56 protein-coding genes (1 of these 56 only partly in view) are annotated in these 56040 nt (G+C 62.9%); 24 read left to right on the top strand and 32 right to left on the bottom strand.

Translation table 11 applies throughout. The annotated features are described in order from the left end of the window. The 3 genes from ACT6VE_RS21650 to ACT6VE_RS21640 form a co-directional block, all read right to left on the bottom strand. Positions 1–754, bottom strand: partial view of a multicopper oxidase family protein gene (locus ACT6VE_RS21650; protein WP_444800504.1) — the beginning only. The gene continues 788 nt to the left of window position 1, outside the view; the window shows 754 of its 1542 coding nt (coding positions 1–754); the start codon lies at positions 752–754; its stop codon lies beyond the left edge, outside the window. Between the two features lie 66 nt (positions 755–820). Further along, positions 821–1120 (bottom strand): CopM family metallochaperone, encoded by a 300-nt coding sequence (gene copM / locus ACT6VE_RS21645; protein ID WP_444800584.1) that lies wholly within the window; start codon positions 1118–1120, stop codon positions 821–823. Positions 1121–1227: 107 nt separating this feature from the next. Continuing rightward, the gene (locus ACT6VE_RS21640; RefSeq protein WP_444800503.1) at positions 1228–1422 is read right to left on the bottom strand and encodes a heavy-metal-associated domain-containing protein; all 195 of its coding nucleotides are present in this window, start codon (positions 1420–1422) and stop codon (positions 1228–1230) included. A gap of 161 nt (positions 1423–1583) precedes the next feature. On the opposite strand from ACT6VE_RS21640, the gene ACT6VE_RS21635 reads away from it, so the two are divergent. Together ACT6VE_RS21635 and cueR are read left to right on the top strand one after the other, a co-directional pair. After that, entirely contained in the window at positions 1584–4091 is a 2508-nt protein-coding gene (locus tag ACT6VE_RS21635) for a heavy metal translocating P-type ATPase (protein ID WP_444800502.1), read from the top strand. Positions 4092–4152: 61 nt separating this feature from the next. Beyond that, positions 4153–4602 (top strand): Cu(I)-responsive transcriptional regulator, encoded by a 450-nt coding sequence (gene cueR, locus ACT6VE_RS21630; protein WP_444800501.1) that lies wholly within the window; start codon positions 4153–4155, stop codon positions 4600–4602. A gap of 75 nt (positions 4603–4677) precedes the next feature. Here the strand turns inward: cueR and ACT6VE_RS21625 are convergent, their stop codons facing one another. After that, positions 4678–5544 (bottom strand): GntR family transcriptional regulator, encoded by an 867-nt coding sequence (locus tag ACT6VE_RS21625; protein WP_444800500.1) that lies wholly within the window; start codon positions 5542–5544, stop codon positions 4678–4680. A gap of 152 nt (positions 5545–5696) precedes the next feature. On the opposite strand from ACT6VE_RS21625, the gene ACT6VE_RS21620 reads away from it, so the two are divergent. From ACT6VE_RS21620 to ACT6VE_RS21560, 13 genes are all read left to right on the top strand, one after another. Further along, positions 5697–6776 carry an isocitrate/isopropylmalate dehydrogenase family protein gene (locus ACT6VE_RS21620; protein WP_444800499.1) on the top strand — a complete coding sequence of 360 codons (1080 nt, stop codon included), beginning with the start codon at positions 5697–5699 and terminating at the stop codon, positions 6774–6776. A 55-nt stretch (positions 6777–6831) separates the two neighbouring features. Continuing rightward, positions 6832–7752 carry a GntR family transcriptional regulator gene (locus ACT6VE_RS21615; RefSeq protein ID WP_444800498.1) on the top strand — a complete coding sequence of 307 codons (921 nt, stop codon included), beginning with the start codon at positions 6832–6834 and terminating at the stop codon, positions 7750–7752. Beyond that, complete coding sequence (locus ACT6VE_RS21610) at positions 7749–9107, top strand: acyclic terpene utilization AtuA family protein (protein WP_444800497.1); 1359 nt, start codon at positions 7749–7751, stop codon at positions 9105–9107. Before ACT6VE_RS21615 ends, ACT6VE_RS21610 begins: the two co-directional genes overlap by 4 nt. Beyond that, positions 9100–9402 (top strand): DUF4387 family protein, encoded by a 303-nt coding sequence (locus ACT6VE_RS21605; protein ID WP_444800496.1) that lies wholly within the window; start codon positions 9100–9102, stop codon positions 9400–9402. The genes ACT6VE_RS21610 and ACT6VE_RS21605 overlap by 8 nt, the downstream gene beginning before the upstream one ends. Positions 9403–9621: 219 nt before the next feature. Further along, positions 9622–10575, top strand: coding sequence for a tripartite tricarboxylate transporter substrate binding protein (locus tag ACT6VE_RS21600; protein ID WP_444800495.1), 954 nt, complete (start codon positions 9622–9624; stop codon positions 10573–10575). Positions 10576–10605: 30 nt separating this feature from the next. Then, the gene (locus tag ACT6VE_RS21595) at positions 10606–11079 is read left to right on the top strand and encodes a tripartite tricarboxylate transporter TctB family protein (RefSeq protein ID WP_171902494.1); all 474 of its coding nucleotides are present in this window, start codon (positions 10606–10608) and stop codon (positions 11077–11079) included. 1 nt (position 11080) lies between these two features. Beyond that, complete coding sequence (locus ACT6VE_RS21590; RefSeq protein WP_444800494.1) at positions 11081–12598, top strand: tripartite tricarboxylate transporter permease; 1518 nt, start codon at positions 11081–11083, stop codon at positions 12596–12598. An 80-nt stretch (positions 12599–12678) separates the two neighbouring features. Beyond that, positions 12679–13758, top strand: coding sequence for an Ldh family oxidoreductase (locus ACT6VE_RS21585; RefSeq protein WP_444800493.1), 1080 nt, complete (start codon positions 12679–12681; stop codon positions 13756–13758). After that, on the top strand, positions 13758–14543 hold the full coding sequence (locus tag ACT6VE_RS21580) for a TIM barrel protein (protein WP_444800492.1): 786 nt from the start codon (positions 13758–13760) through the stop codon (positions 14541–14543). The genes ACT6VE_RS21585 and ACT6VE_RS21580 overlap by 1 nt, the downstream gene beginning before the upstream one ends. Then, entirely contained in the window at positions 14540–15916 is a 1377-nt protein-coding gene (locus tag ACT6VE_RS21575; protein ID WP_444800491.1) for an NAD-dependent succinate-semialdehyde dehydrogenase, read from the top strand. The genes ACT6VE_RS21580 and ACT6VE_RS21575 overlap by 4 nt, the downstream gene beginning before the upstream one ends. An 8-nt stretch (positions 15917–15924) precedes the next feature. Then, positions 15925–16332 carry a cupin domain-containing protein gene (locus ACT6VE_RS21570; protein WP_444800490.1) on the top strand — a complete coding sequence of 136 codons (408 nt, stop codon included), beginning with the start codon at positions 15925–15927 and terminating at the stop codon, positions 16330–16332. Positions 16333–16343: 11 nt separating this feature from the next. Then, positions 16344–16637, top strand: coding sequence for an antibiotic biosynthesis monooxygenase family protein (locus tag ACT6VE_RS21565; RefSeq protein ID WP_444800489.1), 294 nt, complete (start codon positions 16344–16346; stop codon positions 16635–16637). A gap of 10 nt (positions 16638–16647) precedes the next feature. Beyond that, the gene (locus tag ACT6VE_RS21560) at positions 16648–17694 is read left to right on the top strand and encodes an AbrB family transcriptional regulator (RefSeq protein ID WP_444800488.1); all 1047 of its coding nucleotides are present in this window, start codon (positions 16648–16650) and stop codon (positions 17692–17694) included. On the opposite strand, the gene ACT6VE_RS21555 is transcribed toward ACT6VE_RS21560, so the two are convergent. Next, positions 17679–18749 carry a threonine aldolase family protein gene (locus ACT6VE_RS21555; protein WP_444800487.1) on the bottom strand — a complete coding sequence of 357 codons (1071 nt, stop codon included), beginning with the start codon at positions 18747–18749 and terminating at the stop codon, positions 17679–17681. The genes ACT6VE_RS21560 and ACT6VE_RS21555 overlap by 16 nt on opposite strands. A 440-nt stretch (positions 18750–19189) precedes the next feature. Here ACT6VE_RS21555 and ACT6VE_RS21550 point away from each other — a divergent pair, with 440 nt between their 5' ends. Beyond that, positions 19190–19423, top strand: coding sequence for a tautomerase family protein (locus ACT6VE_RS21550; RefSeq protein WP_444800486.1), 234 nt, complete (start codon positions 19190–19192; stop codon positions 19421–19423). Positions 19424–19685: 262 nt separating this feature from the next. On the opposite strand, the gene ACT6VE_RS21545 is transcribed toward ACT6VE_RS21550, so the two are convergent. From ACT6VE_RS21545 to ACT6VE_RS21525, 5 genes are all read right to left on the bottom strand, one after another. Then, positions 19686–20576, bottom strand: a complete 891-nt coding sequence (locus ACT6VE_RS21545) for a LysR family transcriptional regulator (protein ID WP_444800485.1) — start codon at positions 20574–20576, stop codon at positions 19686–19688. A 105-nt stretch (positions 20577–20681) separates the two neighbouring features. After that, a complete protein-coding gene (locus tag ACT6VE_RS21540) occupies positions 20682–22409 on the bottom strand; it encodes an amidohydrolase family protein (RefSeq protein ID WP_444800484.1) in 1728 nt (575 codons plus the stop codon). A 124-nt stretch (positions 22410–22533) separates the two neighbouring features. Then, entirely contained in the window at positions 22534–23343 is an 810-nt protein-coding gene (locus ACT6VE_RS21535; protein WP_444800483.1) for an ABC transporter permease, read from the bottom strand. After that, entirely contained in the window at positions 23340–24152 is an 813-nt protein-coding gene (locus ACT6VE_RS21530) for an ABC transporter ATP-binding protein (protein WP_444800482.1), read from the bottom strand. The genes ACT6VE_RS21535 and ACT6VE_RS21530 overlap by 4 nt, the downstream gene beginning before the upstream one ends. Positions 24153–24199: 47 nt before the next feature. Continuing rightward, entirely contained in the window at positions 24200–25195 is a 996-nt protein-coding gene (locus tag ACT6VE_RS21525) for an ABC transporter substrate-binding protein (protein ID WP_444800481.1), read from the bottom strand. Positions 25196–25823: 628 nt separating this feature from the next. Between ACT6VE_RS21525 and ACT6VE_RS21520 the strand changes: the two genes are divergently transcribed. The 5 genes from ACT6VE_RS21520 (at position 25824) to ACT6VE_RS21500 (ending at position 32191) form a co-directional block, all read left to right on the top strand. Beyond that, a complete protein-coding gene (locus tag ACT6VE_RS21520) occupies positions 25824–26765 on the top strand; it encodes an ABC transporter permease (RefSeq protein WP_444800480.1) in 942 nt (313 codons plus the stop codon). After that, entirely contained in the window at positions 26765–27637 is an 873-nt protein-coding gene (locus ACT6VE_RS21515) for an ABC transporter permease (protein WP_444800479.1), read from the top strand. Before ACT6VE_RS21520 ends, ACT6VE_RS21515 begins: the two co-directional genes overlap by 1 nt. Positions 27638–27648: 11 nt before the next feature. Next, positions 27649–29244, top strand: coding sequence for an ABC transporter ATP-binding protein (locus tag ACT6VE_RS21510; protein WP_444800478.1), 1596 nt, complete (start codon positions 27649–27651; stop codon positions 29242–29244). A 30-nt stretch (positions 29245–29274) separates the two neighbouring features. Then, positions 29275–30864, top strand: a complete 1590-nt coding sequence (locus tag ACT6VE_RS21505) for an ABC transporter substrate-binding protein (RefSeq protein ID WP_444800477.1) — start codon at positions 29275–29277, stop codon at positions 30862–30864. Between the two features lie 172 nt (positions 30865–31036). Next, on the top strand, positions 31037–32191 hold the full coding sequence (locus tag ACT6VE_RS21500; RefSeq protein ID WP_444800476.1) for a M24 family metallopeptidase: 1155 nt from the start codon (positions 31037–31039) through the stop codon (positions 32189–32191). Between the two features lie 83 nt (positions 32192–32274). Here ACT6VE_RS21500 and ACT6VE_RS21495 read toward each other — a convergent pair whose 3' ends face one another. The 9 genes from ACT6VE_RS21495 to ACT6VE_RS21455 form a co-directional block, all read right to left on the bottom strand. After that, positions 32275–33588, bottom strand: a complete 1314-nt coding sequence (locus ACT6VE_RS21495) for an aspartate aminotransferase family protein (protein ID WP_444800475.1) — start codon at positions 33586–33588, stop codon at positions 32275–32277. 14 nt (positions 33589–33602) lie between these two features. Beyond that, on the bottom strand, positions 33603–34271 hold the full coding sequence (locus ACT6VE_RS21490; protein ID WP_444800474.1) for a cysteine hydrolase family protein: 669 nt from the start codon (positions 34269–34271) through the stop codon (positions 33603–33605). Then, entirely contained in the window at positions 34268–35296 is a 1029-nt protein-coding gene (locus ACT6VE_RS21485) for a branched-chain amino acid ABC transporter permease (RefSeq protein ID WP_444800473.1), read from the bottom strand. The genes ACT6VE_RS21490 and ACT6VE_RS21485 overlap by 4 nt, the downstream gene beginning before the upstream one ends. 12 nt (positions 35297–35308) lie before the next feature. Next, on the bottom strand, positions 35309–36199 hold the full coding sequence (locus tag ACT6VE_RS21480; protein WP_444800472.1) for a branched-chain amino acid ABC transporter permease: 891 nt from the start codon (positions 36197–36199) through the stop codon (positions 35309–35311). 3 nt (positions 36200–36202) lie between these two features. After that, the gene (locus ACT6VE_RS21475; RefSeq protein ID WP_444800471.1) at positions 36203–36910 is read right to left on the bottom strand and encodes an ABC transporter ATP-binding protein; all 708 of its coding nucleotides are present in this window, start codon (positions 36908–36910) and stop codon (positions 36203–36205) included. Beyond that, entirely contained in the window at positions 36903–37637 is a 735-nt protein-coding gene (locus tag ACT6VE_RS21470; RefSeq protein ID WP_444800470.1) for an ABC transporter ATP-binding protein, read from the bottom strand. Before ACT6VE_RS21470 ends, ACT6VE_RS21475 begins: the two co-directional genes overlap by 8 nt. A gap of 54 nt (positions 37638–37691) precedes the next feature. Then, positions 37692–38861, bottom strand: coding sequence for an ABC transporter substrate-binding protein (locus ACT6VE_RS21465; protein WP_444800469.1), 1170 nt, complete (start codon positions 38859–38861; stop codon positions 37692–37694). Positions 38862–38985: 124 nt separating this feature from the next. Next, a complete protein-coding gene (locus ACT6VE_RS21460; protein WP_444800468.1) occupies positions 38986–39636 on the bottom strand; it encodes an isochorismatase family cysteine hydrolase in 651 nt (216 codons plus the stop codon). Next, complete coding sequence (locus tag ACT6VE_RS21455; RefSeq protein WP_444800467.1) at positions 39636–40442, bottom strand: N-formylglutamate amidohydrolase; 807 nt, start codon at positions 40440–40442, stop codon at positions 39636–39638. The genes ACT6VE_RS21460 and ACT6VE_RS21455 overlap by 1 nt, the downstream gene beginning before the upstream one ends. Before the next feature lie 156 nt (positions 40443–40598). Here ACT6VE_RS21455 and ACT6VE_RS21450 point away from each other — a divergent pair, with 156 nt between their 5' ends. Further along, positions 40599–41501, top strand: coding sequence for a MurR/RpiR family transcriptional regulator (locus tag ACT6VE_RS21450; RefSeq protein ID WP_444800466.1), 903 nt, complete (start codon positions 40599–40601; stop codon positions 41499–41501). Then, complete coding sequence (locus ACT6VE_RS21445; RefSeq protein WP_444800465.1) at positions 41491–42804, top strand: glutamine synthetase; 1314 nt, start codon at positions 41491–41493, stop codon at positions 42802–42804. The genes ACT6VE_RS21450 and ACT6VE_RS21445 overlap by 11 nt, the downstream gene beginning before the upstream one ends. A 148-nt stretch (positions 42805–42952) precedes the next feature. Here ACT6VE_RS21445 and ACT6VE_RS21440 read toward each other — a convergent pair whose 3' ends face one another. The 8 genes from ACT6VE_RS21440 to iolE form a co-directional block, all read right to left on the bottom strand. Further along, positions 42953–43303 (bottom strand): MurR/RpiR family transcriptional regulator, encoded by a 351-nt coding sequence (locus ACT6VE_RS21440; protein ID WP_444800464.1) that lies wholly within the window; start codon positions 43301–43303, stop codon positions 42953–42955. Then, a complete protein-coding gene (locus ACT6VE_RS21435; RefSeq protein ID WP_444800463.1) occupies positions 43300–44238 on the bottom strand; it encodes a Gfo/Idh/MocA family protein in 939 nt (312 codons plus the stop codon). Before ACT6VE_RS21435 ends, ACT6VE_RS21440 begins: the two co-directional genes overlap by 4 nt. A gap of 22 nt (positions 44239–44260) precedes the next feature. Then, positions 44261–45253, bottom strand: coding sequence for an inositol 2-dehydrogenase (iolG, locus tag ACT6VE_RS21430; RefSeq protein WP_444800462.1), 993 nt, complete (start codon positions 45251–45253; stop codon positions 44261–44263). 139 nt (positions 45254–45392) lie between these two features. Further along, positions 45393–46205 (bottom strand): ATP-binding cassette domain-containing protein, encoded by an 813-nt coding sequence (locus ACT6VE_RS21425; RefSeq protein WP_444800461.1) that lies wholly within the window; start codon positions 46203–46205, stop codon positions 45393–45395. Then, the gene (locus ACT6VE_RS21420) at positions 46205–47335 is read right to left on the bottom strand and encodes an ABC transporter permease (protein WP_444800460.1); all 1131 of its coding nucleotides are present in this window, start codon (positions 47333–47335) and stop codon (positions 46205–46207) included. Before ACT6VE_RS21420 ends, ACT6VE_RS21425 begins: the two co-directional genes overlap by 1 nt. 71 nt (positions 47336–47406) lie before the next feature. Then, on the bottom strand, positions 47407–48396 hold the full coding sequence (locus tag ACT6VE_RS21415; protein ID WP_444800459.1) for a rhizopine catabolism ABC transporter substrate-binding protein: 990 nt from the start codon (positions 48394–48396) through the stop codon (positions 47407–47409). A gap of 55 nt (positions 48397–48451) precedes the next feature. Continuing rightward, entirely contained in the window at positions 48452–49342 is an 891-nt protein-coding gene (locus ACT6VE_RS21410; protein ID WP_444800458.1) for a polysaccharide deacetylase family protein, read from the bottom strand. Positions 49343–49344: 2 nt separating this feature from the next. Further along, positions 49345–50250 carry a myo-inosose-2 dehydratase gene (gene iolE / locus ACT6VE_RS21405; RefSeq protein ID WP_444800457.1) on the bottom strand — a complete coding sequence of 302 codons (906 nt, stop codon included), beginning with the start codon at positions 50248–50250 and terminating at the stop codon, positions 49345–49347. Positions 50251–50451: 201 nt separating this feature from the next. On the opposite strand from iolE, the gene mocR reads away from it, so the two are divergent. Then, complete coding sequence (mocR, locus tag ACT6VE_RS21400) at positions 50452–51936, top strand: rhizopine catabolism transcriptional regulator MocR (protein WP_444800456.1); 1485 nt, start codon at positions 50452–50454, stop codon at positions 51934–51936. A 128-nt stretch (positions 51937–52064) separates the two neighbouring features. On the opposite strand, the gene ACT6VE_RS21395 is transcribed toward mocR, so the two are convergent. The 5 genes from ACT6VE_RS21395 to ACT6VE_RS21375 all read right to left on the bottom strand — a co-directional run. After that, positions 52065–52910 carry a cupin domain-containing protein gene (locus ACT6VE_RS21395; protein WP_444800455.1) on the bottom strand — a complete coding sequence of 282 codons (846 nt, stop codon included), beginning with the start codon at positions 52908–52910 and terminating at the stop codon, positions 52065–52067. 37 nt (positions 52911–52947) lie between these two features. Beyond that, positions 52948–53514: a TetR family transcriptional regulator gene (locus ACT6VE_RS21390; RefSeq protein ID WP_444800454.1), complete on the bottom strand. Its 567-nt coding sequence runs from the start codon at positions 53512–53514 to the stop codon at positions 52948–52950. A gap of 31 nt (positions 53515–53545) precedes the next feature. Beyond that, positions 53546–54631, bottom strand: a complete 1086-nt coding sequence (locus tag ACT6VE_RS21385; protein ID WP_444800453.1) for a Gfo/Idh/MocA family protein — start codon at positions 54629–54631, stop codon at positions 53546–53548. Between the two features lie 13 nt (positions 54632–54644). Continuing rightward, positions 54645–55484: a carbohydrate ABC transporter permease gene (locus tag ACT6VE_RS21380; RefSeq protein ID WP_444800452.1), complete on the bottom strand. Its 840-nt coding sequence runs from the start codon at positions 55482–55484 to the stop codon at positions 54645–54647. A 1-nt stretch (position 55485) separates the two neighbouring features. Then, positions 55486–56040, bottom strand: a 555-nt coding sequence (locus ACT6VE_RS21375; RefSeq protein ID WP_444800451.1) for a carbohydrate ABC transporter permease, incomplete at its 5' end; no start/stop codon positions are given.

Genomic DNA, 56040 nt, shown 5'->3' with positions numbered 1-56040 from the left:
TGCGGCGTTTTTCGCCGCGCGCAACAGCCATTGCCGGGTTCTTCTGCCCATTGACGAGCACGTGATCGCCGACGCGACCGTTCATCAGGTCGGCCATCGTGCTTTCCGGCATCGTCCCGTCGGCGGCGATCCGGAGATCGGTGAGCATAAGAACCGTGTCGCCATAGTCCGGCGGGATGGGGTCGTTCTTCGGTTTGACCAGAAAGATGCCGGCGAGCCCGCGATAGACCTGCTCGGCGGTCAGCCCATGGGGGTGGGGATGAAACCAGTAGGACGCCGCACTGCCTTCCGGCAGTTCGAACGCATAGATGCGCTCTTCGCCCGAGGCTACGGGGTCCGTTGGATTGCCGTCCTGATCGGCCGGAACCGGCATGCCATGCCAATGGATCGTCGTGGGTTCGCCTGGAATCCTGTTCTCAAAGCTGATCTCGACTGTGTCGCCCTCACTCGCCTCGATCACGGGATTGGTGCCGTTGTAGAGAAGCACAGGCGTATCGAGCCCGTCAGCGAACCTTACGAAACCTGGTTCTGCGGCCAGTTTTGCCTTGAATACGCCGGGCACGGCCGATTGGTTGGACAGGCGTGGCAACGCCCTGAGCGGCTGCCCTTCCGGCAAAATCGGGTTGGTGGCCGTCTTGGGCATGTTGTGACCGCCGTGGCCGTTCATGCCGCCCATATCGTACTTCATCTGGGCTGTGGCAGGCCCGGCAGCGACGAGACCCGCAAGGCTCGCCAGAAAAGTCCGTCGATGCATGATCGTCTTCCTCTTGGTCGCGTGGATTTCGCCAAAGGCGGCCCCTGAGAGCCGCCCTCCGGATTGTTAGCGGCCACGGGCGGCGAGCCAGGTTTTCATCATGGCGATCTCGCTTTCCTGCGCCTTGATCACCTCTTCGGCGAGTTTGCGCACCAGCGGGTCCTTGCCATGCTCAAGCACGACTTTCGCCATGTCGACAGCACCCTGATGGTGCGGGATCATGCCGCGCATGAAGTCGATGTCGGCATCACCGGTGAACTCGACCATCATGTCCTTGTGCATGCGGTCATTGGCGCTGGCGAACGCCACCGTCGAGGGAGTGTCGGGAACCGGCATCGTGTGGCCCGACATATCGTAACCTTGCATTGGATTGTCCTTGTTCATCTGACTCTGGGCGATCGCGAGGCCACCGCTGATGGCGAGCGCACCTGCGATAAAGATCGGGGTGAGCTTGTGCATGATATCGCTCCAGCTCAGCCCGCGGTTGCCGGATAACCGGCCTCTTCGAGAACCTGTTGAACTGCGGCCAGGGTAGCGGTCGTCTCGATCTCGACGCTGCGTATGGCGGGACTGGTCTCGACCTTCGCGTTGGGATCGACCGACTGGATCGCCCGGGTGACGGATTTGGCGCAGCCGCCGCAGGTCATGTTTTCGATTGTGAGCTTCATGAGAGTTCTCCTTGGTTGGGTCTCAGATACTCAAGCTGGGGCTTCCAACCATGGGAAGGTCAAGTGGCGCCGAAAGGAAAAGTTTGCTATTGACCTTCCCATGGTTGGAAGCCCCATCTTCTGTCCGAACCTGAATTTCGGAACGAGAAAAGGAGGCGGCTATGAATGCCCCCGTTCGCGCAACAGACTTAACCGGAACGATATCGCTCCCCATCGAGGGCATGACGTGCGCGTCCTGCGTCGGGCGTGTCGAAAGGGCCCTGAAGACCGTCCCGGGGGTCGAGACCGCATCGGTCAACCTGGCGACGGAGCGTGCGAGCATCACGACCAGATCGACAGTCGACCGCGCCAAGCTCATCGAAGCCATCGAAAACGCCGGCTATTCCGTGCCGGCGAAATCGGCAGGTTCGCCCGGCCCCACGGAGCTATCGATTGACGGCATGACCTGCGCATCCTGCGTCGGCCGTGTCGAGCGTGCCCTGAAGGCGGTTCCCGGCGTAACGGGGGCGGTCGTCAATCTGGCGACGGAGCGCGCGACAGTCCACGGAGAGGCCGCGGTCGCGACTCTGATCGCGGTGATCGAGGACGCCGGTTATGAGGCAAAGCTGATCGGTGCGGCCGCCGCCGCCGATGGCGATGAAGACGAGAACGCCGAGCGAGCGGTGAAGAAGGATGCGGAGCGCCGTGAACTGGCCCGCGATTTCACCATCGCGGCGGTGCTCACCGCGCCGGTCTTTCTTCTGGAGATGGGATCGCACGTCATTCCGGGCGTGCATGGCCTCATCGAGTCCACGATCGGCATGCAGTGGAACTGGTACATCCAGTTCGCGCTGACAACGCTCGTCCTCTTCGTTCCGGGCGTTCGTTTCTATGACAAGGGGCTCCCGGCGCTCTGGCGTCTTGCTCCTGACATGAACTCGCTTGTGGCCGTCGGTACGCTCGCAGCCTACGGCTATTCGCTGGTCGCGACCTTCGCCCCCGGTTTCCTGCCGCCCGGAACGATCAACGTCTATTATGAGGCCGCCGCAGTCATCGTCGCGCTCATTCTGCTCGGCCGCCTGCTCGAGGCCCGCGCCAAGGGCCGGACATCCGAAGCGATCAAGCGCCTGGCAGGCCTTCAAGCCAAGACGGCGCGCGTGCGCAGGGGCGGCAAGGTGGTCGACCTGCCGATCGGCTCGGTCGTTTCCGGCGATATCGTTGAAGTTCGTCCCGGCGAACGCCTGCCCGTCGATGGCGAGGTGGTGGAAGGCACAAGCTATGTCGACGAGTCGATGATTACCGGCGAACCTATTCCGGTTTCCAAGACACTGGGTAGCGCGGTCGTCGGCGGCACGGTCAACCAGAAGTGCGCGTTTGCGTTTCGTGCGACCGCGGTCGGCGGCAATACGGTGCTTTCGCAGATCATCCGCATGGTCGAAGAGGCGCAGGGCTCCAAGCTGCCGATCCAGGCGTTGGTCGACAAGGTCACCATGTGGTTCGTACCGGCCGTCTTCGCCGTCGCGGCGCTGACCTTCGCGGCGTGGCTCACCTTCGGCCCGTCACCCGCGCTAACGTTTGCGCTGGTCAATGCCGTCGCCGTCCTGATCATCGCCTGCCCATGCGCCATGGGTCTGGCGACGCCGACCTCCATCATGGTGGGCACCGGCCGCGGCGCGGAACTCGGCGTGCTCTTCCGCAAGGGGGAAGCGCTCCAGTTGCTGAAAGACGCGAAGGTCGTGGCGCTCGACAAGACGGGCACCCTGACCGAGGGCAAGCCGACCCTGACCGACCTGGAACTGGCCGCCGGCTTCAGCCGATCGACCGTCCTCAGTCTTGTCGCCGCTGTCGAGGCCAAGTCGGAGCACCCGATTGCCAGTGCAATTGTGGAGGCGGCTGCCAGTGAAGGCATCGCGCTGCCGGTCGTGTCGGACTTCGAATCGGTGACGGGCTTCGGCGTCAAGGCCATGGTCGAAGGCAAGCGCGTTGAAATCGGCGCAGACCGCTACATGAACGAGCTCGGCCATGATGTCGCAACGTTCTCCGAGGTCGCCGCCCGTCTCGGTGACGAGGGCAAGTCGCCCCTCTATGCCGCGATCGACGGAAAGCTCGCGGCGATCATCGCGGTCGCCGATCCGATCAAGGCCGCCACGCATGCGGCAATCAAGGCCCTGCACGATCTCGGCCTCAAGGTCGCGATGATTACCGGCGACAATGCCCGTACGGCCAAGGCCATAGCAGCCAGGCTGGGGATCGACGAGGTGGTGGCGGAAGTGCTGCCGGACGGCAAGGTCGATGCGGTTCGTCGCCTCAGGGTCAAGTACGGCAAGGTCGCCTTCGTCGGCGACGGCATCAACGATGCCCCGGCGCTTGCGGAGGCGGATGTCGGTCTTGCCATCGGCACTGGTACGGACATCGCAATCGAGGCTGCGGACGTGGTCCTGATGTCGGGCAGTCTGCAGGGCGTGCCGAACGCGATTGCTCTGTCAAAGGCGACCATCGGCAATATCCGGCAGAACCTGTTCTGGGCGTTTGCCTACAACACGGCCCTGATTCCGGTCGCGACCGGCCTTCTCTATCCGGCCTACGGCGTCTTGCTCTCGCCGGTCTTTGCCGCGGGCGCCATGGCCCTGTCCAGCGTCTTCGTACTCGGCAATGCGCTGCGGTTGCGGACGATCAAGCTGGCGAACTGACAAACCGCAGCAGCCGACCCGACATCCGGGTTGGCTGCGCGCCATTTTACGGAGAATATTGATGAACATTGGACAGGCATCAAAAGCCTCGGGCGTTTCGGCCAAGATGATCCGCTACTACGAGCAGACCGGCCTCATTCCCGCCGCTGACCGAACGTCGTCCGGCTATCGCGACTATTCGAACACCGACGTCCACATGCTGCGCTTCATCCGCCGTGCGCGCGATCTCGGTTTTTCGGTTGCCGAGATCAGCGATCTTCTTGGCCTGTGGCGTGACGAGACCCGGCAGAGCGTCGAGGTCAAGCGTCTGGCGCAGGGCCACATCGATGAACTGCAAAAGAAGATCAAGGGTCTGCAGGACATGGCCCACACGCTCACGACGCTCGTCAACGCCTGCCACGGCGACCACCGCCCCCACTGCCCGATCCTGCAAAGTCTCGAAACCGATCTTGAGGACGAGGACCTGGTTATCCAGCCTCGCTCCGGCGCGGTCGCACGTCCGGTGCAATGACGCACCCGTCCGGGCGCCTGCGCGCGACAACGATCGCCATCTTGGCCGGCGCGCGCGCCCCGGCGAACACCGGCATCACGGCGCCTTCAGGGGACCCAGAGCACGCAGGTGCTTTCTCATCTCCTCGGCGGCGTCCGCGTTTTTTCCGTCGAACAGAAGTTCCAGAATGCGGACATGCTCGATGCAGCGGGCGCGGGCGAGTTCGCGGTCGACCTTCTGCTGATATTCGATGAGCCGGCGAAGCCGATCGACGCGGCGCAGGCTCTCGATGAAGAAGGCGTTGCGGCTGCATTCGGCAATGGCCTCGTGCATTTCGCTGTTGATTTCGAACAGCCGGACGGCGGAGATTTCGAGGATCCCGCCGGCCACCAGATGGCGCTGCTGCTCAAGGTGCCGCTCGAGGACAGGCCTGTCCAGTATGAAGCCCGGCTCCAGGATAGCGGCGGGCTCGATCGCCTGGCGGAAGCTGTAGCTCTGCCGATAGGTCTCCATCGAGGTCAGGACCGGCAGAAACCGCCAGCCATGCCCCGGCAGGCGCTCGGCCCAGCCTTCTTCCGACATGCGCCGGAGGAGGGCCTGCAGGCGAGGGCGCGTGACGCCGTAGCGGCGCAGCAGTTCATTTTCGCTGATCCTGTCGGGGATCGCTCCGGCCAGTCGGTCGCGGGCGATCGCCAGATACGTCTCCTCGCTGCCGTCGGAGCCCGACTCGCTTGCGGCAAAAGCCTCCGCCGCCTCCGGGTCTGCGACCTCGAAGCCACCTCTTTCAGCCGGCGACAGCACGCCCGCGCGTTGCAACTCGCGCAGCGCCGTGCGGATCGGCGAGCGCGAGACGAGGAAGCGTTCGGCAAGGCTGCGCTCGGTCAGTGCGTCGCCGGGTGCCAGCCGCTCTGCATGCACAAGCCGGGCGATCTGCTGGGCTAGGGTGCTGGCGATCTGGGTCATGTCCGCTCCTTCGTGGCTGAGGTCTTCTCGCATTTTTTGCGTGGTTCGCCAAGCTGTGGTTTTTTGTGCTTGCATAGTGCCAGGATTCGGATTAGTGGGATTTTGTAATTTCAAAACACCATGAGTGTTGGCTCGATCGAGGAGGGTTGCAAGTGCGCATATTGGCCCTGCCAGGCGACGGGATCGGTCCTGAAATCACTGCAGCGACCATTGAAGTTCTTGAGGCTGCCGACCGGCGGTATGGTCTTGGGCTGCGGATCGAAAGCGCAGATATCGGCCTGAAGGCGCTGGCGGAGCATGGCACGACCTTGCCGGACCCGATCCTGCAGCGCATTCCACAGGTCGAGGGTGTTATCCTCGGCCCGGTTTCGCATTACGAATATCCGCCGATTGAAAAGGGCGGCATCAATCCGTCCGGGGGACTGCGGACCAAATTCAACCTCTATGCCAATATCCGCCCCTGTCGTTCGCGCCCGGATCTGTCGATCCTGAAGAAGCCGATGGATCTCGTGATCGTGCGGGAAAACACCGAAGGGTTTTATTCCGACCGGAACATGTTTGCGGGCAGCGGCGAGTTCATGCCGGATCCGGACCTTGCTTTGTCCGTGCGCAAGATTTCGGCGGCGGCCTGCCGACGGATAGCCGAGGCGGCGTTCCGGTTGGCGACGACGCGGCGGCGCAAGGTGACGGCGGTGCACAAGGCCAATGTGCTAAAACTCTCGGACGGGCTTTTCTTGCGCGAAGTGCGCAAGGTGGCAACGGCCTTCCCGGATGTGGTTCTGGAGGAATTGATCGTCGATGCCACGGCGGCGCTTCTGATACGCCAGCCCGACCGGTTCGATGTCCTCGTCACGACCAACATGTTCGGCGATATCCTGTCGGATGAGGCGTCCGAACTGTCTGGCAGTCTTGGCCTTGGTGGTTCGCTCAACCAGGGCGACGATATCTGCGTGGCGCAGGCCCAGCACGGATCCGCGCCGGATATCGCCGGTCTGGATAAAGCGAACCCGACCTCGCTGATCCTCTCTACCGCGATGCTGCTGGACTGGTTGGCCGAGCGTCACGCCGCGCCGCATTTCGCCAGCGCCGCCCGGGGGATCGAAGCCGCGGTGGAGGCGGCGCTGGCTGACCCGGCCGGCCGTACCGCTGACCTCGCCGGTCCGCTCGGAACCGCCGCGTTCGCAACCCGCATCGCCGGTGCGGTCTCGCTTGGGGAGCGGCACCCACGATAATTGCTTGATTCCGGATTGTCGTATATATGCGCTTAATACCATTCCGGGGTTGAAAATGAACGAACTTCATCGCTCGCTGGCGGACAAGATCGTCCGCCACATCAGGACATCGGCCATGGAACAGGGACAGCATCTGACGGAAGCCAGCCTCCAGACCCTGTTCGGCACCTCGCGTCCGCCGATTCGCTCGGCGCTCGGGCTGTTGGCCGATCAGGGCATCGTGGAGCGGGTGCCGAACAAGGGCTTCTATCTGCTCGACCCTCACCGCGTCGCCGCCGATCAGTTGCCGGCCGCCGATGACACGTCGGACGAGGCGACCTACCTGCGCATCGCCGACGACCGCCTGTCGCGCCGCCTGCCTGACAGGGTCAGCGAGACGGACTTGATGCGGCGTTACGGCGCGTCGCGGCTGGCCCTGCGGCGCATCCTGACCCGCATTTCCGGCGAGGGCTGGATCGAGCGCAACGAGGGCAGGGGCTGGACATTCGCCGTGCTGATCGATTCCGTCGAGGCCTATCGCGAATGTTATGATCTGCGCCAGGTGATCGAGGTGCACGGCATACGCTCGCCGGAATTCCGGTCCGACCCGGTCGTGCTTGCAGATCTGCGCCGACGGCAGGAAATCATTGCCGACGGGGGGTGGGAGCGCCTCAGCCAGATGGAGCTGTTCGAGGCGAACTCGGCCTTTCACGAGGGGCTGGCGACCTTGTCCGGCAACAGGTTCCTGCTGACCACCGTACAGAAACTCAACCAGCTTCGGCGCCTGATCGAATACCGGCAGACGCTGAACGCGGCGCAGGTACGGGGCCAGAATGCCGAACACCTTGCCATCCTGGATGCGCTGGATGCCAGCGATTTCGACAGGGCGGCAAGCCTGATGCAGGAGCATCTCGGCAAGGCCAAGCTCCGCAAGGCCCGCGCCGAAATGTTTTCCGGTGGCTCCGCTAGCGAGCCGAACCAAGGAGGTGACACATGACACGCGTTCTCGTACCCGCAGGGGCGTTGGGATTGGGTTATGACCGCGAGGCGCTGGAGCGCGGCGTGGCCAACCGTCCCGATATCATCGCCATCGACGGCGGCTCGACGGATAGCGGCCCGTCCTATCTCGGGCGGGGCGTTTCGAAATATTCCCGCGCTTCGACCAAGGTGGAATGGCGCGAGTTGATGCAGGCGCGGGCGAAGGCCGGGGTGCCACTGGTCATCGGCACGGCCGGCACCTGCGGCGCCGATGCAGCGGTGGACTGGTTGTTCGACATCACCCGCGAGATCGCCCTCGAAGAGGGCATGAAGGTCAAGGTCGCGACGCTGAAGTCCGGCCAGCCGAAGGAGCGGGTGAAGGCAGCGCTTGGCGGCGGTCGCCTGCACGCCTTGCCGGCCGCGCCTGACATCTGCGAGGCCATCGTCGACGACTGCACCAACATCGTCGCGCTCGCGGGCATCGAGCAGGTCGCGGCGGCGCTTGCCACCGGGGCGGATATCGTGATCGCCGGGCGCACCACCGATACGGCGATCATCGCCGCCCTTCCAGTCGTGCGCGGCGATCATGCCGGGGCCGCCTGGCATGGCGCCAAGGTCGGCGAATGCGGTGCGCTGGCCACCACGCAGCCTAATTCCGGCGTGATCCAGATCGATTTCGATGCCACGGGCTTTACCATCGAGCCGATGGCTGCGGATGCCGCCGCCACGCCCTATACCGTTTCGGCCCACATGCTCTACGAAAACTCCGACCCCTTCATCCTGCACGAGCCGGGCGGTCATCTCGACGTGACGCGGTCCGACTACGAAGCGCTCGATGGCCGTCGGGTGCGCGTCGAGGGCTCGAAATGGGTGCCGGGCCGCTACACGGTGAAGCTTGAGGGCGCGCGCGTCGTCGGCTACCAGACCGTCGGCCTCGCCGTCGTGCGCGAGCGCCGCTATGTCCAGCATGTCCGCGAATGGGCGGCGGATATCGAGGCGAAGGTGCGCGACAAGATCATCGCCCGCATGGGCCTTGCCGCCGATACCTTCAACGTCGAGATCCGGCTGATCGGCATGGATGCGACGCTCGGCGCGCTGGAAAACCGCCGCGACGTGCCGGTCGAGGTGGGCATTCTGGGCATCCTGACCTGCCCGACCGCAGAACAGGCGGCCGAGGCCGGAAAAATCCTCAATCCCTATCTCCTGCACCATCCCCTGACCGAGGACGAGCCGATGCCGACCTTCGCCTTTCCGTTTTCACCCGCCGAAATGCAGCGTGGCGCGCTTTACGAGTTCTGCCTCAACCATGTGATGGAACTGGACGATCCGCTGTCGGCCTTCGTGCTCGAAACCCATGAGGTGGGACATGCCTGAACTGGGAAGCCTCGTCAGCAAGGTACGCTCCAAGAATGCCGGGCCGTTCTGGCTGACGGTCGATGTCTTCTGCGACGATCCGACGACCTACGCGCGGGTGCGCGAGGGGTTGAAGGACGCCACCGTGGCGCGGCTCTTCGGCGTCGAGCAGCAATTGCTCAAGCGCTTCGACATCCCCGCACTGAATGTGGTGAAGTTCTCCGTGCCGCGGCCCGTCGTGCAGGGCACGCGGGCCGACCGCGACATGCATGGGGCAGGATGGGCCTGCCTTCTGGAGGAGCTGCAGATAGATTGACCGTTCTGCCGCAAGCCTTGGTTTTGCACCGCCCCCTGCCTTGGTGCAGGGGGGGGCGTTTTTTGTGGTTTCCTCTTCGCTGTAGCCGGTAACAAGGGTGTTGCGCAAAGGGCTATATTGTCGTAAGTATCTCATTAAGACAACGGCAAGGAGGCCGGTGTCTGTGTTGCCGGACCGGCAGCACCAGGGCTTTCGGCCCGGACTTTTTGGGAGGAAATTATGATAAAAGCAGTTTTTGCCGCAGCATTGGCGTTTTCGCTTTCGGCCGCAGCGCCGGCCCTTGCCGATCCGGCAGTGGTCATGGCGCCGGGTGGCGCTGGCGGCGGTTATGACGCCATGGCGCGCCTGCCGTTCGAAGCCATGTCGAAGGAAGGCATCTTCGCCGACGGTGCGACCTACACCAACAAGGGCGGTGCCGGCGGCACGATCGGCCTTGCAGAATTCGTCGGTGCCAACCGCGGCAACGACAATGCCGTCATGTCGATGGGCGTCATCATGGTGGGGGGCATCCTGCTCAATTCCTCGCCTGTCACGCTGGACGACGTGACGCCGCTGGTGCGCCTCACCAACGATACGGGCGTTGTCGCAGTGGCGACTGATTCGCCGATCAAGACCGTCGACGATCTCGTCAAGGCGATGAAGGCAGACCTCGGCGCGGTGTCGATCGGCGGCGGCTCGGCCGGCGGCGTGGACCATATCGTGATGGCGTTGATCGCCAAGGAAAGCGGCCTGGAACCGGCCAAGCTGAACTACATCCCCTATGACAGCGGCGCGGAAGCCGTGACCGCGCTCGGCGGCGGCGCCGTGACGGTTGCCGTGTCGGGCGTCTCGGAATTCAAGCCGATGGCCGATGCCGGCCGTATCCGCATCATCGCCGTCACCTCCGAGGGCCGCGTCGAGGGTGTCGATGCGCCGAGCCTGAAGGAAGCTGGCCTCAACGTCGTTGTCGGCAACTGGCGCGGTCTCGTCGGTGCGCCGGACATGTCGGCAGACGGCCGCAAGATGTGGCTGGACCGCTTCGCCAAGATGCATGACAGCGCTGCCTGGAAGGACATTCTCGCCAAGCAGGGCTGGGAAGATGCCTACCTTTCAGGCGATGATTTCGTCACGTTCCTCAACGACGAAAAGGTCCGTATCGGTGCAATCCTGAAAGAATCCGGCCTCGTCAAGTAACGCGCCGCGCGTCTCGAAAGGATGTCTGACATGACGGAACGCCCCTATTGGATTGCGGCGGCAACGGTCGGCTGGGGAGCCGTCGTTCTCTGGAAGGCCGCGGAATTGCCCCAGTTCGACCAGTACGCTCATGTCGGCCCGGGCTTCATGCCCTCGGCCGTCGGGTTCGGGTTGGTCCTGCTGGGCTTGATGCTGGCGCTGCAGATCCGCCGGGGCGTTTCGTTCGAGGAGCAGAGCGCCGAGGATGTGAGCGAGGACCACCACGTCTCCTACAAGGCGCTTGGTCTCGTCGCTTTGGCCTGTGCCTTGCCGATGCTGACGATGAAGCCGCTTGGCTTCGTCGTCACCTGCACCGGCTGTTTCGTGCTGATCGCGGCGGCGTTCAAATCGCGCCGCTGGCATCTGGATATCGTTATCGGCCTCGGCTTTGCGCTGTTGTGCTGGTGGCTCTTCCGCAAGCTGGGTGTCCAGCTCGGCGGTCTTCTTCCGATGATGGGGGTGTAGAATGGACGCGATTACCGGCTTGATGAACGGTTTTTCCGTCGCGCTGCAGCCGCAGAACCTCCTATGGTGCTTCGTCGGCACGTTCCTCGGAACTGCTATCGGCGTGCTGCCCGGCATCGGGCCGGCGCTGACCATCGCGCTGCTCCTGCCCGTCACCGTCTATATCGAACCGACGGCAGCCTTCATCATGTTCGCCGGCATTTTCTACGGCGCCATGTATGGCGGTTCCACGACCTCGATCCTGCTCAACACGCCCGGCGAGAGCGGATCGATGATGACCGCGCTCGAGGGCAACAAGATGGCCCGGAATGGCCGCGGCGCAGCCGCGCTCTGCACCGCGGCCATCGGCTCCTTTGTTGCCGGCACGATCGGCACGCTGGGCATTACCTTCCTCGCGCCGCCGATCGCCGAACTTGCCTTCATCTTCAAGCCGCAGGACTATTTCGCCCTGATGCTGCTTGCCTTCCTGTCCGTCTCGGTGGTGATGGGAACCTCCAAGGTGCGCGGCTTCATCGCGCTGTTCCTCGGCCTGTCGCTCGGCGTGGTCGGCATCGACAAACAGACCGGCCTGCAGCGGTTGACCTTCGGCGTGCCGGACCTGATGGACGGCGTCGAGATGACGGTCGTGCTCGTCTCGCTGTTCGCCATCGGCGAGACGCTCTACGTCGCCAGCCGCTTCGGCCTGCAAAAGCCAAACCTCAATCCGCTGGCCGGCGGCATCTGGATGACGAAGGAAGACTGGAAGCGCTCCTGGAAGCCATGGCTGCGCGGCACGCTTTTCGGCTTTCCCATCGGTGCACTGCCGGCCGGCGGCGCGGAAATCCCGACCTTCCTGTCCTATACGGTCGAGCGCAACCTGACCAAGCACCCTGAAGAATTCGGCCACGGCGCCATCGAGGGCGTGGCGGGCCCGGAGGCTGCGAACAATGCTGCCGCCGCCGGGGTGCTGGTGCCGCTGCTGACGCTCGGTCTGCCGACCTCGGCCACTGCCGCGATCCTGCTCGCCGCCTTCCAGAACTACGGCCTGCAGCCGGGGCCGATGCTGTTCATCAATTCGGCCGACCTCGTCTGGGGCCTCATTGCCTCGCTCTATGTCGGCAATCTGATGCTGCTCATCCTCAACCTGCCGCTGGCGGGGCTGTGGGTGCGGCTCCTGTTCATCCCGCGTCCCTATCTCTATGCCGGCATCCTGATCTTCTCGCTGGTCGGCATCTGGGGCGTGTCGAATTCCTGGGTGGATCTTGCCATGATGTTCGGCGTCGGCCTGCTCGGCTACACGATGCGCGTCTACGATTTTCCGATCGCGCCCGTGCTGATCGGCCTCATCCTCGGGCCGATGGCGGAAGTGCAGATGCGTCGGGCGCTCGCCGTAGGGCAGGGGGATCCGATGGTCTTCGTCTCCACCCCGCTCTCGGCTGTACTGGTCGCCGTCTCGGCGCTGATCCTGATCGTGCCGGCGTTGCTGCACTGGCGGCGCACACGCAAGATCAACATGCCCGACGAAACCGCCGGCGTCTGACGCCGCCCATCCATCCTGATGCCTGACCGGCCGCACCCCGTGCGGCCGGGCGGGAAAACACAACCCTCAGGGAGCCCAAAATGGCCGAAACGCTTTATTTCCGAGCCGAAGAGCTAACCAGCTACGCCACCGCCATGTTTCTTTCGGTGGGCATGAGCGAGGCGGATGCGGCACTGATCGCCGGCGATCTCGTCAAGGCGAACCTGCGCGGCGTCGACAGCCACGGTGTCAGTCGCATCCCGATGTATCTGGAGCGACTGAAGCGCGGCCTCGTCAATCCACGTCCCGACGTCAAGGTGACGAAGGTCGCGGGCGCCGTCGCCGCAGTCGATGGCGACAATGGCATGGGCTTCATCGCCTCGAACATCGCCATGAACGCCGCTTGCGACATTGCCGGCGAGATGGGCATCGGCCTTGCCGGCGTCAACCGCTCCACCCATTTTGGCATGGGGGCCTGTTATGCGCTGCGCGCCATCGAGCGCGGCTTCATCTCGATGATCTTCACCAATTCCTCGCCCGCCATTCCGATGTGGGGCGGGCGCACGACCTTCCTCGGCGCAAGCCCCATTGCCGCCGGCATTCCGGGCGGAAAACACCCGCCCTATGTCATGGACATGGCGATGACGGTGATTGCGCGCGGAAAAATCCGGCTGGCCGCGATGAAGGGCGATCCCATTGCCGAGGGGCTGGCGCTTGATATCGACGGCAACCCCACCACCGATGCCGCCAAGGCCTTCGAGGGCGTCTGCCTGCCCTTCGGCGGCGTCAAAGGTTCCGTGCTGGCGACGTTGATGGACCTGATGTCCGGCGTGCTGACCGGCGCGAATTTCGGCGGCGACGTGAAAAGCCTCTATTTCGACCATTCCGAACCACAGAATGTCGGCCACCTGTTCTTCGCCATCAAGCCCGACCTCTTTCTCTCGATGAGCGATTTTGCTGCGCGCATGGATGAGTTCTACGAGCGCATAAAGGTTCTTCCGCGCGCGGCGGGTGTGGACGAAATCATGATGCCGGGCGAGCCGGAACAGCGCCGCGAGGACGAGCGCCGCCGCACCGGCATCCCGGTCACAGACAATGTCGTCGCGGACCTTGCTGCCGAAGGCGCGGGCGCCGGGGTCGCTTTCCCCGAAGGCCGCGCAGCGCCATTCGGGACGGCCTGATGAACCGCCTCTCCGCTCATATCGGCTATCTCTATACCGAACTGCCGCTCGCCGCGCGGCCGGCCGCAGCCGCACGCGATGGCTTTACCGCGATCGAGCATCCCGAGCCCTGGGCCGTGCCCGCCGCCGATATGCGAGCCCGCCTTGCCGATCTCGGCCTTACCTTCTCGCAGGTCACCTCCGGCATGGGCGATGCGGCAAAAGGAGAAAAGGGCCTTGCCGCCCTGTTGGGCCGCGAGGCGGAGTTCCGCGCCGGCTTCGACCGGGCGCTCGATTACGCGCAAGCCATCGGCTGCCCCTTCGTTCATCCCATGGCGGGCGTGCCGAAGGGCGGCGTGCTGGACGCCGGCGAGACCTATCGTTTCAACCTCTCCTGGGCTTTGAACCGGGTGGAGGGGAGCGGTGTGCGCGTCCTCGTCGAGGCGATCACCATTCCGGGCTACTACATGGGGAGCCTTTCCCTCGCGGCGGAATTGCAGGATCAGTTCCACGGCCGCTTCGACCTTCTTTTCGATACCTACCACGCCGCCACGCTTGGCGAGGACCCCGTCCTCTGGGCGGCGCAGAATGCCCGCCGTATCGGCCATGTCCACATTGCCGACCACCCCGGCCGCCATGAGCCGGGAACCGGCACATTGCCCTTCGACCGCATTCTCTCCGCCTTGGCGGCGGCGGGTTACGCAGGCGCGGTCGGCTTTGAATATGTCCCGTCCGCCGCAACATCGACCAGCGCAGCGTTCCTGCCGGGCTGGAAGCGGCTCCTTTCCGAAAAGGTTCTTCCATGACCGCGATCACTTCCGTCAATCCCGCCACCGGACGCCCCATTCGCAGCTTCGAACTGCAGGACGATTCCGCTATCGAAGCCGCTCTGGAAGCCGCCAGCCAGGCGCAGCGTGCCTGGCGGCTGGTGCCCGTCGGCGAAAGGGTGGCTCTGCTCACCCGCATGGCGGCGGTACTGCGCGCCGGCAAGGCGCGATATGGCGAAATGATCGTGCGTGAAATGGGCAAGCCGCTCGCCGAGGCCGAGGCCGAAATCGAAAAATGCGCCTATAACTGCGATTTCTACGCCGAACATGCGCCGCTCTATCTCGCCGATGAGCCAGTGCCCTCCAATGCCACGGAGAGCGTCGTCGCCTTCGAACCGCTCGGTGTCGTGCTGGCGATCATGCCGTGGAACTATCCGTTCTGGCAGTATTTCCGCTTCGCCGCCCCGGCGCTCGCCGCCGGCAATGGTGCGATCCTCAAACATGCCAACAACGTGCCGGAATGCGCGCTGGCCGTGCAGGAGGTGATGGAAGCGGCCGGTGCTCCCGCAGGGTTGACGGCGACGCTTATTATCGACACATCCAAGGTCGCCGGTCTCATCGCCGACGCGCGGATCGCGGCCGTCACGCTGACCGGCTCGACCGAGGTCGGCGCCATCGTCGCATCGCAGGCGGGCAAGGCACTGAAGAAGCAGGTGCTGGAACTCGGCGGCTCCGATCCGTTCATCGTGCTTGCGGATGCCGATCTGGAGGCTGCGGCGGAGACCGCCGTCAAGGCGCGCTACGTCAATGTCGGCCAGTCCTGCGTCAACGCCAAGCGCTTCATCGTCGAAGAGGCGGCCGCCGAGCGCTTCACCGCGCTTTTCGTCGAAAAGGCCGCCGCGCTGAAAATCGGCGATCCGATGGACCGCGACACGAAGATCGGCCCGATGGCCCGCGAAAACCTGCGCACCAGCCTGCACGAGCAGGTCGAGCGGTCGCTGGCCGAGGGCGCGGAGCTGAAGCTCGGCGGTCAGCCGATCGAGGGCGACGGCTTCTACTATCCACCCACCGTGCTCGACCACGTCAAGCCCGGCATGACGGCCTTCCGCGAGGAAACCTTTGGCCCGGTCGCCGCCATCATCCGGGCGAAGGATGCCGACGAGGCCGTGGCCATGGCCAATGACAGCGAATACGGCCTCGGCGCCGCGCTGTGGACGGGCGATACCGCCCGCGGCCGCAAGCTCGCCTCCCGCATCGATGCCGGTGCCGTCTTCATCAACGGCATGACCGCCTCCGACCCACGTTATCCCTTCGGCGGCATAAAGCGCTCCGGCTATGGGCGCGAGCTCGGCGTCTACGGCATCCGCGAATTCGTCAACATCAAGACTGTCTGGATCGGTCCAGCCAAGTGAGGTCTCAAATGTCCGAACCTGCCATCCTGCGCCCGCACGAACTGAAGACCAATGATCGCGGTGGCGGTGCGCGCACCACGCCGCTCGTCACCCGCCGCTGCGGCTCGACCAGCATGATCAACGGCATTACCGCCTTCGACCCGGGCGCCGCCATCGGCGTGCATTTCCACAATTGCGAGGAAAGCGTCATGGTGATCGAGGGGGAGGCCATCGCCGAGATCGATGGTGTGCAACATCACCTCGGCACCAACGACACGACGTGGATCCCCGCCAACGTGCCGCACCGCTTCATCAACGCCACTGACAAGCCGATGCGCATCTTCTGGACCTACGCCACGGTCGATGCCACCCGCACCATGGTCTCCACCGGCGAAAGCCGCTCCATCGACGCCGAACACGGCCACGCGCCGAAATGAGGGAGGGTTCCATGTCCCCCGTCATGGAGGTCGCCGAGATTACGGTGAACGACCCGGCAGGATTCGAGGCGGCCGTCGCGGCGGCGCGACCCTATTTTCTCGCGGCGGAAGGTTGCCTTGATCTGGCGCTGCACCGAATTATCGAAACGCCGGATACCTATCGGCTTCTGGTGAAATGGCGCCGGATCGAGGATCACACGGTCACCTTCCGCGCCTCGGAAGGGTTTCAGAAATGGCGGGCACTGGCCTCGCCCTATTTCGCCGGCCCGCCGGTCGTGACCCACTCGACGGCAATAGACTTGTGACGGGCGGCGCATGAAACACTCACTGCTCCTGCGACGCGGCATGACTGTCCTGATTTCGGCAGGCGGCGTGGCCATCTTCCTGTTGCTGGATCTGCCTTTGCCGTACCTGTTCGGTCCGATGGTGGCGTCGCTCGTGGTCGCACTCTGTGGCGCGCCGCTTACGGGCCTGGGGCAGGTTTCAATCGCGGCGCGTTCGGTGCTCGGCGTGGCGATCGGAACATCGGTCACGCCAGCACTTGTGGCCGAGCTTCCCTCGATGCTGGCTTCCGTGGCGCTGGTTCCCCTCTATATCGTGGTGATCGGCCTGATCGGCGTGCCCTTCTTCCGGCGCGTCTGCGGCTTCGATCCCGTGACGGCCTTCTATGCCGCCATGCCGGGCGGGGCGGCCGACATGACGATCTTCGGGCAGGAGGCGGGGGCGAATGTCCGGCAATTGTCGCTGGTGCATGTCACGCGGCTGATGGTCATCATGGTCGTCGCGCCGATCATCCTCGTCAACATCTACGGCGTCGGCCTCACCCATCCGATCGGTCCGCCGGCCTCCGACCTGCCGGTGTCGGAACTCATGATCATGGCCGTCGCGGCCCTCGTTGGCTGGAAGGGCGGCGAGCGGATCGGCCTTTTCGGGGCGGCGATCCTCGGGCCGCTGCTCGTTTCGGCCGTCCTGTCGCTCGCCGGTATCCTGCATCTGCGCCCGCCGCGCGAGGCGCTTCTGGCTGCGCAGTTCCTCATCGGCATGGGCATCGGCGTCAGCTATGTCGGCGTCACCATGCGGGAGCTGCGTGACACGGTCGCTGGTGGGGCCGCCTTCGTGGTGATCCTGGCGGCGCTTGCGGGCGCGGTAACGGAACTGGTGACGCTGACCGGCCTTGCCCCGCCCGTCGAAGGCTTTCTATCCTTCATCCCCGGCGGCCAGGCGGAAATGTCGATGCTGGCGCTCGTTTCCGGCGCAGACCTCAGCTTCGTCGTCGTGCACCACTTGACCCGCATCCTCGTGGTCATTCTCGGTGCGCCGGTGCTCTTCCGCTTTCTGCGGCGGGCTCAGCCGCCCGATTGATCGGGCCGCAAGCGCGCCAGCGCCGCGACGATTGCCCGTCCAGCGGCCTCCACGTCGTCGGCCGAGACATCGAGGTGGGTGACCATGCGGATGCGGTGCTGCCCTTCGACATTGACGCGGATCGCCTCGCCCGCAAGCGCTTCCGCCAGCGCGCTTGCCGAAACACCCGTCCCCACGAGGTCGAGAAAGAGAATGTTGGTGACAGCGCCCTCCGGCTGCACTTGAAGTCCGGGCACCGCTGCGAGGATTGCCGCAAGGCGCCGGGCATTGTCATGATCCTCCGCCAGTCGCTCGATATTGTGATCCAGCGCGTAGAGACCCGCTGCAGCAAGGATGCCGGACTGCCGCATCGCCCCGCCCAAACGGTGCTTCCAGATCAACGCCTCCTCGATAAACCCGGTGGATCCCGCCAGCACCGCGCCGACCGGGCACCCCAATCCTTTGGACAGATCGATCCAGACGCTGTCGCAGGGCGCTGCGAAGCGCGCTGCCGGCAGGCCCGTGGCCACCGCCGCATTCAGCAACCGTGCCCCATCCATATGCAGCGCGAGCCCGTTTTCCACGGCCAGCCCCTTCAAAGCGTGAATCGCATCTTCCGACCATATCCGGCCGCCACCCCGATTGGTGGTCTGCTCGATAGAGATGACCCGGCTGCGTGGCGAGCGGTGGCGCGGCGCCCGCAGGCGGCTTGCGACGTCCGCGACGGTAAAGATGCCGGTGGCGGTATCGATCGGCCGGAACTGCGCGCCGGCAAGCACCGCGGCTCCCGCCCCTTCGGACCCGAAAACATGTGCGTTCTCCGCACAGACGATCTCGTCCCCCGGCCGGCAGTGCACGAGAAAGGCGATCTGGTTCGCCATGGTGCCGGAAGGCAGGAACAAGGCCTTTTGTTGCCCAAGAAGATTGGCGACACGCTCCTCCAGCGCCAGCGTCGTCGGGTCCTCGCCCCGCTGCTCGTCGCCCACCGGCGCGGCGCAGATGGCCAGGCGCATGGCCTCGGACGGCCGCGTCGCGGTGTCGGCGCTCAGGTCGATAAGGCGAGGGTGCTCTGGCATGAATGGGTCCCTGAAACGTGCTGCTGGAATGCAATTGCGAAAGAATACCGGGTCTTACCCGGATATGCGAGGCAACGGAACCGGCGGCGCAAAGTCAACAGGCCCGGATCGAAAATCGCTTTCACGGGTGAAATGGCGACTGAGCATTTCTGCCCATAGCCGCACGGTCTGGTGCGAAACGCCATAAGCCACGGGGCCAGCAGGACCTCACCATAGGCAGGCCGAGCAAAAAGCGAAGTTACGACCAAATGGCGTGAGCGATCACCCCGGTGGGCAACCGATGGTGACGGTAGGAGGATCATGGGAGGCTTTTGCCATGCCATAGGCCGCCTGTTTTCCTCGATGGCCGTTACGTTTACGGTGCTGCCGTGAGAGACTTGAAATCGACCGGCAAACGCTACCGTCGAAAGGTCGCGGGCATACCCCACGAGGAGACAACAATGCCACATGTGATACTCAATATGGTCGAAGGGCGGACGGAAGAGCAGAAGAGGGCGCTCGCCGATGCGCTCACCAAGGCTGTAACGGCGACGTTGGGCTGCAGCGAAGACCTCGTTTCGGTGGCGATCGAGGACTTTAAGGATGAGGAATGGATGACCAGGGTCTTTGCGCCGGACATCCAGCAGCGGTCCGATACGATATACAGGATGCCTGGTTACGGCTCCGAGGATTGAGGTCCCGGCTGCCGAGCGCGCCTGCCGCAGGTCTGGCAGCTATTGACACTGAAGCGTTGCGGGTGGAGCGCAAATGCGCCGAAATTCGATGGGTAGCCATAATCGGCTCGACTCGTCGAAAAACAGGTGCCGAGTGTTGCGAACCTCACGTTGGCCCCTCCGGATCGTCGCCTTGACCTGTGCCGTGCTCTCACGGGCGATGATCTTGGCGGGGAGGATCGTCTCCATCGGCACATTCGTGGCAGCCAAGCTGCCTCTGATTTCAGTGCAACGAGCGTTTCAGGTCTTCCGTAAAGATGGATGCCGCCAGGGCGCGGCCGCGCTTCTCACGCTGAACGAGCGAGAGGACATTCTTGCCGAACGTTCCATCTCGAATGGGCACATAGGCAAGCGTGCCGTTGTGCTGCTCTTCCGCTACGTCGAACTTGCTCAAGAAGGCAATCCCGTCGCTAAGGGCGGCGAGGGACTTCATGGCCTCGATCGAATTCGTGACGAAGGTCGGCTCCACAATGAGGCCCGCGGCGACAAAGGCTTCCGAAACGATGGAATGCATGACCATCGACCGGTCCGCGAAGATCAGCGGATAGCCTGTACAGTTTTTGAGCGGCATCATTTCATGGCCGGCAAGGGGGTGGTCGCTTGAAACCACGGCGCCGAGGCGTGTTTCGAGCCGGACCAGGGTCTCCAGCTGTGCCGTCGGCGGCAGGTTGAAGGCAAAGCCGAGATCGGCTTCGCCATCGGCGACAGACTTGACGATTTCGCGGATTGGCATGTTCCGGATCGAGAGCCGTATGCGCGGATGGCGGGCGCAAAAACCCGTCGCGGTCTTCGCGACGATCCCCTCGGCAAGCCCGTTCGTGGTTGCAATGATGACTTCGCCGCTCTGAAGGCCCTTGATATCGCGGATTTCGGCTTCGACCTGGCTGTATTCCTTTATGGTCCGCCGCACATGTGCGACGAGAATTTCACCGGCCGGTGTAAGCCGGAGGCCACGCGGCAGCCGCTCGAACAGCGGTTCTCCGATCACGCCTTCCAATTGCAGGATATGCTTGTTGATCGCTGACGGCGCGACGTTCAGACGGTCGCCCGCCGCCCGGATCGAGCCCAGGCGCGCAACTTCGTCGATATAGCGCAAAACCCGGGAATGCAGCATCATTTCACCTCAAACGGGATCGTCCGCGCGAAAATACTGTTTTTCGATCGCAGTTCAATCGGTGGGGACGCATCCTTCGCAGGACCGCCCCCACAATGTTGCCGTTCAGGCCATCAGGCGGAACCTGTGCAGGGAGATGAAGAGGCTGAGCAGCTTGTTGACGACGGGCTCGCCCTCGTTGCGGTTGCCCAATTCCTCCAGGGCTGCATCGATGGCACTGGCCGCGGCGGTCAGTTCGGAAACGGTCATGTTTGCCATGACGCCGTAGATGTCGAGCGGCAGTACCGCCTTCTCTTGCATGTTCTCGGTGACGATGCAGGCGCCGGCATGGGTGTCCACCTGTTTGACGCAATGGCACATTTCCGCGCTGTCCTCGCCGACGACCACGAAATAGGGTTTTGGCGCCGGCCAGAAGGTCGCGACCGCGCCGCGATCGATGGAGACGCCCTTGAATAGGCCGTTGACGATATGACGCTTGCCATCGGCATAACGCTGGATGACCGACAGGCGGCTGTATTTGACGCCATCGACCTCGGGCACCACCTTGCCGTCCCGCAGCGGCACCCAGACTTCCTGGTAGAACTTTGCATGGCCGCGGCCATAGACGTCGAACAGATAGATTTTTGCCGTGTTGCCATCTTCAGAAATTTCCAGCGGCACGATATCGAGCTGCTCGGCCGAAAGATCGGCAAGGCCCGGCACGCCCTTCTTGCACATGCCGGAATAGTCGATCTCGGCATTCTTCAGGAGCTTGCGATCCTTTGCTACAAGTTCGCCATCCTTGAACACATAGAGCGGATTGATCTTCGACAGGCTGTCGGTCAGCACGATGTCGGCGAAGCGGCCGGGCGTCAGCGAGCCGATCTGGTCTTCCATGTGGAAGGAGCGCGCCGTGTTGTAGGTCGCCATCTTGATCGCATGGATCGGGTTGATGCCCATCTCGGCGCAAAGCGAGATGATCCAGTCCATGTGCCCCATGGTCAGCAGGCGTTCGATGGAGATGTTGTCCGTGCAGAGCATGAAGTTGTCGGTCGGCCATTTGCGATCCACGATGGACCGCAGCAGGACCTTGATCACCTCGCTGGAGCCGACGCCGAACTTGATATGCGTCGGGAAGCCGTAGCGGATGCTTTTTTCGATGTCCTTCTCGTTCCAGACGTCGTGGTTGTTGGAGCAGCCGATGGCCGGCAGGTAGTTGAGCATCATGTCGGAGAGCGCGGTGACGCCCCAATGGCCGTTCATGAAGCCACCGCGGGCGCGAACCCAGGCAGCCTTGCGGAAGTCGTCGTCATCACCGGACGAATAGGTGAAGTGCTCGAACTCGCCGAGGCCGATTACCGGTTCCATGTCGAGCACGCGGTTTGTCACCGTCGCGGAGACCTTCTTGCCCGGCGCGAAGGCATAGAGGCGGTAGGGCAGCTTGTCATAGTCGCGGAAGAGGTTTTCCGCCGCCTGCACACCCTCCTGCCCGGCCGCACTCAGCAGATCGAGGCATTCGGAATAGATCGTCGTCGTGCCACAGGGCACCATCGCTTCCGCAAGCGCCGTCGGGTGGGCAAGCTGGGACTCGAAATGGATATGGGCGTCGATCAAGCCCGGAATGGCATAGAGCCCCTTGCCGTCGAAGACGTCCTTCACCTTCAGGACACTCTCGTCGGGATTGAGCGCGATGATGCGCTTGTCATAGACGAGGATCGAGCCCTGGTAGACGGTCTCGCCGTGAACATCGAGGATGTTCAGGTTCTTCAAAAGGAGGTCCGCTTCACGCTCCCCGTTCAGGATGGCGAAGATCGCACGCACCTTGTCGTAGTGTACGGTTTCCATGTAGCTCATCTGCGTGTTCCCGCATTGCTGGTAATCGGCACGACAGCCCTCAGCCACGCCCCGTCGGCCGCCGGTCGGGCGGGGCGTGGCTGGACCTTCGTGTGTGTTGTCGGATTGGCTGTTTGACCGTGGGTTATCCGTGCCCGCGCTCTTCCGCATGGCTCTCGTGCCAGGATCCGATCGCCCAGTTCGATAGCGCTGACATGGCGGCGAAGAGCACGATGCCGACCAGGGTGATCAGCCCGAGCGCCGCAAACATAAGCGGTATGTCGAGCTGGAAGCCGGCCTGCAGGATTTCATAGGCAAGGCCGGAGCCCATGCCGCCCGTGCCGGCGACGAACTCCGCCACGACCGCGCCGATCAACGCAAGCCCGCTGGAAATGCGCAGGCCCGCGAAGAAGTAGGGCAGGGCGCTCGGAATGCGCAGGCGCATCAGCGTCTGCAGCCGGGAAGCCTTGTTCGCGCGGAAGAGGTTCAGCAGACCCGGATCCACACTGCGCAGCCCGAGGGTCGTGTTCGAGATGATCGGAAACAGTGCGACGATCGCCGCACACAGGGTGAGCGCCAGCCGCGTGTCCTTCACCAGAATAATGATGAGGGGCGAGATGGCGACGATGGGCGTGACCTGCAGGATGATCGCGTAGGGAAACAGGCACGCCTCGATGAGGCGGCTCTGGTTGAACAGGAAGGCGATGGCAGTCCCTGCCACCACCGCCACAGCAAAGGCCTGTATCGTCACCATAAGCGTGACCGACAGCGCCCGCAGAAGCGATGTCAGGTTCTCGGCAAAGCTCGCCCAGATGTCGCTCGGCTTGGGAAAGAGGTAGATCGGCACATCATTGACTGTGCACAGGACCTGCCACAGCACCAGGATTGTGACGCCGACGACAGCCGGTCCTGCGAACCGAAGCGTGCCGTCGAAGTTTGTGGTCGCGTTCTTCATGGTTTGCCTCCTCCGGACATGCTGCCGGACATTTCCGAAGCCTCGCGCAGTTCCCGCGACAGTTCCGCGCAAAGCGCGGCAAAGCGCGGGCTGCCCCGGAACGCATCGTCGCGCGGCCAGGGGGCGTCGATGTCGATGATCTTCGAGATTCGGCCCGGCCGGGCCGCCATGACGACGACGCGCGTGGACAGGAATACTGCCTCGTAGATCGAATGGGTCACGAACACGATCGACAGGCCGCGTTCACGCCAGAGTTCCAGAAGATCGGCATCGAGCTTGTTGCGCGTGAACTCGTCCAGCGCTCCGAAGGGCTCGTCCATCAGGAGCAGATTGGGCTCCGTCACCAGCGCCCGCGCGATCGAGACACGCATGCGCATGCCGCCGGAGAGCTGCCGCGGCAGGCGATCCTCGAAACCGGCAAGCCCCACCTTCTCCAGCGCCAGGCGCACCCGCTCGTCCGCCTCCTTGCGGGGCGTCCTCGCAAGGTCGAGCGGCAGGCGGACATTTGCCTGAATCGTCGCCCAGGGCATCAACGTCGCATCCTGGAAGACGATGGACAGTGACTTGCCCGCCGTTCCGGTCTGGTCGAACGAGCCGCCCCACCAGCTGAGTTCCCCGCCGGACGGTTTCAAGAGGTCCGTCATCATGCCGAGGAGTGTACTTTTTCCGCAGCCCGAGGGACCGATCAGCGTCAGGAACTCACCGGGCTCCACCCGCAGGTTGACCGGTTCAAGCCCTCTGAATCCGTTCGGGAAGGTTTTTTCCGCCGAACGGACGTCAATGATGGCTGTTTGTTGCGCAAGCGCCATACTACTCTCGATTTTCCTTGAAAATGCCAGTTGCGTCATCCGTCACCTCAATCTGGCTTGATTTTCAGGCCCTTCACGTAGTCGATCGTGAAGGCGTCCTTCCAGTTCGTCTCGGGCTTGAGCAGGCCCGCCGAGACCATGTAGTCATAGCTCGCCTTCCAGCGTTCTTCCTTCATGATGCCGATGCCGTCCGTCGCCGCGTCACCGCCGGTAACGAGCCCGAGTTCCTTCATCCGCTTCAGGGCGAAGGCGAGCTGCGCGTCGCTCATCTTGGGGTTGGCTTCCTTGATGAGCACATTGCCCGCCGCCGGATCGGCAAGATAGCTCTTCCATCCCTCGATCGAGGCGCGCACGAACTTCTCCACCACATCCGGTTTGCCTTCGATGACATCCGTGCGGGTGACGAGCGTGATGCCGTAGGGCGGATAACCCTCGTCGGCGAACAGGAAGAAGTTGTAGGGCACGCCCTGCTTCTCGAGCGTGAAAGGTTCCGAGCTCGGGAAGGCCTGCTGGGCCGACTGTGGATCGACCAGGAACGGCTGGACGTTGAAGGTATACGGCCGGACCTGCGTGTCCTCCAGGCCATGCTTGGCCTTGAGCCAAGGCCACCATGAGGCCCGGGCGGACGTTGCGATCATGAGGGTTTTGTCTTTCAGGCCGGCGAGGCTGTCGACATCCTTGTGGGTCAGCATGCCGTTGACGTCATGCTGGAACATGGCGGCGACCGCCTTGACCGGCAACTTCTGTTCCACGCCGCTCAGGACCTGAAAGTCGAAGCCGTTGTAGAAGTCGGTTTCGCCGGCCAGCAGCAGCTGCATGCCGTTGATCTGAGGCCCCCCCATCTTGATGGTGACTTCGAGCCCTTCCTTCTCGTAAAGACCTTTCGCCTTGGCCTGATAGAAACCACCATGCTCGGCCTGAGCATACCAGCTCGTCATGAAGGTGACCTTTTGGAGATCCGCGGCCTCGGCCATCCCCAGCGAGCACAGAAAAGTAACCGATGCGCCAAGCAGCAGGCGCGCCTTGTCCGTTGTGTTCTTCATTTTCGTTCCTCCCAAAACGACAGCAGGCACATTCCAGAGCCTGCTCCTCACCAGCATCAAACGCGAAGAACGCGCTTCCGAAAAGCATATAATAACGCACGGAGTGCTCGCTTTTCGAGCACGCTAAAAAAGTTCCGGAACCTCGCATTGCGACTCAGGTTGAACTTGTCGGCGTCAATCGCGATACGGGAGGCTGTTTTTCCACAAGCCGCGTGAAGCGATCGCAGAGAACCTCACTTGGGAACCTCTTTGTTTCGGCGTGGAATACTGCCCTCCATTTCCGACAAGGACATGCGCCGCCCGTCCTTGTCGGAAACGACTGCCAGCGCAAGTGGTGGACGAAGAAAAGCGCCATGCTCACCCAATCGGTCGGGTGCGAGACAATAGGCATCGCCGGCGCGAGGGACGATATGTATCCGGGCGCCTTCTCCACATAAAAATGCCTTCAGGTTGTATACCAGACGCGCCTCACCCTGGCGGCTCTCCGGCGATACATGCTGGGCTTGCGGCCCTTCACATTGATGCGCGCATATCGGGAAACGGCTCAGTTTTTGTCAAAAGCGCTTTACCTGCGGGGCATGTATGCAGTATGTATGCAAGATTGCATTCAATAATTTGGAAAAATTGCATGCTTGCTTTTGTTGCAAAGCGGATGCTGGGCCTGGTGCCCGTCATTCTCATCGTTTCGATCGCCGTGTTCCTCTTGCTGCGGCTGAGCCCTGGCGACCCTGCGGTCGTCATCGCCGGCGACAACGCGGACGCGGCGACAATCGAGAAGATCCGTATCTCGCTTGGGCTTGATCAGCCGCTGATCACCCAGTTCTTCATGTGGGCGGGTTCCCTGTTGCAGGGGGATCTTGGGATTTCGATCTTTTCCAACATCCCGGTGTCCGACCTCATCCTCCAGCGGATCGAGCCGACGGCGTCGCTGGCGCTGACGACACTCATCTTCGCCATCGTGATAGCCGTGCCGCTCGGCACCATCGCCGGCGCGACGGCTGGCAGCTGGCTCGACAGGACGTTGATGCTTGTTTCGGTGCTCGGCTTTTCCGTGCCGGTCTTCGTGCTCGGCTATTGCCTGATCTATGTGTTCTCGCTGCAACTGCGCATGCTGCCGGTGCAGGGCTTTGCCAGCATACGTGACGGGATCGGCCCGTTTTTCTCCACCATTGCACTGCCGACAGTGACGCTTGGCCTTGCCTACCTGGTGCTGATTGCCCGCATCACGCGCGCCAGCGTGCTCGAGATGATGGGGGAAGATTTCATCCGCACGGCGCGCGCCAAGGGCGTCAAGGAGCGCCTTGTCGTGACCCGCCATGCATTGCGCAATGCGGCCATCCCGATCCTCACGGTCATCGGCATCGGCGTCGCACTCCTGATCAGCGGCGTCGTGGTGATCGAGACCGTGTTCAACATTCCCGGCGTCGGGCGCCTGGTGGTCGATGCCATCTTGAAGCGCGACTACCCGGTCATCCAGGGCGTCATCCTCATGTTCTCCGGCGTCTATGTCCTCGTCAATCTGGCGATCGACATCGGCTATGCCTTCCTCGATCCAAGGGTGCGCTACTGATGAACAGCTTTGCTCCCCCCTCGGCCGCGCCGGCTTCCGCAAAGCGTCGCCTGCCGGCCTTCCTGAGCAATCCTTCCGTCCTGATCGGCGGCCTGCTCGTCCTGGCGATTGCCCTGATGGCGCTGGCGGCACCCCTGCTTGGCACGGTCGATCCGAGCCGTATAGCGCCGGCCATGCGACTGAAGCCGCCATCCGAGCTTGCCTGGTTCGGCACAGACCTCTTCGGCCGCGACGTCTATAGTCGTGCAATCTACGGCGCGCGCAGCTCCATCCTCATCGGCCTCTGCGTTGCGGCAACCAGCCTTCTTCTCGGCGTCGCCATCGGCCTGGTGACCGGGTATTTCCGTTGGGTGGATGCGGTCGTCATGCGTGTCATGGACGGGCTCATGGCGATCCCGACCTTCCTGCTTGCCATCGCGCTCGTCTCGCTGACCCGCGCCAGCATCGGCACGGTCATCGTGGCTCTCACCATTCCGGAAATCCCGCGCGTCGTGCGGCTCGTGCGCAGCGTCGTGCTGACGGTGCGCGAGGAACCCTTTGTCGAGGCCGCCATCTCCGTCGGCACCTCGACACCGAAGATTCTCGTCCGGCACATCCTGCCCAGCACCTATGCGCCGCTGATGGTGCTCGGCACCTATATCTGCGCCTCCGCCATCCTCATTGAGGCGGGTCTCAGCTTCCTTGGCACCGGCCTGCCGCCGGAAATCCCCAGCTGGGGCAACATGATCTCGGAAGGGCGCACCTTCTTCCAGGTCGCACCGCGGCTGGTCTTCCTGCCAAGCCTTTTCCTGGCGCTGACTGTGCTCGGCATCAACCTGCTTGGGGACGGCCTGCGCGACACGCTCGACCCCCGCATTGCAAAACGGATGTGAAGGTGATGCTGATGAAGACCCCACCCGTCATCGAGGTCGAGAACCTCGCCATTGCCTTGCCCGGCGACGGCGACCGCGGTTTTGCCGTCGACCACATATCGCTTTCGGTCGCTGCCGGCGAGATCGTCTGTGTCGTCGGCGAATCCGGCTCCGGCAAATCCGTCACGGCCCAGTCCATCATGGGCCTCTTGCCGAAGGTGTTTCCGAAGCCGGAAGGCCGCATCCTTTTCGAGGGCCGCGACATCACGAAGGCGACGCCCGCTGAACTCAGGGACCTGCGCGGACGCGGCATCGGCATGATTTTTCAAGAGCCGATGACCGCTCTGAACCCGGTCCAAGCCGTCGGCAAGCAGATCGACGAAGTGCTGCGCACCCATCTAAAACTCTCCGGCCGTGCGCGTTTCGACCGGGTCATCGCCGCGATGAACGAGGTCCGCCTGCCCGATCCGGAGCGGATGTACCACGCCTTCCCGCACCAGCTTTCCGGCGGCCAGCGCCAGCGCGTGCTGATCGCCGCGGCACTCATCCTCGGCCCCAAGCTCCTCATTGCCGACGAGCCGACAACGGCGCTCGACGTGACGACGCAGGCGCAGATCCTTGCGCAGATCCGCGATCTGCAGCGCGACCGCGGCATGGGCGTGCTTTTCATTACCCACGATATCGGCGTCGTGCGCGAGATCGCCGACCGGGTCGTGGTCATGAAGGCCGGCAAGGTCGTCGAACAGGGACCTGCGGCCGCAGTGCTCGATGCGCCGGCCACCGACTATACGCGCATGCTGATCGCCGCCGTGCCGACGCTGGAGCCGAAACGCAAGGGCCATGTCGTCACTGGCGACGTGGCGATCAAGGTGGATGGGCTGGCAAAGACCTATCACAGCGGCGGCCTTTTCCGTGACAAGCGCACGGTGCATGCCTTGCAGGGCGCCTCGCTGACCGTGCGCCGTGGCGAGACGCTGGGCATCATCGGCGAGTCCGGTTCCGGCAAGTCTACGCTTGCCCGCTGCATCACCGAATTGATCAAGCCGTCCTCCGGCACCGTGGAGCTAACTTCCGGCCAGAGCAGCCGCGCCTTCCGCCAGCGCCTGCAAATGGTCTTCCAGGATCCATACCGCTCGCTCAATCCACGCCGTACGGTCGGCCAGTCGATCATTGAAGGGCCGATGAATTTCGGGCTGAGCAGGGTCGAGGCGACGGAGCGGGCGAAAGAATTGATGCAACTCGTCGGCCTGGAGCCGCATGCGATCGACCGCTTCCCGCACCAGTTTTCCGGCGGCCAGCGTCAGCGCATTTCGATTGCCCGGGCGCTCGCCATGGAGCCGGACATTCTGGTTGCGGACGAGGCGGTTTCGGCGCTCGACGTTTCGGTGCAGGCCCAGGTGCTGCGCCTCATCGATGATATCCAGAAGCGCTTCGACCTTGCGATCCTCTTTATCACCCACGACCTGCGCGTGGCCGCACAGATCTGCGACCGGCTGATCGTCATGCATCGCGGCGTGGTCGTCGAGGAGGGCACGGTGGCCTCGGTCTTCGCTGCGCCCGCTCATGCCTATACCCGCGAGCTTCTCGCCTCGATACCCGGCCGGGCGGAAGAACCCGTTCCGGCCTGACGACAGGTTTTTACCAAAAGGGGAATGACAATGTTCAATCATGTGAAAACATCGTGCCGGGCGCTCCTCGCTTCGGCCGTGCTCTTGTCCAGCATGGGCGCCGCTCTTGCCGAAACCACGCTGAGGGTCGTGCCGAGCGCCGACCTTCAGGTGCTCGACCCGATGGGCGCGACCGCCGACATCGTGAAGATGCACGGCTTCATGATCTACGACACGCTCTACGCGCTCGACGAGCACTTCGTGCCGCAGCCGCAGATGGTTCAGGACATGACGCTGTCGGACGACAAGAAGACCTATCGCTTCACCCTGCGCGAAGGGCTGAAATGGCATGATGGGGCGCCGGTCACGGCGGAGGATTGCGTGACCTCGCTGAAGCGCTGGCAGGCGCGCGATGCCGCCGGCCAGCTTATGGCGCGCCAGCTCAAGGAGATGCGTGCCGTCGACGAGCGCACCTTCGAGCTGGAGTTCAACGAACCCTATGGCATCGTGCTGGAATCCCTGAGCAAGGTGGCCTCGAACATTCCGTTCATGATGCCCAAGCGCATCGCCGAGACCGACCCCTTCAAGGAAATCACCGACTATACCGGCTCCGGTCCGTACAAGTTCGCCAAGGACAAATGGGTGCCGGGCAGCAAGGTGGTCTATGAAAAGTTTGCCGACTACGTGCCGCGTTCGGAACCGGCAAGCGCCTTTGCCGGTGGCAAGGTCGTCCAGTTCGACGTGGTCGAATGGGATATAATAAAGGACCAGCAGACGGCACTCTCGGCGTTGATGGGTGGCGAGATCGACTTCTGGCAGAGCCCTTCGCTCGACCTGCTTCCTGTCATCGAGGCGGCCGGCAACCTCAAGACCAAGGTTGTCAACGAGACCGGCACGCAGGGCACGCTGTTCTTCAACCACACCCAGCCGCCCTTCGACAATGCCAAGGCACGTCAGGCCATGTTCTACCTGACGAACCAGGAGAACTATCTCCAGGCGGTCAACGGCAATCCCGATTACTTCAAGACCTGCGCCTCCTTCTTCATCTGCGGCACGCCGATGGAGACCGAGGCAGGGCTCGATGCCCTGAAGGCTCCCGATCCGCAGAAGGCCAAGGCGCTCTTTGAGGAGGCGGGCTGGGATTTCTCCAAGCCGATCGTCATTCTCGACCCGACCGACGAGAGCATCGTGCATCCGGAAACGGTGGTGACGGTGCAGGCGCTGCGCGACATCGGACTGACCGTCGACGTGCAGGCAATGGACTGGGCGACGGTGCTGAAGCGCCGCAATTCCAAGGAACCGGCCGACAAGGGCGGCTGGAACCTGCTCCACTCCTATGTCGGCGGGCAGGTCGTTTCCAATCCGGTCTGGAGCATCACCTTCTCGGCCGCTTGCGAGAAGGGCATCTTCGGCTGGCCCTGCGACAAGGCCCTGGAGGACCTTCGCCTGAAATTCGCCCTTGCCGACGGCGAGGAAGCCCGCAAGGCGGTTGCGGCGGAATATTCCATCCGCGCCTTCGAGACCGGCCACCATATTCCGCTCGGCCAGTGGAACACCTTCGTCGCCTTCTCCGACAAGGTTTCCGACGTGCTGGTGACGCAGGACGTCCCGGTCTTCTGGAACCTCAAGAAGAGCGATTGAGGCCAGAGCGGAGAGCGACGTCCGTCGCCGCTCTCCGCAGAACTCCCACTTCTAGGGTCTGTCTGGCTCATTCTGAATCAGACAGACTCTAGGGTTCTTTGTTTTCGTTTGTCTTTTCGGAAAAACCGGTTCCCATTTTTCCCTGACAAACTCTAGAATGCGAGCAGAAACCATGTCGACCGACTACGATCGTTTGCCCTTCCAGCCCGAAGAATATCTCGCCCGCCGCGATGCGCTCAGAACGCTCATGACTGAACGCGGCATCGATGCCTGCGTGCTGAACTCGACCGAGAACATGTATTACCTGACGGGCTTCGGCTCGCTCGCGCACGGCGCGACCTCGCTGATCGTGCGGGCAGACGGCAAGGCCGTCTGGGTGATGCGCCTGACGGAGCTCAGCAATATCCGCGCGCTGAAGGGCAAGATCTGGGCTGACGACGGCATCGGCGTGCCGGACGGACAGGACTATGCGACGGTGCTCGCCCGCACGATTGCCGAGTTCGTCCCCGGCAAACCTGTTATTGCCGCGGAATACGGTACGGTGCAGATGGCCATCGCCGGTTTCCTGCGGCCGAAGGACGATGCGGTCCTCAATGCCTCGGGTCTCGTCGAACATCTGCGCCGCATCAAGAGCCCTGCTGAAATCGACCTCCTGCGCAAGGCCGGCCATATCGCGGCGCAATCGTGCCTGGACGGGTTTGCGGCGCTGCAGGAGGGCATGACCGATACGCAGCTTGCCATGGTCGTCAGCGACAGCATGATGGCCAATGGTAGCCACCGTCCGGCCAAGATGCCGAATGTCTGCGCCGGCCCGCGCACGGCCCGCGCCCATGTCACCTGGTGCGGCGCGCCGATTTCCCGCGGCGAACTCGTCAATATCGAGCCGGCCGCGTCCGTCTTCGACTATCACACACCGATCTTCCGTTTCTATTCGATCGGCCAGCCCGCTGCGCGCGTGCTGCAGCTGTTCGACGTCTGTAAGGAAGCGCTCGACGAAGGCTTTGCCCGGGTGCGTCCCGGTATGACGGCGCATGAGGCGGCTCGCATCTTCGAGGGTGTGATCGAACGGCGCGGTTTTGCCGAATGGATGGTCACGCGCCCGGCCTACAGCATCGGCGGCTCGTTCGCGCCCGGCTGGGGCGAGGACAACGTCATGGCGCTCCGCCGCGATCATGACGCTCTTCTCGAAGAGGGCATGTGCTTCCACGTCACGCCCTGCCTCTACGAAGACGGCGTCGGCTGCGTCGGCGCCAGCATGCCGGCCGTCCTGACCGCAAACGGCTTCGAATCCCTCAGCGGCGATGATGTCGTCTTCGGCGTCAAGTAAGGTGCTGGGGCGCGGCTTTGTCGTTTCCTAGGAAAACGATTCGCGCGCTCCCATTCCAAAGCCCCATAGCCAGCCTGGATAGGCTACCAGCCTGCGAAATCGGCAAGCAGGCTCTCGTCGACCCGCTCTGCTGCGACATCGGCGAGGGCCTGATCAAGGATGGCGACGCCCTCCTGTGCTTGGTTTTCGGTGAGCGTCAGGGGTGGAGTGAATTCGAGCACGTTTGACTGGACCCCGACGTAATACAGCACGAGGCCAAGCTGGAAGGCGCGGTAGACGGTGAGTGCAGTCTGCCGTGCTGCCGGTTCGTGGCTCGCGCGGTCGGTGGCGAGTTCGACGCCGAGAGCAAGGCCGCGGCCGCGCACATTGCCGATCAGCGCCTGGCGCGCAGCGAGGCGATCGAGGGCGTCGCGCAGCACAGTGCCGGTTCTCTCTGCGTTCTCGACGAGATGGTCGCGCTCGATCGTCTGGAGCACGGCAAGTGCTGCAGAGGCGCAGACGGGGTTGCCGTGCACGGTCTGTAGCGAGAAGGCGACAGCGTGGTTCATGATGGCTTCCGGGCCGACCACCGCAGAGATTGGCAGGCCGCCGCCAAGGCCCTTGCCGAAGACGACGATATCAGGCTCGATGCTGGAATGCTCGAAGGCGTTGAAGCGGCCACTGCGGCCGAGACCGACCTTCACCTCATCCGAGACGAGCAGGATGGCGTGCTTGCGGCAGAGTGCTTCCACCGCCTTGAAGTAGCCGTCCGGCGGAACCAGCATGCCGCCGTCCGACTGGATCGGCTCGATGAAGAAAGCGGCCACCTCTTCCGGCGGCACGTCCGTCGCGAAAAGCGTTTCGAGATGGGCAAGTGCTGCGTCCTTCGCGGCTTCCGGGCTACCGGCTGCATAGCTGTTGGGATAGGGCACAAGCGTCAGGCCTTCGGCCCGAGTGCCCTGCTGGGCCGGATGGCCGGAGACGGCCATCGAGCCGACCGTGCCGCCGTGATAGGCGCCGCTGAAGGCGAGAATGCGCGGCCGGCCGGTGGCGGCGACGACCATGCGGGCGACCGTCTCGTTGGCGTCGGAGCCGGAATGGCCGAACCAGACCCGGCCGCGGGCGCGCTCTGGCACCAGCGACAGGAGCTTTTCCGCAAGCAGCACGCAGGGCTCGTTTGCGGTCGAAAGGTAGCTGGCGCCCGCCTGGTCCGAGAGCGCACGATCGACCGCCGCGCGGACCGCGGGATGGGAGTGGCCGAGGCTGGCCGCGCCCCAGGAGGCGGCAAAGTCGAGGAGCTGCCGTCCGTCGTCGCCGGTGAGATAGGCACCGCTGCCGCCGACGATCGCCTGCGGGAAGAACCGCAGATGCGCCATTTTCGAGACCGATCGGCTTTCGCGGGCGTAGAGACCGGACATCGTGCTTTCCTCGCCTATTTGAAGAAGGTCAAAACCTCGTCGAGCTGGACGACATGGCAGTAGATCATGTTGATGATCTCGAGTTCCCGCTTGTGCAGTTCATCCGTTGCCGCAGCACCACAATCGTCGACGACCACCACGCCAAAACTTTCGTCGGCGAGGCTGCGCACGGTCGAGGAGACACACTGGTCGGTGAAGATGCCGCAGCAGATGACGTCCTTGATGCCCATATTTGCGAGGATCAGGCGGAGATTCGTGCCGGTCAGCGCGCTGTCGGTCGTCTTGGTGATGACGATTTCGTCGGGGCGTGGCTCGAGCTCCGGTACGATCTGGCCTTCCGGCAGCTCCTTCGGCAGAAGCAGGTAATTGAAGCCGGGCTTCTTCTGGCTGAGCGAGCGGTCGCGGCCGTCCGGCTTCTGGCAGGCGATGCGGGCGTAGATGACCTCCACCTTGCGCTTGCGGCATTCTTCGATCAGCCGTGCTGTGTTCGGGATTACGGTCCCGCGCACGCGGTCGTAGAACGGTTGCCAGCGGGCGGTTTCTTCCGGCGTGTCCTTCGGGTCGAGATAGGTGTTCTGGAGGTCGATGACGAGCAGCGCCGTCGTTTCCGGGTCGAGCACGATGTCGTCCGGCGCCTCGGCATTGGCGTAGTAGAAGGAACGGTAGGCGGTCTTCCAGCTCATGGTGCGGTTTCCTTCTTGCGGCGGGCGCGGGTGAGGATGTGGCCGATCTCGCGGTTGGGGAAGAGACCGCCGGGTTTCAGGATCATCACGGCGATCATAGCGAGCGCCAGCACGATTTCGGTAAGGCCGATGACCTGGCCGGCGCCGACGGACGTGGCGTTCAGCGCCGACTCCGTGCTGCGCAGGCCCTCATAGGCGACGGTGATGAGGACCGTGCCGGCAACAGCGCCGGTCACCGTGTTGGCCCCGCCGATCACCAGCATGGTGACGATCAGGAAGGTCTCCTTGAGGTAGAAGGCTTTTGGCGCAAAGGACGTGATGAAGTGGCCCCAGAGCGCGCCGCCGATGCCGGCGATGAACGCGGCGAGGATGAAGGCGCGCCAGCGCAGGTGCGGAATGTTGGCGCCGAGGGCTGCGGCCGCCACCTCGTCCTCGCGGGAGGCGCGCAGGAGCTTTCCGGTGCGCGATTCCTTGAAGAGCAGGGCGACGATGACGACGATGCCGGCGACGATGGCGGCGATCGGCATGTCCGTCGTCTTCGGTAGGCCGAAAAGGGTGCGCGGGCCGTTGGTGAAGGCGCTCCAGTTGTTCATGACCGTGTAGAGCACGACGAGCAGCGCGAAGGAGGTGATGACCGACGCCGCATCGGACAGTCGCATCAGCGGATAGGCGACGACAGCAGCAACGACTGCGGCCAGAACGCCGGCGGCGAGCATGGCGATAAGGGGCGAGACTTCCACCAGCTTCATGAATTCGTACAGGTCGGGCAGTGCCATGCCCTTCATCTGCGCCGGGATGGTGAGCACGGCGGAGGTGTAGGCGCCAAGCCCCATGAAGCCGATATGGGCGAAGGAGAGCAGGCCGGAATTGCCCATGAAGGTCTGCAATCCGATGACCAGCACCAGCGAGATCAACAGGTTGGTGGCGATGCGGTCATAGAGGCGGATGCCGAGAAGCTGGCTGCCGACGCCGATGATCAGGATGACACCGATGAGGATGAGGGCGGTGAGATAGGAATGTTTCATGGGTTCCGCTCCTCAGGTCCGCTGACCGCTCGCCGGACCCTTGATGAGGCCATCGGGGCGCCAGAGCAGGATCAGGATGACGAGGCTGAAGGTGAAGGCGTCGCGGAATTTCAGAAGATCCTGCGACAGGGTATAGTTGAGCGTCGTGTCGATGAGTGCCAGCAGGAACCCGCCGACGACGGCACCGGGCAGGCTGCGCATGCCGCCGATGACGGTGGCGATGAAGGCGATGAGCAACGGCTCCATGCCAACGCCCGGCACGACGGTGCCGATGCGGCCGATCCACAGGATGCCGACCACGCCGGCGAGGAAGCCGGAGAGTGCGAAGGCAGACGAGATGATGAGGTTCGCCGGCACGCCGAGCATGCGCGCCATGGTGAAGTTGGTCGCCGCCGCGCGCATGGCGATGCCGAGTGTCGTCTTGCGCATCAGAAAGGCGACGGCGGCAAGCAGCACGATGGAGGCAGCAATGGTGATGAGATTGCGCACCGGCGTGATCGCACCGCCGATCGAGACCGTTTCGGAGAAAATTTCCAGCAGCGGCACGTTGCGCGGGCGGGGAGAAATGAAGAGCAGGGCCGCGTTCTGCAACAGGTTGGAGAAGGCGAAGGAGGTAATGAGGACTGCGGTCACCGACTTGGCGCGCACCGGACGGAAGGCGGCATAGTCGGTGATGATGCCGAAGACGATCGCCATAACGACGGCGAGCACCGCCATGATGATCCAGGGTAGGCCGGAGCCGCTGGTGAGGAACATGGTGTAGCCGGCGACCATGATGAGCTCGCCATAGGCGAAGTTCACCAGCCGCAGGATGCCGTAGATGATGACGAGGCCGAGTGCCATGAGGGCGTAGGCGCCGCCGAGGCTCAAGACGTCGATGACGAACTGGATTGCGAAAGCCATGGGTCAGCCTCCCAGATAATGCGCGCTGAGATCGCTGGTCGCGCGGATCTCGTCGGGCGTGCCGGATGTGACGACCGCGCCGAGCCGCATGACATAGGCACGGTCGGCGACGGCGAGCGCCTGGTTCACGTTCTGCTCGACGAGCAGGATGGTGAGGCCGGACTTTTTCAGCGTCTCGATCATCTCGAAGATGCGTTCGACGATCGCCGGCGCAAGCCCGAGCGAGGGTTCGTCGAGCAGCAATACAGTGGGGCGCGACATCAGCGCGCGGGCAATGACGAGCATCTGTTGCTCACCGCCGGAGAGCGTGCCGGCCGGCTGGCGCGAGCGCTCGGCAAGGCGCGGGAACAATGTGTGCTGCCGTTCAAGGTTCTGCCGGTTGCCGGCCTGGTCGCGGCGATGGATATAGGCGCCAAGCATGAGGTTTTCGGCGACTGTGAGGTCCGGAAACACGTCGCGGGTTTCGGGCACCGTGGCGAGACCGGCACGCACCACCTGTTCGGGACTGGCAGACGTGATGTCCTTGCCGGCGAGCGTGATGGACCCGCCCGACGCTTTCAGCGCGCCGGCAATACATTTGAGCGTCGAGGATTTGCCGGCGCCATTGGCACCGAGCAGGCTTACAAGCTCGCCCTTGCCAACGGTGAAGCTGATGCCGCGCACGGCGCGGATCGTGCCGTAGCTGACGGAGAGGTCGCGGATATCAAGCATGGGCCGCTCCCTTACCGAGATAGGCCTCGATGACCGCCGGGTGGCCGCGGACATGGGCAGCATCCCCTTCCGCGATGGTGCGGCCGGAGGCGAGCACGTGCAGCCGGTGGCAAAGGCGCATGATGAGACCCATGTCGTGGTCGATGATAAGAAGGCCAAGACCGCGTTTCTTTGGCAGCTCGGAGAGTGTGTGCAGCAGCGTTTCCGTCTCGGCGTCGTTCATGCCGGCCGCCGGTTCATCGAGCAGCAGGAAACGTGGCTCGGCGGCGAGCGCCCGGGCGATCTCGACGCGCCGCTTGTCGCCGTAGCTCAGGCTTTCGCCCAGCTCGTCCGCCTTGGCCGTGAGGCCAAGTTCGTTGAGCAGGCCTTTCGCGCGCTCGGCGGCGACAGCAAGCGAAGCCCCCTTTGCCAGTGCTGCGGCCTCGACGTTTTCCAGCACCGTCATCGTGTTGAACAGCCGCACGATCTGGAACGAGCGGCTGATGCCTTGAAGCGCGATCTCGCGTGGGGAGAGACCAGACAGCCTGGTATCGCCGGCGGTGATCGTACCGCCTGCCAGTTTCACCTGGCCGGTAATGGCATTGATGAGCGTCGTCTTGCCGGAGCCGTTCGGCCCGATGAGGCCGACGACCTCGCCGGTCAAAACGGAGAGAGACACATGGTCGAGGGCGCGGAGGCCGGTGAATTCCACCGACACGTCGTTTACCGCGAGGCGCGTTTCAGACATGGCTTTTCCGAAGGTGATGGGCCGGCCTTTGGGCCGGCCCGTAAACGGGAACGATCAGGGCTTCGGCAAGGATTCCGGCTTGCGCCATCCCACGAAGGTCGGCTTGCCGCCCTTGAGTTCGATCAAAGCCGCGGCCTTGTTCGGCACATGGCCTTCTTCGGCTGTGCCATAGTCGAGGTCACCGGTGAGCAGCTTGAACTGACCGTCTTCCAGCGCCTTGGCAACAGCCGCGCCATCGGTCGAGCCGGCTGCCTTGATCGCCTGGGCGAGCATCATGATCGTGTCCCAGCCGGTCGAGACGAAGGAAGTGTCCGGGTCCTTGCCGAACATCTCCTTGTAGAGGCCGATGAACTTTTCCATTTCCGGATCTGCTCCGGCTCCCATCCAGGTATGCGTGACGAAATAGACGTTGTTGCCGAACTTTTCGCCGAGCGCCTGGTGCATGGCCGGGTCGTCATAGGCATCGCCGCCGAGGATCGGCGCGTCGTAGCCAACTTCACGCAGTGCGCGGATGATCACGCCGATATCCGTGCCGTAGGACGAAACGAAGATCACGTCCGGCTTCTTGCCAAGCGCCTGGAGACGCGCGAGCTGGGCGGAAAAGTTGTTGTCGCCGTTCGTGTAGGTATCTTCGAGCAGGATCTCGCCGCCATCGGCCTTGAACTGTTCGACGAAGTATTTCGATAGCGACTTGGTATAGGCGATGAACTGGTCGGTGACGACATAGGCCGTCTTCCAGCCCTTTTCCTTGACCGCGAAGTCGGCGGCCGTCGCACCCATCGTGGTGTTCCACATGGAGAGCGTGAACTGCTTGTCGCCGAGCGACCAGGAGGAATAGAGCGGGTCGGAAGCGCAGGTCGAGATGCCGACGAGGTTGGCGGTCTGCGCCTCGCGGCTGGCCGGCGAACCGAAGTCGAAGTCGCAGGGCGCGACGATGACCTGGGCGCCCTTGTCGATCAACTCGACGGCGACGTTGCCGACCGTCACCGGATCGGACTTGCCGTCGATATTGATGAACTCGATCTGCTTGCCGAGCACGCCGCCATTGTCGTTCAGGAATTTCACGGCAACCTGCGCGCCGTTATAGCCGGGCGTGTCGAGCGGGGCCTGGATACCCGTCATCGACAGCGCGCCGCCGATCACGATCTTGTCGTCGGCGGCAAACGTGGTCGTGGAGGCGAGCGCAAAACTCGCCGCCAGAAGCAATGTGGAAGTCTTTATCATGGTCGTTCCCCTTAATGATGCCTTTTCGGCAATGAATGGATCAGCGGTCCGGCCTTTTTGTTTTGTTGTGCGGCCCGCTTTCGAATGCTCCTCGTTTCCGTCCCGTCGGTTCGTTCCTGGCTTCTTACTGCCCGATTTCCTTCAGGAGATCGTCGGTCGAAATCTGCCGGCAATAGCCCTTGATTGCGCTGAGCGATGTGTTGTGGCGTTCCTCGGAATAGGTGCCGCAGGCATCCGGCACGAGCGTCACCAGGTAGTTGAGATCGCAGGCGTCGCGGATTGCCGATTCGACGCACTGGTCGGTGAGCAATCCACAAAGCACAAGTTGCTTCACGCCAAGATTGCGCAGCGTGTAGTCGATATGCGTGGAGACGAAGACGCTGGACGAGCTTTTCGGGAAGACGATCTCGTCTTCCAGCGGCTCAAGCTCATCGATCACCTTGCCGTCCCACGAGCCCTTCGGCACGTTGAAGCCGGTGATCTTGTAGTCGAGGCTGCGGTCGCGGCCGTCCTTGGTCAGGCTTTCGATCGTCGTGTGCAGTACCTCGATGCCGGCCTTGCGGAAGCCGCCAAGCAGGCGCTGCATGTTCGGGATCGCAACCTCGTGGATGCGCTTGAAATAGTAGCCGTATTTGCCACCGATATCCGAATCGGAAACGTCCTTGAACTCTCCGCCCTCACGGCGCACGGAAAAGTTCTGCACGTCGATGAAGAGGATGGCGGATGCGGCCGGATCGAGCGGGATTTCGCGGGTGGTCAGATGGTTAGCGGCCATCAGGCATTTCCTTCAATTCTGTCTGCCGCTTGGCGGAGGGGACCGGCCAATCGGTCGGCCCATTCCTCCTGCCCGCGAGCATCGGTGATAAGGTCGTTGCGCACTTCGAGAAGCACGTGCGGAATGCCGCGCCGCTCGCCGTGCACAGGGATGGTGTAGTCTGAGACGTCGTCGACGTGATACGGCGCGTTGAGCTTGACGGTGACGTCCTGATTGGCGGTGCGGAAGGCGTCGGCCAGTCGTTCGGCAAGGCGGGCATCGCGATTGTAGAGCAGGCCGAGTTCGAAATCCCGCACGGCGCCTGTCGCGCGCATAACCGGCGTGAAGCTGTGCACCGAGACGAGTAAGAGCGGTTTTCCGCTCGCCTGGCGCTGATCCAGCGCCACCGCGATCGCCTCGTGCAGCGGCTGGTGGATTTCCACATAGCGGCGGGAGCGATCGAGATCCGTGATGTCGGCGTTAACCGGAACCACCGTGCCGTCGCTTTGCGTGACAATGCAGTCCTTCGCCTCCAGGGGGCGATTGCAATCGATGACGAGACGGCTGTAGCGCTGGAGGATGAGCGACGCATCGAGCCGTTCGGCAAGGCCACGCGCCACACCCTCGGCGCCGACGTCATAGGCGATATGGCGCTCCATCTCCTCGGCCGGAATGCCGAGATCGCCAAGCGTGCGCGGCACGGCGCGGCCGGCATGCTCGCAGGTCAGGAAGATCGTCGAGGAGCCGGCGGAATTGATCCATTCCACGGGATCAGGGTCGCCCGTCTGCAGCAATCTGGTCGTGTCGCGATCTGCGAACCTGAGCATGGAATGGCATCCGTGATGCGGCCCTACGAGGGGCCGGGTACTGGCTTCAATGAGGGCTAGTCAAAGAAATTTTTCGATCATAGTCAATCGAATTTTTCCATTTGACTATTTTTTTTCAAGAGCGAATATTTGTTTCAACAACGGGAACGAACACCAATGAGCGATGGGAAATCATCGACGACGATCCGCACGAGGATCCGCGAGGCCGCAGCGCAGTTGACGGCAAGCGAGCGCAAGATCGCCAATGCCATTCTCGCCGACTACCCCTTCACGGGCCTCGAGAGCATTCAGGAGCTGGCGGCGAAGACCGGTGTCAGCGCACCGTCGATCACCCGTTTCGTCAGCAAGATCGGCTGCAGCGGCTTCCAGGACCTGCAACGCCAGCTGATCGCCGAGCTGAAGGAGGGGCAGCGCTCACCGCTCGACCTGAAGTCCAGCCAGAAGCCGGTCGGACATTCTGAGTTCCTGTCGGAGTATGTTGCCCGCGTTTCCGCCGTCATGCAGGACATGACGGCAACGGTTTCGCAGGCACAGTTCGACATTCTCGCCGGCCTGCTTGCCGATCCGTCGCGCAACATCTTCCTTCTCGGTGGCCGCGTCAGCGACAATGTCGCTGCGTTCCTGTCGATCCATCTCAGGCAGATCCGCAGCGGCATCTACCACATGGCGGACAACCCGGAATTCTGGCCGGAACACGTGCTGCGCATGCGCAAGAAGGATGTCGTGCTGCTCTTCGATTTTCGGCGCTACCAGCTCAGCCTCTCGCGGCTTGCCGAGACGATTGCGGAAAAACGCGGCGCGACGATCGTTGTCGTCACCGACAAATGGATGTCGCCCGCCGCCCGCAGCGCCGATCATATCGTGGCCCTGCCGATCGATGCCGGCACGGCCTGGGATACGGTGGCCGCCGCCATGGCGCTTGTCGAGGCGCTGATCGTGCGCGTCTCCGAGACCGATTGGGAAGCAACACAGAAACGCATCAAGGATTGGGACGGCATCCGCTTCGAGATGCCGGGCTATGACCAGGACAAGCTAAACGGGGACGTCGATGAAACGTGAAGAAATGATGGTTGCCTGCTGCGGCGACCTTTCGGGCAAGGTGCGCGGCAAGGCTTTTCCGCTGGTGCAGATGGAGAAGCGCCTGAAGCGCGGCGTCGGCTGGACGCCGACCAATGTGCAGATCACCTGCTTCGACAACATTGCCGAAAGCCCATTCGGCTCGCTTGGCGATCTCGTGCTGATTCCCGATCCGGCAACCAGCGTCAGCATCGAGAGCGAGGAGGGCGCGCCGAACGAAAATTTTGTGCTCGGCAACATCCGCTACACCGATGGCCGGCCATGGGAATTCTGCACGCGCTCGATCCTGGAAGCGGCGCTTGAGCGCTTGCAACGGGTGGCCGGCGTCACGCTCTACGGCGCGTTCGAGCACGAATTCCAGATCAAGCATCTGGTCTCCGACGTCGGTAAGGCCTTCACGCTCGGTGGCTTCCAGGAGGAGCGGCATTTCTGCGAGGCGATCATCGCCGCCATGCGGCAGGCAGGTGTCACGCCCGACACAATCCTCAAGGAATTCGGCGCCGGCCAGTTCGAGGTGACGATGGGGCCGCAAAAGGGCGTCACCGTCGCCGACCATTCGCTGATCACCCGCGAACTCGTCGGCCTCGTCGCCCGTGAGCTTGGCTATGATCCGACCTTCACGCCGATCCGAGATCCGGCTGGCGTCGGCAACGGCGTGCATGTGCATATCAGCATGCTGGATTCGATTGGCAACCCGGTCACCTACGATCCGGACGGGAAGCATGAACTCTCCGATGTCGCGGGCAAATTCGTTGCCGGCATCCTGAAATATCTCGACTCGATTATCGCCATCACCGCGCCAAGCGTCGTCTCCTACCTGCGCCTTACCCCGCATCGCTGGAGTGCTGCCTTCAACAATCTCGGTTTTCGCGACCGGGAGGCCTCCGTGCGTATTTGCCCGGTCTCCGACATCAGCGACATCGCGCGCGCCGCCCAGTTCAACTTCGAGTTCCGCGCCGCCGACGGTACCGCCAACCCGCACTTGACGCTCGCCGCGATCGTCCATGCCGGGGTGCAGGGCATCGAGGAAGGGCTGGAGGTGCCGGAAGCGACGCAGGAGGACCTCTCGCTTCTGAACGTTGAAGCCCTTGCGGCCCGCGGTTACGTCCGCCTGCCGCAAACCCTCGAAGCCGCCCTTGAGCGCTTCAAGGGCAACGCAACGGTTTGCGGCTGGTTTCCGGACGGTTTCGCCGACGTTTACGTCAAGCACAAGGAAGGCGAGATCGCCTACCTTGCCGGCAAGACACAGGCCGAAATTTGTGCTGCCTACGAAAGCGTCTACTGACGCGCGTGAAAAATGACGTGTTCCTGGTTCCAGGGATGCGTCATGCCATCCGGCGGTTGAATGTCGGGGGGCCGAAGCTGAGAACAATATCGAGCGGAAAATTATCGAAGCCTCAGTGACGATATCTTGGTGAGCGACAGGGGCGATGTCACTTTACCGCCCGTCCTGGCGTGCCGAGGGAATTCGGCTTTGCCGACCTTTGCGTGCAGGCCGCCCGATCACCGTGAGCGGGGTGTTTCCTGAGATGATCGCGAAACAAATTCCTGAATTCGCGAAAATTCCTGTAGCCCAACTGGTGGGACAAGCGGTCGACGGTCTGGATGGCGACACCGCTGCGCTGGGCAAACAGGTTCCTCGTCTCGAACGCGATCCTGTCCGGAGCGTCGAATGCAACGGCGGCGGCCTTCTGCAATGCTCCTGAGAGGACGATGTCGCCGGCAACGATCTGGGACTTCAGCTGCATGAGTGTCTGAGGCGGCCCGTGGTTCAGCATGGTCAAACCTCGCTTTTGCCTTGCCCGCCCAGGGCTTGAGTTGCTGCCTCCGCTGCAACGAGAGCGGCAATGGCGTCTGACGCTGTTGCTCCTTGCGACGCCCCTCCCTGTGCGGCTCTGGCAAAGTCTTCAAGTTGCGCGCGCAGGGCCGCGAAAAACACGGCCTCACCGGAGGGGGGCCAGAAGAACCGCGATTCCGTGAAGGCTTGCGTGCCGAACACCTGCACCCAGCAGGCATCACCGACCGGGAACCGCCGCCCGAGCGACACCAGGCCATTCCCGCCGCCGGAGAGATCGCAGAGAAGCTGAACGGCATCGGGATCCTCCGGGACTGCGTCAGCGAACGCCGTTTTCGATGCGGCCACGCAGTAGTTGCCGAGCTCCTGTCCGGTCAGCCAGCGCAACTGGTCGAATTCATGCACACCCATGTCGATGAAGGCACCGCCCCCCTTGGCCCGAAACGATGTCGCGGGCGGCGTCTCATCCCATTGGAAGCAGGAGACCAGATAAAGTTCGCCGAGTAGGCCCGCCTGGATGCGGTCCTTCAATGCCTTCAGTTCTGGCACGAACCGGCGCCAGTAGCCTATCTGAAGGTGGATCTTGGCTTTTTCGGCGATCGCAGCTGCTTTCGCCGCTTGTGCCGCGCTGATGCCGCAAGGCTTCTCGCACAGGATCGGCAGACCGCGTGCGGCGACCGCGGCGACTGTTGCGAGATGGGTGTGGCTCGGCGTTGCAAGGAGGATACCGTCCAGGCCACCGGCATCGATCATGGTCGTGGCGTCGGCGTGGAGCGCGAAGGCGGAAGGAGAGAGGGCTGCGCGCGCCGCGGCGGACGGTTCAGCAACAGCGACGATCTCGACATGCGCACTTTCCGCAACGGCGCGCAGATGAACCTGCCCCATGCGGCCGGCCCCAACAAGTCCGAGGCGAAACTTTTTCATCGGATGTCCAGACCTTTCGGGGTTAAAATTGAATTGGTTCGAAACGGCCCGATTTGGCCGACGCGAGCGCCGCCTCGCACAGAATCATGGCCTTGCGGCCATCGCTTGCGCCGACCTCCGGCTTCTTCCCGGAGATGACGCAGGTGACGAAATGGTCGAGCTCCGCGGCATAGGACTCCTGATACCGCTCGACGAAGAAATAGAGCGGCTTGTCGGTCGCGATCTCTTTTGGTCCGGAGTGTTCGACGGATGTCTGCGTGCGGTTTCCGGCCCGCAACATGCCGTTGGAGCCGTGTACTTCGATCCTCTGGTCATAGCCGTAGACGGCGCGTACGCTGTTGTTGATGTGGCATTGGCGCCCGGAGGCTGTGCGCAGAATGAACATCGCCGTGTCGTATTCTCCGAGCTTGGCGTAGTAGGGCAGCACCAGCGACGAGCCGGTCGCGAACAGTTCGACAGGCTCTTCTCCCAGAAGATATCGCGCCATGTCGAAGTCATGGATTGTCATTTCTCGAAACACGCCGCCGCCGCCGCCAAGCGCTTCTTCGGTCTCGGGTTCGGGGTCGCGGCTGGTGATGATGACCTGCTCGACAGAGCCGATCTCGCCCGCATCGATGCGCGCCTTCAGGCTTCGGAAGCTCGGATCGAAGCGGCGGTTGAACCCGATCTGGAAAGGAATGCCTGCCTTTTCGACGGCGGCGAGGCATTCGTCGGTCCTGCCGATATCAAGGTCGATCGGCTTTTCGCAGAAGACGGCCTTGCCCCGGGCCGCCGCCGCGATCGTCAGGTCCGCGTGGGTGCGCGTGGCGGAGGCGATGACCACCGCCCTGACGGCAGGATCGTCCAGCACGGTTTGCGTATCGGCAATTTCGGCACCTGTCGTGGCCATGATCTGTTCGGCGGCTGGCCGGTGTGGATCGACGATGTAACGCAGCCGCACGTCTGGGTGGCGTGCGAGGTTGGCGGCATGGACGGATCCGATTAAACCCGCACCGAACAGACTGACGTCGATCATTACAATTCCTCATCCTTTTGAGCTTGAAGCCACCCAAACCCCGAAACGACCGGGATTTGGGCAGTAGAAACCTGTCTCCGGCGGGGTCCCCGCCGGAGAAAGCCTGTAATCCAGGGAGCGCGGCCCGCCGACGGGCCTGTCAGTGGGCGGTCTGTTCACCCGGCCGGCGGCCCGCAACCATGTCGAGTTCGGCTTGCAGGTATTTGAGGTCGCGGCGGCCGGCCATCATGTCGAGCACTTCGGTCTCGCCGATCTCGTCCTTGCGAAAAGTACCGAGCGAGCGTCCGCGGTTGAGGAGCGTGAACCGGTCGCCGACCGGGTAGGCATGATGGATGTTGTGCGTGATGAAAATCACCGCCAACCCGTTCGCCCTGGCCTGCGCGATGTAGCGCAAAACGATCGAGGCCTGGTGAACGCCCAGCGCCGACGTCGGCTCATCCAGAATGAGAACGCGCGCGCCATGATAGACCGCACGCGCAATGGCGACGCATTGCCGCTCGCCGCCGGAAAGTGTGCCAACCGCCTGCTGCGGATCGCGCGCGTTGATGCCGATCTTTGACAGCTCCTCGTTGACGATGGCATCGGCCTTCGCCATGTCGATACGCCGGAGCGGAAAGGTGCCCTTCAACGGCTCGCGACCCAGGAAGAAATTCCGGGTAATGCTCATCAGCGGGATCATGGACAGGTCCTGGAAGACCGTGGCAATGCCCTTGTCCAGCGCAGCGCGCGGAGAGGAGAACAAGGTCGGTTTGCCGTCGATCTCCATGATACCTTCCGAAGGCTGGTGAACGCCGGAAAGCGTCTTGATCAGGGTGGATTTTCCCGCACCATTGTCCCCAAGCAGGCAATGCACCTCGCCGGCAAGGGCGGCGAAGGAAATATCCTGAAGCGCGATCACGGAGCCGAAGCGCCGGCTGACACCCTTGAGTTCGATTATAGGCGTTGCGGCCATCAACGTGCCTCCGTCGCCTTGCGGCGCACATAGTTGTTGACGAGAACGGCGATCAGCAGCATCGCGCCGAGGAAGACCTGGAACCAGTCGGTGTCGATGCCGGTATAGAAGATACCCATCTCGACGGTGCCGAAGATCAGCGCGCCGAACATGGCTCCGACCGCAGATCCGTAGCCTCCCGTCAGGAGGCACCCACCGATGACAGCCGCAATGATAGCCTGGAATTCCTTCTGGAAGCCACGCAGCGTATCCGCGGAGCCGGACTCCAGCACCTGGATCGTGGCGAACAGAGTGGCGGCGCAGGCCGTGGAAATGAAAAGGCCGACCTTGACCCGATTGACGGGAACACCAACGTTTCGCGCTGCCCGATCATCCCCTCCAACGGCAAAGATCCAGTTGCCGAACCGGGTCTTGAGGAGCACCCAGGTGGCAAGGACGGTAACCAGAGCCCACCAAGCAATGGACATGGATAGGCCCTGCACCATGGGCAGGCCGTCAGCACGTTTCGCGATCCAACCGATATCCGCCAGCCACTGGAAAAGCCCGCTGCCGAACTTGCCGCCGAAGATCTGGACGACGAAGCTGTCTTCCTGCCCTTCGGTGATGTAGGGAATCTGAGTGCGTCCGGTGATCGTTCGGGTCAGCGCCAGGGTCAGGCCGCGCAAGACGAACAAGCCGGCCAGCGTGACGATGAAGGACGGCAGCCCCGTTCGCACGACGAGAAGCCCGTTCGCCGTTCCAATGGCGATTGCGAAGGCGAAGGCAATGATGATGGTCAGCCAGATGGGCAGGCCGAATTCGGTCACGCCAAGCCCGATCGTGACACTTGCGAATCCGATCATGGAGCCGATTGAGAGGTCGAACTCGCCGCCGATCATCAGGAGGGCAACCGCCGCTGCCAGAATGCCGAGCTGGCCGGAGACCTGTAGGAAGTTGCTGATGCCGAGCGGGCTGAAGAGGCCGCTATTGCCGGCAAAGATGCCGAACAGGGCGAAGACCAGGACTGTGCCGGTGAGAGCGCCCAGTTCGGGCCGCCGAAGCGCGCGCGTCAGATTGCTGGATGAATACCCGTTTGCGGCCAGAGGCGTGGGCTCCAGGGCTTTGGGCTGATTGATGGCGTCCGCCGTCATTTGCAATGTTTCCCTCTTTTATATTGGCTTGGCCCGGGCCGGCGATTTCTTCGCCGCCAGCCCGGCTCAGCTCAGCGAATGCCTTCCTTGCTGAGGTCGCGCACCGCTGCGGCGTCCTTCTGGAGAATGAAGGACGGGCCCGTGCGGACGGCAGAGGCGGGGAAGGTCTTGTACATCGCCTTGTTGGTGAGGAAGACGACGGGTAGGTAGCCCATCATGAACTGCTGATTGTCTATGGCGAACATCGCGCTGCCTTCGTCCACGGCGTCCAGCACTTCCGGCGAAAGGTCGAAGCTGCCGATCTTGTAGTTTGCCAGCGTGCCACGTTCCTTGAACATCTTGAGAATGGGCGTTGCAACCGTCGGCCCGAGTGCCAGCACACCGCTTACATTCGGATTGGCCGTCAGATAGGCCTCGACCCGTCGCGTCACATCGGTCGGATCCATCGTTGCCGCGACGACGGAAGACTTGCCGCCGGTTTCCTTGAGCCCGTCGGCAAAGCCGGCGCACCGCTTGTCGAGGCTGACATTGCCGACTTCGTGGTTGACGCAGATGCCTTCCTTTACGCCGGCCTCACCCATCATTTTGCCGGCCCGCATACCGTTGTCGTATTCCGAGCCGCCACCAACGAAGAGATCGAGTTTCCAGGGCTCGACCTGTTCTTCGCCGGAATCGATGACCACGACCGGTATGCCGGCCGCCTTGGCCGCCTCGAGCGGTGCCTTGAGGGCATCGGCATCGGGAATGGAAATGACGAGACCATCGGGGGCCGAGGCGGTCGCCGCCTCGATCATGCGTGCCATGCGCACGACGTCGAACGTCTCCGGTGCCTGGTAATCGACCTTGACGCCGAGTTGCTTAGCCGCCGCCAGCATGCCGTTCTTCACGACCGTCCAGTACACGTCGTTGGCCTGTCCATGGGTTACGAAGACGATGCGCACGTCTTCGGCGTTTTTGGCCTGCGCGGCTGCGGATGTCGCAACCGCGAGCCCGATCGTGACCGCCAGGAACCCCGATTTGATCAGGCGCGCGGATGTTGATTTCAATGCCGATGCAATCATGATGTGCTGCTCCCTTGTTATTGTGGATTTTCATGCTGGCGATTGGCCGCTTGTTTCAGTGTGTGGCCGCTCCCGCTGCTGCGCGCTCCCTCATGGAACCGCGCCGCACGTGCAGTCCGTCCGCCCATTCGCGGAAGGACGGGCTTTTCAGCAATTCGTATTCGTCAATGCGGATCTGGGCTGACCCCGGTTCGATGACCTCGATTTCCCCGGGCGCATTGGCATGCAAGCAGATGAAAGTCAGGCCGGGGCCAATCCTGCTGTAGAGCGCCTGATAACGCTCACTCGCCGGCACTTCGCTGTGCCACGGCGTATCCAGGACCGCATTTGCGAGAGCCTGACCGGCACCGGCCAGGCGAGCAGCCGGCGCCTCATAGGCAGCATGGTCGATTGCGCCGAGATTGTGGATCGGACCGTAGGACTGGATGGTGGCGGGAAACAAGGTCGGCAGCTTGTATTCGATACCGAGCGCCACATAACGATCGACGAATTCGGGTGAGAACACACCGCCCATATGACCGTCAATATGCGTTGCGGTGAGCCCCGCGCGCAGGAAGGCGTCGATCTGCGCGCGCATTTCCGCCTCGACCGCATCCGGATGGGCGTTTCTGCGCAACTCACCCACGGAACGCCACAGGAAACCGTCGGCGTCCACCAGGCCGGAGGCCGGTGTCGCCTTGGTCAGGGAGCGCCAGCGATAGTGGCGCTTCTCCGAGGTCAGCGTGATGTGGACGCCGAGATTGAGCGACGGGTCTTCCGCGCCCGCCTCGGCGATTTCCAGGAACCATGGGCACGGCACCATCACCGATCCGGAATCGACAATGCCGAGGCGCCGCAATTCGAGATAGGCCACATTGGCGCCGTGGCACATGCCGACATCATCGATGTTGACCACGACGAAGGGTTTCGTGTCGTCCGCGGCGGTGGGGTTTCCGAAAACACTCATTCTCATTCCTTCCCGGTCACGGCAAGCCCGGCTTCCTCGGCCAGCGCCTTCAGGTTCCTGTAGCCCATCGTCGCATAGGTGAGTGGATGGGCCTTCGCCGGGTCCTGCTCTGCTTCCACGACGAGCCAGCCGGCATAACCGTTGTCTGCAAGGATCTTGAGAAGCGTCAGGTAGTCCTGCGCCCCGTCTCCCGGAACCGTGAAGATTCCCTCCATGACGGCGCCCATGAAACTCATGTCCTCAGCCCGGGCGCGTGCAAGGATTTCAGCCCGGTAGTCCTTGCAGTGGACGTGAACGACGCGGTCGACATGGCGCTGCAACAGCCCCTTTGGGTCCCCGCCGGAAAACATGCAATGACCCGTGTCGTAGAGAAGCCCGAAGGCCTCGCCCGTACCGGCCATCAGGCGGTCGATTTCTGCATCCGTCTCGATGATCGTGCCCATGTGATGATGGAAGGCCATCCGTACGCCGAAATCCGCGAAACGCTCTGACAGCGTCGTGATCTTTTCGCCGTAGGCCTTCCACTCGTCATCCATCAGCTTGGGGCGCTGGGAAATCGGATCGTGGATCGCGCCATGCCGGCCGCGCGACGTATCCGCATAGACCACATGGCGGGCGCCGAGATCGCGCAGCAGCGTGAGGTGCGGCAGGATCGCATCGAATTCCTGGTCGATGGTGTTTTCCAGGATGCGCCCGTCATACCAGCCGGATACGAGATCGAGGCCGTAGATTGAGAGAATGCCTGCAAGCTCGCTTGAGTTCCTCGGAAACTTTCCGCCGAGTTCGGTTCCGGCATAGCCGGCTTGGCTGGTTTCCGAAAGACAGGTTTCAAGCGGTGTATCGCCGCCCAGCTCGGGCACGTCGTCATTCGTCCAGGTAATCGGATTGATGCCTATTTTGACACTCATTTCACGCGCTGCCTTTGATTGGATTCTGGTTCCCCGGCCGCTAAGTCCAAGGAGTGAAACCACGATGCCTGTTGGTGTCCGGCGTCGATTTCCTTGAATGCGGCACCTCGCTAGAGTATTCCTTACTGTAACCGTCGCGAGAGCCAGTTTGGCTGGAAATGATGGGTCCAGTTTGGCGCTATCTCAAGCAGGAAAACATCCATGAAATCGGCCTCTCGCAACCGGCAAGTGTTTCCTCTGGATGCGCTCACGATCGATCGGAACAGCCCGGAGCCATTGCAGCGCCAGCTCTACCGCGCAATTGCTCACCTGATCAGTTCCCGCGTGCTGCCGGCCGGCGCCGAACTCCCCTCGACGCGAGCGCTTTCCGTCGATCTGGGCCTCGGCCGCAACACGATCGTTGCCGTTTACGATCAGCTCATCACGGAAGGCTATCTGCTCAACCGCCCGGGAGCACGGCCAACCGTGGTCGATCTCCCAGCCGTTTCGCCAAGGCCAAGCCCTGCGGTGATCGCCGGAGAAGGCCGTCCCTTGTCAAAGCGTGGGCGTGCGTTGCTCGACCAGCGGGTGCATCATGGCGTTCCCGGTCGGCATGCGTTCCACCCCGGTATGCCCGACGCCCGTTCCTTCCCGTTCGGGGTCTGGGCTAAGCTGCTGGCGCGCAGGGCGGCTTTTGCTGGCGACAGGCTCTTCGGCACCTACGATATCAACGGCTTGCCGGCACTGCGGGAAGCAATCGCCGGCTATCTCGCCTCGGCACGGGGCATACGTTGCCGGCCCGACCAGATCGTCGTGACGACAGGAGCACAGGCGGCTTTCGATCTGCTTGCCCGCCTCCTGCTCGATCCGGGTGACACCGTATGGATGGAGGAGCCCGGATATTACGGCGCCCAGGCCGCCTTCAACGTCGCCGGTGCGCACATCCTTCCCCTTCCTGTCGATAACCATGGCTGGCGCTTCGCGGCACCGCCGCCGGGAACCCGCCTCATCTATGTCACGCCTGCCTGCCAGCATCCGCTCGGCATCACGATGCCGGTGGAACAGCGGCTATCGCTGCTCGAGGTCGCCGAGCGCTTCGACAGCTGGATCATCGAGGACGACTTCGATGGTGAGTACCGTTTCGTCGGCCGTCCCGTTCCGGCCTTGCAGGGCATGGATAATAGCGGCCGGGTGATCTATGTCGGGACCTTCGCCAAGCTACTCTTCCCGGCACTCCGCCTCGGCTTTATCGTCCTGCCACCGGCATTGCAAAGAGGCTTCGCCAATGCGTTGAGCACGACGGGCCAGTTTGCCCCGCTTTTGCTGCAGGCAGCGCTCGCGGACTTCATCATGGAGGGGCACATGACCCGCCACCTGAAGCGCATGCGCCGCCTCTATGCCGGCCGGCGACAGGCGTTCCTGGAAATCTGCGCGGAGCGCCTTGGCTCAGATATGGAAATCCTGCCCTGCGAAGCCGGCATCCAGCTGGTCGGCCGTCTTCGGGTGGGCCTGCACGACATACAGGTTGCGGATGCGCTGGCCGCGCGCGGTGTCAATGTCACCCCAATGTCGAAATATTTCAGGCACCAGCCGACGATGCGGGGCCTTGTCATGGGCTACGCCGCCTGCGACGAAGCGCAGACGGTCGCCGGGATTCGCCAAATCCGGGAGGTGCTTCAAGCCCATAAAGCATCCAGCGAGGATTGATTTTCCATATCCATCCCGATCATCTGTTTCTGCCGATACCATGACGTATGCATCACCGCCAAACCCACTTCGGGTGCCTTTGGTTGATAAACGCCTCGTGTCTGTGGAAGCCGCTCCTGTTCCTACTCCTAAAAATCCGGCGCGACGCCGAAGACGAATTCGCAGGGCGTGTGGGACATGTTGAAATACTGGTGGTCGAAGCCGGCGGGAATGTAGAAGCCGTCGCGCGGGTTCAATTCGAACCAGGCCTGGCCCTCGGCATCCGGGATATGGATGTTGAGCACGCCGGAGACGACGTAGAGGCACTCGTCGCCCTTGTGGCGCTCGACGCTTGTGCGCTTGCCGCCGAGCACCGTGGTCTTGCCGACGGTCAACTGGTCCGTCGCGCAGTAGAAGCCGGTGTAAGCACCCTGCGTTTCGGAATCGAGGCTGAAGAGGATTTCGGAGTCGCGCATCGGATGAATCGTGCGCGCCTTCTCGCGTGCCGCGGCCTCCATTGGCCAGCGGCCAAGGAACTCCTGCTGGATGTAGCGGTTTTCCGAGAGCAGGGGCTTGGTGCGGGCATAGGGGCCGGAGGTGCCCTTGGCCGGCGGCGGCGCGAAGAATTCCAGCACACGGACCTGTTCTTCGCCGAGGTTGAAGCCGTGGTGCCAGGTGTCCTTGCGAAAGAACAGCGCCTCGCCCTGCTTGGCGATGCAGACTTCGCCGGTTTCCGGGTTGGCAAGGCCGAGTGTGCCGCTGATCACATAGAGCAGTTCGTCGGCGCCGAAGATCGTGCGAAAGGCATCCGTGTGCTTGAAGCAGCCACCCGGCTCCATGCCGAAGACGATCTGGTGGATGTTTTCCGTAGAAGCATAGATCCAGTCGTCGACGAGGCCGGCATTCTCCTCACCCCACAGATGGCGCGTCACGCCGGCATAGGGAATGTGGCTCGGGCGGTCGAAAACGGGACGCGGGGAAGGCTTGTAGCCCATGGAAAACTCCTTTTTCATTCTTCGGCGAAAGATCGCGCTAGGGTTTGGCGCTCTCGGGACGGGTGCGGGTGATCAGGCGCTCGATGACGGCCTGCTTCATGGCGGGGTCGAGGTGCATGACGTTGAAGACCTCCGCCATCCACATGCCTTCCATGGCAAGGCGGATGATGGTGGCTTCGACCGGATCGAGGCCGTCCTTTTCGACGGCGGCCTGGCACCGGATGTTCTGCTGGTGGACGATTTCGAGAAGGTCCGGAAAGTTAGACAGTGCAGCTGTGATGCTTGCGCCGAGGCGGTCGTACTGGTCGCCGGTGCTGGCGGCGTCCCCCATGGTGGCAGCGACATAGGCGCGCGTGTAGCGGCCATGCGGCTCGGCGTCCGTACCTTCAAGCCCTGCAAGGCCGGTCTCAAAACGGTAGACGAAACGCTCGACCATGGCGCGCACGAGCGCATCCTTGCTGGCGAAGTGGTAGAGGATGCCGCCCTTGGATAGCCCGGTCACCTCCGCCACCTTGTCGAAGGTGAGCGTGGAGACGCCGTCCTTGACGACGATTTCTTCTGCGGCGGTGAGGATGCGTTCGCGCGCGGTGCCACGTTTTGCCATGTCGATACCCATGCTGATGCCAATCGCCCCGCTATAGCTGCGAACTCTCGCGCAGGCGACCGACGATATCCGCCATCAAGGCGAGGTCCTGGCGAGAATCGTCGAGCGTCGTCTTCGGTGTGGTGCCGTTTACGAGATGATCGTGGAAAACGCGCAGCTCGATGGCGAACGGGTCGGTGTAGTTCGGCCCGAAGACGCGGGTTTCGGTCTCTGTATCGGTCGAATCCGTCACCTCCAGCGAGGTCGGCAGGTTGCGGATGTATGGCGTGTCGTAGCCAAAGCTGAGACGCCGCCGGTCGGCGTAAACCTCGATGCGGGCGTCGAAACGCACGACATTGTCGATCAGCGCCTCGTAGATCGCAGTAAAGTGACCGTAGTCGAAGAGTGCCACGATTTGCTCGCCGTTCTGCTTGTGATGGGCGGCGATGACCCGCTGTGGCAGGCCGATCAATTCGCGCATGGCCGAGAGGCTGTGCGAGGAAAGGCCCGTCAGCACCTGGTAGGCGCGCATCAGGCTGGGGGAGGCGTCCTTGCCGGCGACATCGCGCAGCAGTGTCTCGGTTTCCCCGCGCGACTTTGCGAGGAAATCGGCGTCGAGATCGCGCGGATAAAAGATGTTGCGGGTCTGGCGTATGAAGAACGGGCCTTCGCAGATGAGGTCGCGAACCCGCACGTAACGCAGGTCTTCCTGCGCTGGCATCATTTCCTTCGCCTTGAGGAAACTTGGCGAATAGCGCCGCATATAGGCAACAAAGACGAGGCGGCCGGATTTACTGGCGAGCGGCGACACGTCGTCGATTTCGCCCAGCGTCAGGCAGGCCGGCTTTTCCAGGAAGACATGTTTGCCGGCCTTCAGCGCCAGGTCGAGATAGTGGCGGTGCGTCTGGTCGGGTGTCAGGATGAAGACGGCGTCGATATCCGGCGCGGCGACGAGGGCTTCGGCGCTCTCATAGGCGCGGGCGGTCGAGTAACGCTCCGCGCAATGGGCCGTCAGGCTCGGCGATACGTCGAAGACGCCGGCGACCTCGAACAGATGGCGGTGATCGGCGAGGATCGGCAGGTGCATCAGCTGGCTTACTTCGCCAAGACCGATGAGACCGACACGGACGATACGCATGAAATTACCTTTCTTATCCCTTGACTGCCCCGGCCGTGAGGCCGGAGACGATGTATTTCTGGAAGAGCAGCGCCAACACGATCAGTGGCACCGTGACGATGGTCGACGCGGCCATGATGGCGCCATAGGGGAACTCGTAGCGGCTGGAGCCGGAGATGAGGGCAATCGCGACCGGAACCGTGCGGTTCTCATCCGTCAGGATGAAGGTCAGCGCGAACATGAACTCGTTCCACGACGCGATGAAGGCGAGCAGGCCCGTTGACATCAACGCAGGCCCCATCATCGGCAGGAAGATGCAGCGGACGATTCGCAGCGGCGAGCAGCCGTCCATAATGGCGGCCTCCTCGATTTGCCGCGGCAGGCTTCGCATGAAAGTGGTCAGCACCCAGATGTTGAAGGGCAGCGTGAAGATCATGTAAGCGAAGATCAGCGAGCCCAGCGTGTTATAGAGGCCGAGCCAGCGGATCATCTCGAAAAGGCCGGAGAGCAGGGCGATCTGCGGGAACATCGAGACCGCGAGGAACAGGAACATGATCGGTGAGCGGCCGCGGAAATCGATGCGGCCGAGCGCGTAGGCGGCGGCGACCGCGAGCCCCAACGAGAGTGCGACGACGGAGGCCGCGACGATGAACGAGTTCATCAGGCTGCGCAGGAACACGCCGTCCGACAGGATCGCCTCGTAATTGTTGAATTTCAGGTCGGGCAGGAAGGTGACGTCGAAGATCGCCTGACCGGATTTCATTGACGACGCGATCATCCAGTAGAACGGAAACAGCGTGTAGAGCGCGACCACGGTGAAGAGCGAGTAGATCGCGATGCGGTGAAGGCGTCTGTTTGCTGTGCTGCGCACCATGTCACACCCCCAGGAGCCGGCGGTTGAGCCGGAAGACGGTCACGTAGATCGCGGTGACGATGGCGATCATCAGGAAGATCGCGGCACTTGCCGCGGAGCCAACACCCATGTCCTGGAAATTGACCAGAACCTCGCGGGCATAGATCGATACGGTTTTTGTGTCGTCGCTGTTCGAGGACAGGACAAAACTCAGGTCGAACATGCGCAGCGCATCGAGCAGCCGGAACAGTACGGCGACGGCGATGCTGGGTGCCAGCAGCGGCAGGGTCAGCGCCGTGAACTGCCGCCATTCCGAGACACCATCGATCGAGGCGGCCTCATAGATGCTCCTCGGCAGCATTTGCAGCCCGGCGAGGATGAGCAGTACCATGAAGGGCGTGGTGATCCAGATGTCGACGGCGATGATGACGGGCATGACGAGATCGGGATTGGCCGTCCAGGCGATGCCGTTGTCGATGAGGCCCATCAGCTTCAGCACATGGTTGAGGATGCCGAACTGGTCATGCAGCATCCATTGCCACATGCGGGCGCTGACGACGACGGGGATGGACCATGG

The organism is Shinella sp., from assembly GCF_052438155.1.
Lineage (GTDB): Bacteria > Pseudomonadota > Alphaproteobacteria > Rhizobiales > Rhizobiaceae > Shinella.
Note: the sequence above shows the minus strand (reverse complement) of the source record. Positions and strands in the feature narration are given on the sequence as shown.

Excerpts from the sequence above, each read along its gene's own strand:
- copM (WP_444800584.1), bottom strand. The coding sequence starts at position 1,120 with ATGCAAGGTTACGATATGTCGGGCCACACGATGCCGGTTCCCGACACT.
- ACT6VE_RS21640 (WP_444800503.1), bottom strand. The coding sequence starts at position 1,422 with ATGAAGCTCACAATCGAAAACATGACCTGCGGCGGCTGCGCCAAATCC.
- ACT6VE_RS21635 (WP_444800502.1), top strand. The coding sequence starts at position 1,584 with ATGAATGCCCCCGTTCGCGCAACAGACTTAACCGGAACGATATCGCTC.
- cueR (WP_444800501.1), top strand. The coding sequence starts at position 4,153 with ATGAACATTGGACAGGCATCAAAAGCCTCGGGCGTTTCGGCCAAGATG.
- ACT6VE_RS21625 (WP_444800500.1), bottom strand. The coding sequence starts at position 5,544 with ATGACCCAGATCGCCAGCACCCTAGCCCAGCAGATCGCCCGGCTTGTG.
- ACT6VE_RS21615 (WP_444800498.1), top strand. The coding sequence starts at position 6,832 with ATGAACGAACTTCATCGCTCGCTGGCGGACAAGATCGTCCGCCACATC.
- ACT6VE_RS21610 (WP_444800497.1), top strand. The coding sequence starts at position 7,749 with ATGACACGCGTTCTCGTACCCGCAGGGGCGTTGGGATTGGGTTATGAC.
- ACT6VE_RS21605 (WP_444800496.1), top strand. The coding sequence starts at position 9,100 with ATGCCTGAACTGGGAAGCCTCGTCAGCAAGGTACGCTCCAAGAATGCC.
- ACT6VE_RS21600 (WP_444800495.1), top strand. The coding sequence starts at position 9,622 with ATGATAAAAGCAGTTTTTGCCGCAGCATTGGCGTTTTCGCTTTCGGCC.
- ACT6VE_RS21595 (WP_171902494.1), top strand. The coding sequence starts at position 10,606 with ATGACGGAACGCCCCTATTGGATTGCGGCGGCAACGGTCGGCTGGGGA.
- ACT6VE_RS21590 (WP_444800494.1), top strand. The coding sequence starts at position 11,081 with ATGGACGCGATTACCGGCTTGATGAACGGTTTTTCCGTCGCGCTGCAG.
- ACT6VE_RS21585 (WP_444800493.1), top strand. The coding sequence starts at position 12,679 with ATGGCCGAAACGCTTTATTTCCGAGCCGAAGAGCTAACCAGCTACGCC.
- ACT6VE_RS21580 (WP_444800492.1), top strand. The coding sequence starts at position 13,758 with ATGAACCGCCTCTCCGCTCATATCGGCTATCTCTATACCGAACTGCCG.
- ACT6VE_RS21575 (WP_444800491.1), top strand. The coding sequence starts at position 14,540 with ATGACCGCGATCACTTCCGTCAATCCCGCCACCGGACGCCCCATTCGC.
- ACT6VE_RS21570 (WP_444800490.1), top strand. The coding sequence starts at position 15,925 with ATGTCCGAACCTGCCATCCTGCGCCCGCACGAACTGAAGACCAATGAT.
- ACT6VE_RS21565 (WP_444800489.1), top strand. The coding sequence starts at position 16,344 with ATGTCCCCCGTCATGGAGGTCGCCGAGATTACGGTGAACGACCCGGCA.
- ACT6VE_RS21560 (WP_444800488.1), top strand. The coding sequence starts at position 16,648 with ATGAAACACTCACTGCTCCTGCGACGCGGCATGACTGTCCTGATTTCG.
- ACT6VE_RS21555 (WP_444800487.1), bottom strand. The coding sequence starts at position 18,749 with ATGCCAGAGCACCCTCGCCTTATCGACCTGAGCGCCGACACCGCGACG.
- ACT6VE_RS21550 (WP_444800486.1), top strand. The coding sequence starts at position 19,190 with ATGCCACATGTGATACTCAATATGGTCGAAGGGCGGACGGAAGAGCAG.
- ACT6VE_RS21545 (WP_444800485.1), bottom strand. The coding sequence starts at position 20,576 with ATGCTGCATTCCCGGGTTTTGCGCTATATCGACGAAGTTGCGCGCCTG.
- ACT6VE_RS21540 (WP_444800484.1), bottom strand. The coding sequence starts at position 22,409 with ATGAGCTACATGGAAACCGTACACTACGACAAGGTGCGTGCGATCTTC.
- ACT6VE_RS21535 (WP_444800483.1), bottom strand. The coding sequence starts at position 23,343 with ATGAAGAACGCGACCACAAACTTCGACGGCACGCTTCGGTTCGCAGGA.
- ACT6VE_RS21530 (WP_444800482.1), bottom strand. The coding sequence starts at position 24,152 with ATGGCGCTTGCGCAACAAACAGCCATCATTGACGTCCGTTCGGCGGAA.
- ACT6VE_RS21525 (WP_444800481.1), bottom strand. The coding sequence starts at position 25,195 with ATGAAGAACACAACGGACAAGGCGCGCCTGCTGCTTGGCGCATCGGTT.
- ACT6VE_RS21520 (WP_444800480.1), top strand. The coding sequence starts at position 25,824 with ATGCTTGCTTTTGTTGCAAAGCGGATGCTGGGCCTGGTGCCCGTCATT.
- ACT6VE_RS21515 (WP_444800479.1), top strand. The coding sequence starts at position 26,765 with ATGAACAGCTTTGCTCCCCCCTCGGCCGCGCCGGCTTCCGCAAAGCGT.
- ACT6VE_RS21510 (WP_444800478.1), top strand. The coding sequence starts at position 27,649 with ATGAAGACCCCACCCGTCATCGAGGTCGAGAACCTCGCCATTGCCTTG.
- ACT6VE_RS21505 (WP_444800477.1), top strand. The coding sequence starts at position 29,275 with ATGTTCAATCATGTGAAAACATCGTGCCGGGCGCTCCTCGCTTCGGCC.
- ACT6VE_RS21500 (WP_444800476.1), top strand. The coding sequence starts at position 31,037 with ATGTCGACCGACTACGATCGTTTGCCCTTCCAGCCCGAAGAATATCTC.
- ACT6VE_RS21495 (WP_444800475.1), bottom strand. The coding sequence starts at position 33,588 with ATGTCCGGTCTCTACGCCCGCGAAAGCCGATCGGTCTCGAAAATGGCG.
- ACT6VE_RS21490 (WP_444800474.1), bottom strand. The coding sequence starts at position 34,271 with ATGAGCTGGAAGACCGCCTACCGTTCCTTCTACTACGCCAATGCCGAG.
- ACT6VE_RS21485 (WP_444800473.1), bottom strand. The coding sequence starts at position 35,296 with ATGAAACATTCCTATCTCACCGCCCTCATCCTCATCGGTGTCATCCTG.
- ACT6VE_RS21480 (WP_444800472.1), bottom strand. The coding sequence starts at position 36,199 with ATGGCTTTCGCAATCCAGTTCGTCATCGACGTCTTGAGCCTCGGCGGC.
- ACT6VE_RS21475 (WP_444800471.1), bottom strand. The coding sequence starts at position 36,910 with ATGCTTGATATCCGCGACCTCTCCGTCAGCTACGGCACGATCCGCGCC.
- ACT6VE_RS21470 (WP_444800470.1), bottom strand. The coding sequence starts at position 37,637 with ATGTCTGAAACGCGCCTCGCGGTAAACGACGTGTCGGTGGAATTCACC.
- ACT6VE_RS21465 (WP_444800469.1), bottom strand. The coding sequence starts at position 38,861 with ATGATAAAGACTTCCACATTGCTTCTGGCGGCGAGTTTTGCGCTCGCC.
- ACT6VE_RS21460 (WP_444800468.1), bottom strand. The coding sequence starts at position 39,636 with ATGGCCGCTAACCATCTGACCACCCGCGAAATCCCGCTCGATCCGGCC.
- ACT6VE_RS21455 (WP_444800467.1), bottom strand. The coding sequence starts at position 40,442 with ATGCTCAGGTTCGCAGATCGCGACACGACCAGATTGCTGCAGACGGGC.
- ACT6VE_RS21450 (WP_444800466.1), top strand. The coding sequence starts at position 40,599 with ATGAGCGATGGGAAATCATCGACGACGATCCGCACGAGGATCCGCGAG.
- ACT6VE_RS21445 (WP_444800465.1), top strand. The coding sequence starts at position 41,491 with ATGAAACGTGAAGAAATGATGGTTGCCTGCTGCGGCGACCTTTCGGGC.
- ACT6VE_RS21435 (WP_444800463.1), bottom strand. The coding sequence starts at position 44,238 with ATGAAAAAGTTTCGCCTCGGACTTGTTGGGGCCGGCCGCATGGGGCAG.
- iolG (WP_444800462.1), bottom strand. The coding sequence starts at position 45,253 with ATGATCGACGTCAGTCTGTTCGGTGCGGGTTTAATCGGATCCGTCCAT.
- ACT6VE_RS21425 (WP_444800461.1), bottom strand. The coding sequence starts at position 46,205 with ATGGCCGCAACGCCTATAATCGAACTCAAGGGTGTCAGCCGGCGCTTC.
- ACT6VE_RS21420 (WP_444800460.1), bottom strand. The coding sequence starts at position 47,335 with ATGACGGCGGACGCCATCAATCAGCCCAAAGCCCTGGAGCCCACGCCT.
- ACT6VE_RS21415 (WP_444800459.1), bottom strand. The coding sequence starts at position 48,396 with ATGATTGCATCGGCATTGAAATCAACATCCGCGCGCCTGATCAAATCG.
- ACT6VE_RS21410 (WP_444800458.1), bottom strand. The coding sequence starts at position 49,342 with ATGAGTGTTTTCGGAAACCCCACCGCCGCGGACGACACGAAACCCTTC.
- iolE (WP_444800457.1), bottom strand. The coding sequence starts at position 50,250 with ATGAGTGTCAAAATAGGCATCAATCCGATTACCTGGACGAATGACGAC.
- mocR (WP_444800456.1), top strand. The coding sequence starts at position 50,452 with ATGAAATCGGCCTCTCGCAACCGGCAAGTGTTTCCTCTGGATGCGCTC.
- ACT6VE_RS21395 (WP_444800455.1), bottom strand. The coding sequence starts at position 52,910 with ATGGGCTACAAGCCTTCCCCGCGTCCCGTTTTCGACCGCCCGAGCCAC.
- ACT6VE_RS21390 (WP_444800454.1), bottom strand. The coding sequence starts at position 53,514 with ATGGCAAAACGTGGCACCGCGCGCGAACGCATCCTCACCGCCGCAGAA.
- ACT6VE_RS21385 (WP_444800453.1), bottom strand. The coding sequence starts at position 54,631 with ATGCGTATCGTCCGTGTCGGTCTCATCGGTCTTGGCGAAGTAAGCCAG.
- ACT6VE_RS21380 (WP_444800452.1), bottom strand. The coding sequence starts at position 55,484 with ATGGTGCGCAGCACAGCAAACAGACGCCTTCACCGCATCGCGATCTAC.